Source organism: Leyella lascolaii (assembly GCF_900079775.1).
Lineage (GTDB): Bacteria > Bacteroidota > Bacteroidia > Bacteroidales > Bacteroidaceae > Prevotella > Prevotella lascolaii.
Window position 1 is genome coordinate 57672 of the sequence record NZ_LT556042.1, and the last position, 57671, is coordinate 115342.

General features: G+C 49.8%; 50 protein-coding genes and 1 tRNA gene (2 of these 51 cut by a window edge). 18 read left to right on the forward strand and 33 right to left on the reverse strand.

What is annotated here, in order from left to right:
- The 8 genes from BN4609_RS09370 to bamG all read right to left on the reverse strand — a co-directional run.
- Positions 1-862, reverse strand: partial view of a hypothetical protein gene (locus BN4609_RS09370; RefSeq protein ID WP_068856458.1) — the 5' portion only. 611 nt of this gene lie to the left of the window's left edge; only the first 862 of its 1473 coding nucleotides appear in the window; it begins with the start codon at positions 860-862; its stop codon lies off the left edge, out of view.
- A gap of 964 nt (positions 863-1826) precedes the next feature.
- Positions 1827-2669, reverse strand: a complete 843-nt coding sequence (locus BN4609_RS09380; RefSeq protein ID WP_084791499.1) for a DNA/RNA non-specific endonuclease — start codon at positions 2667-2669, stop codon at positions 1827-1829.
- Between the two features lie 104 nt (positions 2670-2773).
- Positions 2774-3622, reverse strand: a complete 849-nt coding sequence (locus tag BN4609_RS09385; RefSeq protein ID WP_068856460.1) for an ABC transporter permease — start codon at positions 3620-3622, stop codon at positions 2774-2776.
- A 23-nt stretch (positions 3623-3645) separates the two neighbouring features.
- On the reverse strand, positions 3646-4272 hold the full coding sequence (locus BN4609_RS09390) for an ABC transporter ATP-binding protein (RefSeq protein WP_068856461.1): 627 nt from the start codon (positions 4270-4272) through the stop codon (positions 3646-3648).
- Between the two features lie 1053 nt (positions 4273-5325).
- Entirely contained in the window at positions 5326-7467 is a 2142-nt protein-coding gene (locus BN4609_RS09395; RefSeq protein ID WP_068856462.1) for a peptidylprolyl isomerase, read from the reverse strand.
- A 173-nt stretch (positions 7468-7640) separates the two neighbouring features.
- Positions 7641-8867: a hemolysin family protein gene (locus tag BN4609_RS09400; protein WP_206196550.1), complete on the reverse strand. Its 1227-nt coding sequence runs from the start codon at positions 8865-8867 to the stop codon at positions 7641-7643.
- A 97-nt stretch (positions 8868-8964) separates the two neighbouring features.
- Complete coding sequence (locus BN4609_RS09405; protein WP_084791506.1) at positions 8965-9615, reverse strand: LPS export ABC transporter periplasmic protein LptC; 651 nt, start codon at positions 9613-9615, stop codon at positions 8965-8967.
- 47 nt (positions 9616-9662) lie between these two features.
- Entirely contained in the window at positions 9663-10964 is a 1302-nt protein-coding gene (bamG, locus tag BN4609_RS09410; RefSeq protein WP_068856465.1) for a BamG family beta-barrel-assembly machinery protein, read from the reverse strand.
- A 149-nt stretch (positions 10965-11113) separates the two neighbouring features.
- On the opposite strand from bamG, the gene BN4609_RS09415 reads away from it, so the two are divergent.
- The 4 genes from BN4609_RS09415 (at position 11114) to BN4609_RS09430 (ending at position 18895) form a co-directional block, all read left to right on the forward strand.
- A complete protein-coding gene (locus BN4609_RS09415; RefSeq protein WP_068856516.1) occupies positions 11114-12319 on the forward strand; it encodes an Lnb N-terminal periplasmic domain-containing protein in 1206 nt (401 codons plus the stop codon).
- On the forward strand, positions 12316-13671 hold the full coding sequence (locus tag BN4609_RS09420) for an alkaline phosphatase family protein (RefSeq protein ID WP_068856466.1): 1356 nt from the start codon (positions 12316-12318) through the stop codon (positions 13669-13671). Before BN4609_RS09415 ends, BN4609_RS09420 begins: the two co-directional genes overlap by 4 nt.
- A gap of 121 nt (positions 13672-13792) precedes the next feature.
- Positions 13793-17167, forward strand: a complete 3375-nt coding sequence (gene secA / locus BN4609_RS09425; RefSeq protein WP_068856467.1) for a preprotein translocase subunit SecA — start codon at positions 13793-13795, stop codon at positions 17165-17167.
- A 987-nt stretch (positions 17168-18154) separates the two neighbouring features.
- Positions 18155-18895 carry an ABC transporter ATP-binding protein gene (locus BN4609_RS09430; RefSeq protein WP_068856468.1) on the forward strand — a complete coding sequence of 247 codons (741 nt, stop codon included), beginning with the start codon at positions 18155-18157 and terminating at the stop codon, positions 18893-18895.
- Here the strand turns inward: BN4609_RS09430 and BN4609_RS09435 are convergent.
- From BN4609_RS09435 to BN4609_RS09465, 6 genes are all read right to left on the reverse strand, one after another.
- Complete coding sequence (locus BN4609_RS09435; protein WP_068856469.1) at positions 18880-20430, reverse strand: ComEC/Rec2 family competence protein; 1551 nt, start codon at positions 20428-20430, stop codon at positions 18880-18882. The two genes, BN4609_RS09430 and BN4609_RS09435, sit on opposite strands and share 16 nt — an antisense overlap.
- A complete protein-coding gene (locus tag BN4609_RS09440; RefSeq protein WP_068856470.1) occupies positions 20427-21125 on the reverse strand; it encodes a DUF2461 domain-containing protein in 699 nt (232 codons plus the stop codon). Before BN4609_RS09440 ends, BN4609_RS09435 begins: the two co-directional genes overlap by 4 nt.
- A gap of 91 nt (positions 21126-21216) precedes the next feature.
- The gene (gene nth, locus BN4609_RS09445) at positions 21217-21864 is read right to left on the reverse strand and encodes an endonuclease III (RefSeq protein ID WP_068856517.1); all 648 of its coding nucleotides are present in this window, start codon (positions 21862-21864) and stop codon (positions 21217-21219) included.
- Positions 21865-22320: 456 nt separating this feature from the next.
- Positions 22321-22863, reverse strand: coding sequence for a hypothetical protein (locus BN4609_RS09450; RefSeq protein ID WP_068856471.1), 543 nt, complete (start codon positions 22861-22863; stop codon positions 22321-22323).
- Positions 22864-23688: 825 nt separating this feature from the next.
- The gene (locus BN4609_RS09460; RefSeq protein ID WP_068856473.1) at positions 23689-24312 is read right to left on the reverse strand and encodes an OmpH/Skp family outer membrane protein; all 624 of its coding nucleotides are present in this window, start codon (positions 24310-24312) and stop codon (positions 23689-23691) included.
- A 46-nt stretch (positions 24313-24358) separates the two neighbouring features.
- Positions 24359-24553 carry a hypothetical protein gene (locus BN4609_RS09465; RefSeq protein WP_068856474.1) on the reverse strand — a complete coding sequence of 65 codons (195 nt, stop codon included), beginning with the start codon at positions 24551-24553 and terminating at the stop codon, positions 24359-24361.
- Between the two features lie 202 nt (positions 24554-24755).
- Between BN4609_RS09465 and BN4609_RS09470 the strand changes: the two genes are divergently transcribed.
- The 7 genes from BN4609_RS09470 (at position 24756) to BN4609_RS09500 (ending at position 31188) form a co-directional block, all read left to right on the forward strand.
- The gene (locus BN4609_RS09470) at positions 24756-26207 is read left to right on the forward strand and encodes an aminoacyl-histidine dipeptidase (RefSeq protein ID WP_068856475.1); all 1452 of its coding nucleotides are present in this window, start codon (positions 24756-24758) and stop codon (positions 26205-26207) included.
- 3 nt (positions 26208-26210) lie between these two features.
- On the forward strand, positions 26211-26615 hold the full coding sequence (locus tag BN4609_RS09475; protein ID WP_068856476.1) for a hypothetical protein: 405 nt from the start codon (positions 26211-26213) through the stop codon (positions 26613-26615).
- Between the two features lie 646 nt (positions 26616-27261).
- A tRNA-Ser gene (locus tag BN4609_RS09480) sits at positions 27262-27346 on the forward strand.
- Between the two features lie 273 nt (positions 27347-27619).
- Entirely contained in the window at positions 27620-28855 is a 1236-nt protein-coding gene (locus BN4609_RS09485) for a site-specific integrase (RefSeq protein WP_068856477.1), read from the forward strand.
- Positions 28856-29655: 800 nt separating this feature from the next.
- On the forward strand, positions 29656-30189 hold the full coding sequence (locus BN4609_RS09490) for an antirestriction protein ArdA (protein ID WP_068856478.1): 534 nt from the start codon (positions 29656-29658) through the stop codon (positions 30187-30189).
- A 283-nt stretch (positions 30190-30472) separates the two neighbouring features.
- Positions 30473-30694 (forward strand): DUF3873 domain-containing protein, encoded by a 222-nt coding sequence (locus tag BN4609_RS09495; protein ID WP_068856479.1) that lies wholly within the window; start codon positions 30473-30475, stop codon positions 30692-30694.
- Between the two features lie 11 nt (positions 30695-30705).
- Positions 30706-31188 (forward strand): DUF7258 domain-containing protein, encoded by a 483-nt coding sequence (locus tag BN4609_RS09500; protein ID WP_068856480.1) that lies wholly within the window; start codon positions 30706-30708, stop codon positions 31186-31188.
- 261 nt (positions 31189-31449) lie between these two features.
- On the opposite strand, the gene BN4609_RS09505 is transcribed toward BN4609_RS09500, so the two are convergent.
- The 15 genes from BN4609_RS09505 to BN4609_RS09575 all read right to left on the reverse strand — a co-directional run bounded on the left by BN4609_RS09505 (position 31450) and on the right by BN4609_RS09575 (position 42831).
- Positions 31450-31890 carry a DUF3872 domain-containing protein gene (locus tag BN4609_RS09505; protein WP_068856481.1) on the reverse strand — a complete coding sequence of 147 codons (441 nt, stop codon included), beginning with the start codon at positions 31888-31890 and terminating at the stop codon, positions 31450-31452.
- A gap of 19 nt (positions 31891-31909) precedes the next feature.
- On the reverse strand, positions 31910-32491 hold the full coding sequence (locus BN4609_RS09510; RefSeq protein ID WP_068856482.1) for a conjugal transfer protein TraO: 582 nt from the start codon (positions 32489-32491) through the stop codon (positions 31910-31912).
- 3 nt (positions 32492-32494) lie between these two features.
- The gene (traN, locus tag BN4609_RS09515; RefSeq protein WP_068856483.1) at positions 32495-33430 is read right to left on the reverse strand and encodes a conjugative transposon protein TraN; all 936 of its coding nucleotides are present in this window, start codon (positions 33428-33430) and stop codon (positions 32495-32497) included.
- A 34-nt stretch (positions 33431-33464) separates the two neighbouring features.
- A complete protein-coding gene (gene traM / locus BN4609_RS09520; protein ID WP_068856484.1) occupies positions 33465-34760 on the reverse strand; it encodes a conjugative transposon protein TraM in 1296 nt (431 codons plus the stop codon).
- Entirely contained in the window at positions 34738-35025 is a 288-nt protein-coding gene (locus BN4609_RS09525) for a TraL conjugative transposon family protein (protein WP_068856485.1), read from the reverse strand. The genes traM and BN4609_RS09525 overlap by 23 nt, the downstream gene beginning before the upstream one ends.
- Positions 35026-35029: 4 nt before the next feature.
- Complete coding sequence (traK, locus tag BN4609_RS09530) at positions 35030-35653, reverse strand: conjugative transposon protein TraK (RefSeq protein WP_068856486.1); 624 nt, start codon at positions 35651-35653, stop codon at positions 35030-35032.
- Between the two features lie 20 nt (positions 35654-35673).
- Positions 35674-36666: a conjugative transposon protein TraJ gene (gene traJ / locus BN4609_RS09535; RefSeq protein WP_106390565.1), complete on the reverse strand. Its 993-nt coding sequence runs from the start codon at positions 36664-36666 to the stop codon at positions 35674-35676.
- An 18-nt stretch (positions 36667-36684) separates the two neighbouring features.
- Positions 36685-37311 carry a DUF4141 domain-containing protein gene (locus BN4609_RS09540; RefSeq protein ID WP_068856518.1) on the reverse strand — a complete coding sequence of 209 codons (627 nt, stop codon included), beginning with the start codon at positions 37309-37311 and terminating at the stop codon, positions 36685-36687.
- Positions 37311-37661: a DUF3876 domain-containing protein gene (locus BN4609_RS09545; protein WP_068856488.1), complete on the reverse strand. Its 351-nt coding sequence runs from the start codon at positions 37659-37661 to the stop codon at positions 37311-37313. Before BN4609_RS09545 ends, BN4609_RS09540 begins: the two co-directional genes overlap by 1 nt.
- Before the next feature lie 11 nt (positions 37662-37672).
- Positions 37673-40186: a TraG family conjugative transposon ATPase gene (locus BN4609_RS09550; RefSeq protein ID WP_068856489.1), complete on the reverse strand. Its 2514-nt coding sequence runs from the start codon at positions 40184-40186 to the stop codon at positions 37673-37675.
- Positions 40183-40518, reverse strand: coding sequence for a DUF4133 domain-containing protein (locus tag BN4609_RS09555; RefSeq protein ID WP_068856490.1), 336 nt, complete (start codon positions 40516-40518; stop codon positions 40183-40185). Before BN4609_RS09555 ends, BN4609_RS09550 begins: the two co-directional genes overlap by 4 nt.
- A 10-nt stretch (positions 40519-40528) precedes the next feature.
- Positions 40529-40825 carry a DUF4134 domain-containing protein gene (locus BN4609_RS09560; RefSeq protein ID WP_068856491.1) on the reverse strand — a complete coding sequence of 99 codons (297 nt, stop codon included), beginning with the start codon at positions 40823-40825 and terminating at the stop codon, positions 40529-40531.
- A 161-nt stretch (positions 40826-40986) separates the two neighbouring features.
- Complete coding sequence (locus BN4609_RS09565; protein WP_068856492.1) at positions 40987-41613, reverse strand: hypothetical protein; 627 nt, start codon at positions 41611-41613, stop codon at positions 40987-40989.
- 2 nt (positions 41614-41615) lie between these two features.
- Positions 41616-42044 carry a DUF3408 domain-containing protein gene (locus BN4609_RS09570; protein ID WP_068856493.1) on the reverse strand — a complete coding sequence of 143 codons (429 nt, stop codon included), beginning with the start codon at positions 42042-42044 and terminating at the stop codon, positions 41616-41618.
- A gap of 1 nt (position 42045) precedes the next feature.
- Positions 42046-42831, reverse strand: coding sequence for a ParA family protein (locus tag BN4609_RS09575; RefSeq protein WP_068856494.1), 786 nt, complete (start codon positions 42829-42831; stop codon positions 42046-42048).
- 557 nt (positions 42832-43388) lie between these two features.
- On the opposite strand from BN4609_RS09575, the gene mobA reads away from it, so the two are divergent.
- The 6 genes from mobA to BN4609_RS09605 all read left to right on the forward strand — a co-directional run bounded on the left by mobA (position 43389) and on the right by BN4609_RS09605 (position 52169).
- Entirely contained in the window at positions 43389-43811 is a 423-nt protein-coding gene (gene mobA / locus BN4609_RS09580; RefSeq protein WP_068856495.1) for a conjugal transfer protein MobA, read from the forward strand.
- A complete protein-coding gene (gene mobB, locus BN4609_RS09585) occupies positions 43796-45037 on the forward strand; it encodes a conjugal transfer protein MobB (protein WP_068856496.1) in 1242 nt (413 codons plus the stop codon). Before mobA ends, mobB begins: the two co-directional genes overlap by 16 nt.
- Positions 45038-45054: 17 nt before the next feature.
- Complete coding sequence (mobC, locus tag BN4609_RS09590; protein WP_068856497.1) at positions 45055-47067, forward strand: conjugal transfer protein MobC; 2013 nt, start codon at positions 45055-45057, stop codon at positions 47065-47067.
- A gap of 58 nt (positions 47068-47125) precedes the next feature.
- On the forward strand, positions 47126-48460 hold the full coding sequence (locus BN4609_RS09595; RefSeq protein ID WP_068856498.1) for an RNA-binding domain-containing protein: 1335 nt from the start codon (positions 47126-47128) through the stop codon (positions 48458-48460).
- A gap of 272 nt (positions 48461-48732) precedes the next feature.
- Positions 48733-50055, forward strand: coding sequence for a DUF3945 domain-containing protein (locus tag BN4609_RS09600; protein ID WP_068856499.1), 1323 nt, complete (start codon positions 48733-48735; stop codon positions 50053-50055).
- 26 nt (positions 50056-50081) lie between these two features.
- Positions 50082-52169 (forward strand): type IA DNA topoisomerase, encoded by a 2088-nt coding sequence (locus tag BN4609_RS09605; protein ID WP_068856500.1) that lies wholly within the window; start codon positions 50082-50084, stop codon positions 52167-52169.
- Between the two features lie 97 nt (positions 52170-52266).
- Here BN4609_RS09605 and BN4609_RS09610 read toward each other — a convergent pair whose 3' ends face one another.
- From BN4609_RS09610 to BN4609_RS09625, 4 genes are all read right to left on the reverse strand, one after another.
- Entirely contained in the window at positions 52267-52785 is a 519-nt protein-coding gene (locus tag BN4609_RS09610) for a dihydrofolate reductase family protein (RefSeq protein WP_068856501.1), read from the reverse strand.
- Between the two features lie 399 nt (positions 52786-53184).
- Complete coding sequence (locus BN4609_RS09615; RefSeq protein ID WP_055095680.1) at positions 53185-53463, reverse strand: helix-turn-helix domain-containing protein; 279 nt, start codon at positions 53461-53463, stop codon at positions 53185-53187.
- A 19-nt stretch (positions 53464-53482) separates the two neighbouring features.
- Positions 53483-55528 (reverse strand): bifunctional DNA primase/helicase, encoded by a 2046-nt coding sequence (locus BN4609_RS09620; protein WP_068856502.1) that lies wholly within the window; start codon positions 55526-55528, stop codon positions 53483-53485.
- Positions 55491-55850, reverse strand: coding sequence for a helix-turn-helix domain-containing protein (locus tag BN4609_RS09625; protein WP_068856503.1), 360 nt, complete (start codon positions 55848-55850; stop codon positions 55491-55493). Before BN4609_RS09625 ends, BN4609_RS09620 begins: the two co-directional genes overlap by 38 nt.
- 554 nt (positions 55851-56404) lie before the next feature.
- On the opposite strand from BN4609_RS09625, the gene BN4609_RS09630 reads away from it, so the two are divergent.
- A protein-coding gene (locus tag BN4609_RS09630; RefSeq protein ID WP_084791511.1) for a site-specific integrase crosses the window boundary here: on the forward strand, positions 56405-57671 show its 5' portion. It continues 5 nt past the right edge of the window; the window shows 1267 of its 1272 coding nt (coding positions 1-1267); it begins with the start codon at positions 56405-56407; the stop codon falls past the right edge of the window.

Sequence of the window (57671 nt, forward strand, 5' to 3'; positions counted from 1 at the left end):
ACAGCCATATCGCATTGTCGTAAGCCTCACGTGCATTTTCTCTCATCCCAGCCATGTCGTATACCGCGGCAAGCGTCATGGCTGCATGAAGTTCGGTCTTGGGATTATAACAAGACTCTTCAGGATACAACTTGTCAAGCTTTCCTTTTTTTGTGAATCCGAGCTGATGATATCTCGTCAGTTCCCGGCTAAGCATAGCAGCCGCATCGTCATACCGTCCGAGCGACGCCAGCAGTCGGGCACCTGCCAATGTCGACTCCATCTCGTTCCACCCTTTCTCGTGCACAGAGAATATATACGAAGCGATGCTGTCGGCTTGTGTCCTGCTTATTCCGTACTTCCCATCATCCATACTTCCTGACACGGCAAGCATTTCCCGGACATACGGCATACCACTGTATGGGATATGGAAAAACGGGTCGAGCACAGATGTAGATATCGAAAACACGACATCAATCACCTTCCCGTCCTTTTCGGCAGGTTTCCAGCTCGGCATGAGCGACACGACCCGGGCTATCTCCCCAGACAGTGCAGGGTGCATGTTTGTGGGACGTGGAAAGACAGCCCTGCCGTCTTTCCTTATGACACAATAACAGCCAAACACGTCCTTTTTCTTGTATGTCGTATCATTCCATGCCTCCGCAGGATAGCGGAGATTGTCTATTATGAACTTGTCCATCGCTCCCATACCGCCATAAAACTGCGGCGGAACGCTCATCACTTGACTCACATTCGTCGGAATGCTGTCCACACCGTCTGTGATGAACGTCACCCGTTCTGAGCTTCCACGTTTTTCAACGTCCTGGGCAATGGCAGGAACAGTTGCAAAAACGGCTGTCAATATAATAAACAAATGCTTCATAATAATATTTTTTTATTATCCGAATGCAAAAATAATGCAAATGAGCGAAATGAGAGCTTGCTATCAAATTCCCGAGTGCAGCTTATCTTATACAAAGATAATGCAAATGAGAGGAATGAGAGCTTGCTCTCAAATTCCCGAATGCAGCTTATCTTATACAAAGATAATGCAAGGTGAGCGCAACAGCAAGACGGAGAAACGAAGTTTCTTCAGGCTTGATATTGCCGAACCGAAGCTTATCTTATACAAAGATAATGCAAATGAGCGGAATGAGAGCGTGCTATCAAATTCCCGAGTGCAGCTTATCTTATACAAAGATAATGCAAGGTGAGCGCAACAGCAAGACGGAGAAACGAAGTTTATTCAGGCTTGATATTGCCGAACCGAAGCTTATCTTATACAAAGATAATGCAAATGAGCGGAATGAGAGCGTGCTATCAAATTCCCGAGTGCAGCTTATCTTATACAAAGATAATGCAAGGTGAGCGCAACAGCAAGACGGAGAAACGAAGTTTATTCAGGCTTGATATTGCCGAACCGAAGCTTATCTTATACAAAGAAATGAAACGGACAAGTAAACGACCGTATTATACTGTCAATCCTTACTGACTGAACAGAACCTCACTTTAATAGCATCGCCCTTGATGTCTTCCTATGGTATGTATGTCACAAATATACAAATAATATTCACAAATAAGAAAAACAGACATATAAAAAAGTATAACCGGAAACCTATACAATATCTGTGAATAATGGTATGATTTAAAGCTGCTGGGGCATCCGGGCAAGGTATATGCTTTATATATAAGATAAGAAGAAGCAAGGAAATAAAAAAAAATGTTTATCTCCTACCGTTGGTATTATCATTGTGGTGTCTCACAACAGATAACAGACTTTATCCTAATTAATAAAGTCTGAATGCGAGCGCGCCGTAATCCGGACAAACGGTTCTGACAAAAAGGCTTTACTCCCAGTCGTCCAAATCAGCCGAAGACTCGACAGCACGCTCCACATCGTCGGGAAGCGACGCGAAGAAGTCGATGCCGGTGATGCGCTCCACCTCGTCAACGGTGTTCACATAATCGCCTTTAGGCCGGTTGCCGTCCCTGTTCTTATAGATAAATCCAATAGCCTTCGGATTGCCGTTCATGCACAGCACCACCTTGAAGAAAGCGTCGGGCACCACCACCTTGTGCTTGCCGATGGTCTTATGCCTCCCTTTATGCAGGATGGGACCGCAGACAATGTAGATGTCACCCTTCTCGCGCGCCCAACTGCGGCATGCGTTCTCCATCTCGTTCCAGTCACCCCGGTTGAGTCCCGGATCCTGAGGACATATGTTCGTGAACAGGAACGACTGGCGCATAGCATCACGGCTCCACTTGTTGTCGCCCGCCGGGCACATATGGCCTCGGTCGTAACCCGAATTGTAATAGTCCCAGTCGTCAGCCCGTGGCGCAGGAACGTCCTCGTCCTCCGCGAAATCCATTCCTCTGCGGTTGTGACTGCCTTTTGTGTGTCCTGCCGTAAGATGCCATGCCACCCAGTTTGGAAGCCTCGTGCGCTTATTATAAGACGTGACATATCCCTCACGCTCCAGTATAATTGACGGCACGGTGTCAGGAGTCGCGGCAAAGAGCAATCCGTCTCCGCCAACGGTCTGTCCGCTCTCTGTGCGTGTATCTGCGGGAGCCGCGTTGGCGGCAGCCCTCAACATGGCGGCACTCCGGCGCACGGAGTCAGAGCACGATACTGACAATGTGAGCGCGAAAAGCGCGATTCCTGTATAAAAAGCTACTGTCCTCATAATCATTTTCATTATAATAAAATCACCGCCCGCGCATATCCGCAGACGGCACCGCAAGCGGCTGTGACATCAAGCCTCCGCATCTGGAAGCCACGCCACATCATTCAATCCTCCTCTTCCGGCACATCCGCATCACGCGCGGTATCCTCCCGTGTGGCAGGAACCTCTTTGCGCCCGTTCCCGCGCAACGGTTTCAGGCGGCTGTATTCATCAAACATATATCTGCGCGTCAGCGTCACGGAAAGCAATACGGACAAGACCGAAGCGCAGAACACTGCCGCCATGACAAGCAGCTGGAAGGCGGCTGCCTCAAGCGCTCCGCTTCCGCACATAACCACAGTCCACATTATCACCGGTGACGTGCCCACCACCATAGTCGCCATCTGCGAGAGTCCCGGCACAACCGCCTTCTCGAGAGCACGGCGCACGAACGCATCGAGAGCCTCGGCATGGGTCGCTCCGTTGCCGAGAAGATAAAAATAGAGCTGGTTGTGATGTCTCAGTCCGTCATAATATGCGGAAAGCGAATCGGCGCACACCGTTATAGTGACGCCCGAAAGGATGCCGGCAACAGGCAGGAAAAAGCGGGGGCTCACAAGCGCACCCGTGCCGAACGCGGCAAGCAGGAGCCACACTCCAGTCACAACGACTGATACGGCAACAGCCGCAGTGACGGGCACGAACATCACACGCAGGCTGAGACGCGAGCGCAAAATGGCAGTGACCGACGACAGCACTATGAGAACCAGCACAAACAGCAGGCTCATGCCCACTCCGCCATGCTTCTGAAGCGTATACATCGCACCTCCTACAATGCCCACATAAACCACCATACGCACAATTGCCGACAGCGCGCGACCTGTGGATATGCGCAGTCCGTATCTGTGCATCACCGCCAATGGCAGAGCCAGAAGCAGCATTCCGAGCAGAAATCCTATCAATGTAATGTTCATCTTCTTGTCTTGTTTGAATGGGGTCAGACACCCAGTTCTATCCTTACGTCGCACATTCCGGCAAGGCGGCTGTCGACAGTGGCAAGCAGCACAGTACTGCCGGATGCGGCAAGAGCGCGCAGATATGACATGACACGCGGCAGTGTGTCCGCGTCGTGTCCGGCAAACGGCTCGTCGAGAAGGACGTTCTTCCTGCCCGTAACGCCTGCAACCGAAATCATCATACGCCTCAGCGCGGAGCCGTCAAGCTCTTCGAGCGGCATGGCATACATGGAGGAATCGAGAGCAAGACGTTTCCACTCATAAAACAGTTTTTTTCGCGCGTGGTCAAGAGCTGCGTTCACATGCAGACCCTCCAACGACTCGAAAACCTCCGAAAAACTGCCTGCACACAGTCTGATGTCCTGAGGCACATAGAGCATACCGGCGCGGAAGAGTGCCGACGTCTGCGGCAATACAGGCTCGGCATCTACAGACACATAGCCGGAATCCAACGGCTGGAAACCGAGGAAAGCGCGCAGCAGCGATGTCTTGCCGCAACCGTGCGGTCCGGTGACAGCCGTCAGACCGCCTTCCGCCGTACAGAACGACAGATTGCTGAACAGCTGATGTCCGCCAATGGAAAGAGTCCCGTCTTTTATCTCGAGCATAAGCGATAGTCCAAAGCCTGTTATAGAGAGCCGCATGACCACAATGCGACATGAGCACGGCTTCATTGCATACGTGCCGCATTGCCTGAGCATGCATAAAGCAAATGCAAACATACAAAAATATCATGGCACATCCAACTTTTGAAAGCGTTTTTTTAATCATTGTATGAAATACGGCTGACTGGCAATCCCGGTCTCACCGCGACCTTTGACAACACTGTATTTACCCCCAATCAGTCATTAGAACACCGATTGTACATTTAAGGTTTATTGTCAGCTCTTCATTCTTCTTCCGCATTGCTGCCGTCATCTTGCACTCAGATTTTCCCCGGTGTAGCCCTCCACATCTTCGGTAATACTGAATAAAATCCGGCTGACAGCAGCACGAAATAAGGGCGGAAGTCTGATGACCGGACCGGGGTTTACTGTATATTCATGCACTTCTGAAAGTAAAAAATATTGACAATATTTTTCAATAAAACAGATTCAGAAAACGAGCGGACTGCATACGGCAAAGCCCATTAAACAGACCATGACTATTGGAAAAGACCTATAATATATACGGAAAGTCGCATCACACACACTTCAAGGCTTATTCCGGCTCACGGGAAAGGCTATACGGATGTGCCGAAAAGGCTGTTTCATGATACAGGAAAGGCTCTTCCGCAGTCCGAAAGAGCCTTTTCCGCATCGCAGTCAGGTGTCAATGAAACGGATGAAAGGGATAACAGACTGGATGACAGGGCGTTGCACACATAGCTGAAAATCGGCATATTCCAAACAGAACACGACGTGACAGAAAACAACGGCATTCTCATGAAGTTGCCGACGCATATTCATGCATAAGCGAACCGCACTATTGCATAATTATGCAAAACCATTATACGTACGGAAGACGTGCGTGGCGGACACACAGCCATGGCAAGAATACGGACGCGCTCAGGGCTGGCGGCACCGCAGCGGCAACGGCACTCGAAAACGGGACACAAAAAAAAGTCTCCGAAGACAGAATGTCCGCGGAGACTCCTATATGTCATTTGATGTATGTACTTATCAGAAGAAGAGGTAACGGTTGTCCACTACGCCAGCCTTGATGTAAAGCTCGTTCATGAAGTTTCCAGCCCACTGCAATGCCTTCTGGCGTGAGTTGTCGCGCATGGTCTTCTCGTCGAACTTGCCGGGACGCATCTTCTTGTCCATAATCTGGAACACATACACGCCAGCCTCGCCCTTTACAGGCTTAGCGCAGAACTTGCCTTTAGCGGTAGCGGCAACCGCACCGCTGAGTGCCTGCTCGCTCGCTCCCACTGCGGGGATGAACACCGGTGAATTGAATGTCACCTGATTTACCTCCGATACAGTAGCACCCTTTGCCTTTGCCTCATTCACGTTCTTCACGCCTTTAGCCTTTGCCATGAGCGCCTCAGCCTTCTTGTCCTTCAGGAGTTCTTTCTTCACAAACTCGTTCACCTCCTTATCGTCAAGCGTACGGTAGCCTTTCTTGTGTATCTTGTCTACAACAGCGATGAGAAGATGGTCGTTGTCGCCACACTCATACATCGGAGAGACGTCGCCTTCCTTTGCATCGAACACCCACTTGAGAGCATCGCGCGTGCTGCGGATACCGGCAATGCCGTGATCTGCCGTGGTCACATTCTGACGTTCAAGCACTGTGTAACCGTTCTTCTGCGCGTTCTTCAGAAGAGCCTCTGAAGTCTGGTTGGCGCTTACAAAAGCACTGAACTTGTTGTATGCGGCTGAATATGTGTCGCGTGAGAAGTCTATCGTGCGTTTGATGACGGCAGCGACATACTTGTCGGTCATTGCCCTGCGGTCTACAACCTGCACTATCACGCCTCCCTGTGTGAACTGTATGTTCTTCAGTTCGTTTACTGCCGACGAGTTGATGGCTGTGATATAGTTCTTTGTGTCCTTATCCATTGACGGAGCACTCTCATACTGACGTGTCGTCATCCAGAACTTCTCGCCTGCCTGACCGTATTTCTTTGCGACGAGCTCGAAGTCGGCACCGCCCTTCAGAGCGGTGTAGATAGAGTCTGCGCGCTGTCTGATGTCAGCGGCGTCCTTGCCTATCACCTGAATCTGGCGCAACTGTATGGAGTCAGGGAGCTGCTGTCTTGAGACGAGCTTTATAAGGTTGAGGGTGTTGTCGAGCTTGTTCACGATGATTCCTGACGTGCCGCCTACTGCTACAGAGTCAAGCCTGCGTGATATGTCGTAAGGGAATGCGTTCTTTGATACAGGCACTCCGAGGTATGCTATCTGCGACATGCTCTTGCGCACAACGTCTGTAGGATCGGCTGCGGCTGCGAGTTCCTTGGCATAATTGCCGAACTCCTTCTCAAGAGCGGCGCGGTCTTTGGCTGACGCTGTCACCCTTATGTCGATGTATTTCACGTCGCGGCTCTCCACATACTGTCTGAAACGCTCCTTCAGTTCGTTGTATTTGGCGTTCATGTCAGCATCGCTGTATTTCATCTTACTGTCCTGAATGCTTGTGTAAGGGAACACTGCGAGGCTCACCTTGCTCTCCTCGTTAGCATCCTTATAAGCCATCTTTGCCTCCACCTTGTTGGATATGAGACACTGTGCGAAAAGGCTCTGATACTTCTGTGAGAGCAGCTGCTGGCGCAGACTCTTCTCTATGAATGTCCAGTATTTGTACATCGGCTCATACTGGGCTGCCATCTGCGGGTTTGTGGCTTTCTGTGCCTTGTAGTCGGCAATGAACTTCTTGAGCGCGTTGGCATCGAATCGGCCCGTCTGCTGATTGATGAAAGGAGTGCTCATGAGCATGGGGTTCGTGCCCTGATTGAGAATGTTCTGCATCTCGGCGTCTGTAACGGTCAGACCGAGTTTCTCTGTCTCGTTCTCGATAATCTTGTTCTGGACGTATGTGTTCCACACCATGTCCTTCACACGGTTCATCTGCTCATCGTTCAGATTGTCCGCTCCCTGCTGCAATTTCATCACTTCAGTGTACTCGTCGACGAGTGCCTGAAATTCCTGAATGTTGATTTTGTCTCCCAATACTTCGCCGACCTGCTGACGCTTGTCGTTCTCCGACGTCTCACACGAGCGGAAGAACTCTTCGGCGATGAACGCAAAAAGACCCAAACCGATAATACATATCAGCAGGATTCCTTTGCTTCTGATTTTTCCTAATACTGCCATTACTTTTGATTATTTATTATTTTTATTGTTTTCTCTTAATTTAAGACGATGCCGGAGATGCGGTATATACAAAAGGATTGCAGGTCGCCGAAATATACCGCACACACCGCGAAATGCGCACAAAAATACTAAATTATTGTCAAACAATGGAATTTTTCATATAAAATTTGAATTCAGGGATTAACTTTTAGCTTCACAAGCTCTATTTTTGACATGGTGCTCTTTATTATCTTGAACTCGAACCTACCGGCATGAACCACCTCATTGAGTTTCGGAAAACTCTGGTACACGCTCAGTATGAGTCCTCCGACGGTCATATATCCGTCGCTCTCGGGAAGATCTATGCCGAACATCTCGTTCACCTTGTCTATCTCCAGTCTTGCGGAAAGCAGATATTCGCCCGGCGCGGTCTCCCTTGCTATATATTTGGCATTGTCGTGTTCGTCCTCAATCTCACCGAAAATCTCCTCCACGATGTCCTCAAGCGACACTATCCCGCTTGTTCCTCCGAACTCGTCAACAACCACTCCGAGACTCTTCTTCTGCTGAAGGAAGATACGCATGAGCCCGCGTGCCGTCATTGTCTCCGGCACGAAAGGCATTTTGTATATGCAGTCCTGCCAGCGGTCCGGATTGCGGAACATCTCCGAACTGTGCACATAGCCCACTATATGGTCTATGTCCCCGTTATAGGCAATGATTTTCGAGTTGCCGCTCTCGATGAACTTCATAAGCAGCGATTCGTTTCCGTCGCTGTTTATATCCACCGCGTTTATCTCCGTACGGGGCACCATGCAGTCGCGCACCTTGACGTCCGAGAACTCCAGGGCATTATGGAATATCTTCACTTCCTCGTCTATGTCGTCCTCACTTCCGGCATTTTCAATGCTCGACTGCACAAGATAGTCGAGGTCTACCTTCGAAAAGCCTTCGTCGTCGTATTCCTTCCCCATCCGTATTCCGGCGAAGCGGAGCATTGTCTTTGACAGGAACGTGGAGAAACGGCTTATAGGCCATAAGACAAGATAGAAGAAATATGCCGGGATGGCGAACACGGCAAGAAGACGGTTGGCATTGTTCTTGAACAGGACTTTGGGAAGGAACTCTCCCGTAAAAAGTATTATCACCGTGGACAGCACCGTGTCGGCAGGTACCGTGAAAGCCGCGTCCATACCCTTGAAGAGCGTGTTGTCAAACAGTCTGGCTATGAGTATGCCGTACATTACAAGCACGATGTTGTTGCCGACAAGCATCGTACTGACAAATCCGTTGGGATGTCTGTAGAACAAGGATATGAGTTTCTGGGTCAGACTACCGTGGTTCTTGTCCATCTCCACCAGCATACGGTTGCTCGAGACAAAAGCTATCTCCATGCCGGAAAAGAAAGCCGACATGACCATCGTCACAAATATGCCGGTCAAAAGAGGAATATCAGTTTCCAAAATATTATGTTATGATTAATTTTTCAAGTATATAAGTCACTGCCGCAAAGCACGGTTATCTCGGTGCGGCAGGCAGTTTGCGCTGCGGAAGTGCCTGCGGGCGCAGTTTTGCCTTTGCCGTGTCAGGCAGCGCGATTGTAGTATCGTTCTCCTCGTCGGATATGTCGCCTTTCACGAAAGAGCCCGAGCTCTCGGACACGTAATATCTTGTCATGCGCTCGTCACTCCGGAAATATCTGCCCTCAAGCGTCCGCTCAGGTGTCACCACACGCGACGGGGCATACGAATAGAACTCATGCTTGCCCTCATCCCAGAAAAGCTGGCTTCCGGTATAGATTATACCGTTCTTGTTGTGCACCGTCACGCGGCTGCGAAGCTCCCAGACGCGCTTCTCGTCATAATAATAAGCGGTGTCGCACTGTATATATGCCTGCACATGGAACTTCTCGTCAAACTGCTCGAAGAACAGTCCTTTCTCGAATATCCAGCGCGAAGGCTGGCGGGTCTGATTCACCTCCCAGCGTTCTGTCACAATACGGTATTTTATTATTCCGGAATCGGATATGAGCGTATTCACGCCATAGCTCGTCATCATTGACACCGAATCACGGTCGTGAATGGCTGGCGCAGTATGTTCCTTCTGCTTGTTGCACGAGGCAAAAAGCACCGCACCGGCAAACAGGACAGATATGTGAAAACCGCGGATATCCAATTATTCAACTCCCTTACGTTAGCCTCTGCATACCGGCAGAATCAGTCCATCTTCCACTTTGCGAACCAACGCTCGTTGAACAGAAGCCCTATGTTGATGCGGAACGAATTCTCCTTTATGAACATTTTTGAGTCCTGTCGCACCCACTGAGCCGAAATGTTCAGTATCGAACGGTTGTTTATCTTGTTTATAATAGGTATTCCGAATCCGGCACTGACGCTATATTCCTTAGGACCGTCATGCCCGTTTATTTTCACATAAGGCGTGGCGTAAGACGCACCGAATCTGTATCTCACCCGCTTGAAAAAATTACGGCTTGTCTCATCAGGACATACCTCTCCACCGAGGGTGAACTTATGTCTGTCGCTGAACATGTTGTCAGAAAGCACGTACTGCGGAGCGTCGTTCACAACGGTATATACCGGATATTTGTTTTTTGACCACTGCTGAAGCGAATAATCGAATCCCACTTTCAGTTTTCCGGCATGATCCCACATAAGTCCGGCTCCGTACATAGTCGGGATCTCAAGTCCGTTTTTCACGGAGTAGCTCGTTGTGTCGGCGACATAGGTCTGTGAGTTCGTCGAAATGACCAGACACTCCGGATCGGCTCCGAGCTTGTGTCCCGGACTGTAGACCAGACCTAATGTCAGTCTGTCCTTTTTCGACAGCTTGGCTGTGTACTGTAGTCCGACGTCAAGCTTATAGCTGTTCACCGAGGCGGTGTAGTATTTGGACAATGTATTGATGTAGTTGTCTGAATAACTGTTGCTCACGGTACGGTCGTAGCTTCCCCACAGATAAGAGATATTGGCACCGATGGAAAGTCCTTTGAACGGTTCCCATCCCATACCGAAATAAACCTGATGGAAGCCTCCGCTTCCGGAATAAGTGTTTGTGTACACAACCTTGTCCTCATCAGTGATGTCACCGAGTGTCTGATTGTTTGAATAGCTGTATCCCACATTGGAGAACGGCAGAAGACCGAGGCTTATTCCCAGATGGCGTGTCAGTCTGAAGCCTGCCATGATATATTCAAAACTGCCGTTATTGGCGTTTTTTCTTACTCCGCCTTCCTCATAGTTGGTAATCTGACCGGATATTCCCGCATCAAGAATGAAGCTCAATGAATCGACAGATGAATACGACGCCGGATTCAGCACGTTCAGCTGATTGTGCTCACGGAAGCCGAGTCCCAGTCCGTTCATGCCGCGTGAGAAGCCTCCTGCATTCTCGCTGAGAACACCGAGTCCGTACTGGCTGTATGGTGAATTTGTACCGCTCTGAGCATATGACGCCATCGTCATGAGTCCGAAAAAGGAAGCGATAAAGACTTTTTTCATTTTCTAACTGATCTTTTGTAAGAATACTGACCGGAAACATGTTGCCGCGAGCCGGTTCTCCACTATCCGACAAACAAGTGGTTGCAAAATTATTGAAAAATTTCGAAATAAACTCACGATAAGTGGGAAATATAAGTTATTTTTGCATCGTGAAACGTTTTATATCTCTTTTAGGATATTTTTCGCTGCTGGTTTGCCTGTCATACGCAAACAACACATCGGCACAGCCACACGTTGAGTCCGGTCTGGACATGGATTCTGTGGAAATAAGCCTGCTCACATGCAGGCCGAGGCAGAACGTGTACAGTCTTTACGGGCACACCGCCATAAGAGTGCAGGACAAGCAGAACCAGCTTGACATAGCCGTGAATTACGGTATGTTCTCGTTTGAAAAGCCTTTTTTCATCCTTCGTTTCGTGTTCGGTCTGACGGACTATTCAATGGATATCGAGGATTTCGAGGCTTTCAGGATATATTACGCCACAAGGGGCGCAGGGGTAAGGCAACAGACCCTTAACCTGACAAAGGACGAGAAGAAAGCCATCATAGACGCTATCATTAAGAATTATGAGCCGCAAAACCGCGTGTACAGATATAATTACTTTTATGACAACTGCACCACAAGAGCGCGCGACATCCTGCTTGACAACATCAACGGCACCATAAGATACCGGACGAGGAACAAAAACAGCGAGTCATACCGTGAGATGATTCACGCATACAACGAACATCAACGCTGGGCGAGATTCGGAAACGATTTGCTGCTTGGCATAAAGGCGGACTTCCCTACTGCCCATGAGCAACAGCAGTTTCTTCCCGACAACCTCAGAAAAGACTTTGACAACGCTGTAATAATAGACAAGGACGGAGGGAAAAGACCCCTTGTCAGCGACAGCACGTGGGTAGTTCTTCCCGGCATACAGCCCGAATGGAGCGGTTTTCCGCTGTCCCCGACGTCATGCGCCATAATCTTTTTCGTCGTAGTAACGGCTTTTTCCATTTACGAAAGATGCCGAATGAAGATGCTATGGGGTATAGACGTTCTGCTGATGTCGCTCACAGGAGCATGCGGCATCATTCTTTTCGCCATGGTGTTCTCGCAGCATCCTACTGTCAGTCTGAACCTTCAGATACTGCTTCTGAATCCGTGTTCGCTGATATTCCTGTATCCTACAGTGAGATGTTTGCGCAGAAACGTCATTCACGTATGGCTGAAAGCATGGGCTGTCTTGATTGTACTGTTCCTGCTCGGAGGCTTCTTCCAGCACTACGCAGAGGGAATGATAATTGTGGCATCATCTTTGCTGATAAGATATATATTGAAATTTGACCAAATAGTGCGCACCAGAAAATGAACAGATATTTATCGGCGATAATAATACTCGCCGCCCTTACAGGCAACAACGGACTACAGGCACAATCGCTGAAGCCAGCCCCAAGGCTGGTGGTAAATATCATTATAGACCAGCTGCGCACAGACTACATAGAACATTTTTCGCCCCTTTACACGCCCGACGGTTTCAGGAAACTGCTCAATCAGGGCTGTGTCTATGAAGCGGCAAGATATACTTTCTCGCCAGTAGACCGAGCCTCGGCAATCGCATCCATAAACACGGGCAGCACACCTCAGTATAATAATATTGTAGGGACGCAATGGCTGGACCGCGCCACACTACGTCCTGTCTACTGTACAGATGACGACAAATACGGCGACTCGCCTCAAAAGCTGTCGACATCCACCATAGGCGACGAGCTCAAAGTAGCCACCCGAGGCACCGCGCTCGTATATAGCATCGCACTGGATAAGGACGCAGCCATTCTTGCGGGAGGACACGCAGCTGACGGTGCGATATGGATAAACGGGAAAAACGGCAGGTGGACCACATCGACATACTACTCTGAAGCCTCCCAAAATCTTATAAAGGCATATAACAGCACCAACAAATACGCTGCCGACAACGATGCCGTGGCAGACTTCTCCCTATCGTGCGTGAACGACATGGCAATGGGACGCGACGACATTACAGACATGTTGTCAGTAGTATTGTCCGCCAAAGGCAAGGACGAAGCCAACTGGCAGACAGAGATGGAGATTCTTTATCTCAAGCTGGACAAGATAATCGCGACACTTGTAAGGAAAATAGAGGATTCCGTCGGAAGCGACAAAGTGCTCTTCATGCTCACCGGCACCGGTTACACAGACAACGAGCCGGTGGACTATCAGAAATACCGCATCCCCACAGGGACGTTCTACATCAACCGCACGGCAAACCTGCTGAACATGTATCTTGGCGCAATTTACGGTCAAGGCAAATATGTAGAGACGTGCTACCACAACCAGATATACATCAACCGCAAACTTCTCGAGCAGCGTCACATCAGTTTTTCTGACGTCATCTCGCGTTCCAAGGAACTGCTCACACAGGCTGCGGGAGTGCGCAACGTGACCACCAGCCCGTACAACCCTTCTGTAAGCGGAGACCTGCTCATAGAGGTCGCACCGGGATGGAAGCTTCTCAACGAAGACACTCAGGAGAACTACATGGTCAGGGCAGCCTTTGTTCCGTTCCCAATAATATTTTATGGCGCGGGAATAAAGGCTGAGCATGTGTCGACTCCCGCAACAGTGGACCGCATCGCGCCCACCATTGCAAAAGCCATACGCATAAGAGCGCCAAACGCATGCTCCGTAGCACCGCTGCGATGAATGCGGTAAGGCACATCCGACAATCAGGCGTGACACCATGCCCACGCCTCTCCGCCATGCCACATGTCATGGCTTCACCTATATATTATATTACACTGAATAAATAAAAAACGACATCATAATGAATTTTAACAAATTTTTACAGTCGCTGTTCGGCAACAAATCAACCAGAGACATGAAACTCATACAGCCGCTTGTGGAAAGCGTGAAGGCCGTGTATCCGGAGATAAAGAAGCTGAGTAACGACGAACTGAGAGCCCGAACCAAGGAAATACAGGCTTATGTGCAGAACTCCGCAAAAGAGCAGAAGGACCAGATTGAGGCTCTGAAAGCAAAAATAGAGGACACGCCTATAGACGAGCGCGAGTCCATCTTCAACGAAATAGACAAGCTGGAGAAGGAAGTGCTGAAGATATATGAGAAAGCTCTCGACGAGGTGATGCCCGTGGCATTCAGCATCGTGAAGGATACGGCACGCCGCTTCGCTGAGAACGAGGAGACCGTTGTCACTGCCACAGACTTCGACCGCGAGCTTGCCGCAGACCCGAAAAAGGACTTCATCACAATAGACGGTGACAAGGCGATATACCACAACCACTGGACAGCCGGAGGAAACGACCTGAAATGGGAAATGGTGCACTACGACGTGCAGCTCTTCGGAGGTATCGCGCTGCATCAGGGAAAGATAGCCGAGATGGCGACCGGTGAGGGAAAGACGCTCGTAGCGACACTGCCGGTGTTCCTCAACGCGCTTACCGGCAACGGAGTGCACGTTGTCACAGTGAACGACTATCTTGCCAAGCGTGACTCAGAGTGGATGGGACCGCTCTACATGTTCAACGGTCTGTCGGTGGACTGTATCGACAAGCACCGCCCAAACTCTCCGGAACGCCGCAAGGCATATGAGGCTGACATCACGTTCGGTACGAACAACGAGTTCGGTTTCGACTACCTCCGCGACAACATGGCAATCTCGCCCGCCGACCTCGTGCAGCGCAAGCACAACTACGCCATTGTCGACGAGGTCGACTCCGTGCTTATCGACGACGCCCGTACGCCTCTCATCATCTCCGGTCCGGTGCCTAAAGGCGACGACCAGATGTTCGAGGAGTACCAGCCGCTGGTAGAGCGTCTTGTGGACGTGCAGCGCAAGCTCGCCACACAGTTCCTTGCCGACGCGAAACAGAAAATCAGCGAGGGACAGGAGAAGAACGACCCGAAACTGCTCGACGAAGGTTTCACGGCTCTCTACCGCTCACACAAGGCTCTGCCGAAGAACAAGCCGCTCATCAAATATCTTTCTGAGGAAGGAATAAAATCCGGTATGCTCAAGAAAGAGGAATACTACATGGAGAACAACAACCGCCGCATGCCGGAGGCTGTAGAACCGCTCTATTTCGTGGTAGACGAGAAACTGAACAGCTGCGACCTCACAGACAAAGGTACGGAATGGCTCGCAAAACAGGTGAACGACAAAGACCTGTTCGTGCTTCCGGACATCACGTCGCAGCTCTCGGCACTCGAAAACGAGACAGGTCTCAGCGAACAGGAGCGTCTCGACAAGAAAGACGACATGCTCAACCACTACGCCGTGCAGAGCGAACGTGTACACACGCTGCAGCAGTTGCTCAAAGCCTACTGCATGTTCAATAAGGATGACGAGTATGTTGTCATCAACGGAGAGGTCAAGATTGTGGATGAGCAGACAGGACGAATCATGGAAGGACGCCGCTGGAGCGACGGACTGCATCAGGCGGTGGAGGCAAAGGAGCACGTGAAAGTGGAGGCTGCCACACAGACGTTCGCCACAATAACGCTCCAGAACTACTTCCGTATGTATCACAAACTTGCCGGTATGACCGGTACGGCGTCCACCGAGGCAGGCGAGTTCTGGGACATCTACAAGCTGGACGTGGTAGAGATACCTACCAACAAGCCCGTCATCCGCAACGATATGGACGACCGCATCTACAAGACAGCGCGCGAGAAATACTCTGCCATCATTGATGAGATTGTGGAAATGCGCAACAGCGGACGCCCCACCCTCGTCGGTACGACATCCGTAGAAATCTCCGAGCTTCTGTCAAAGATGCTCAGCATGCGCAAGATACCGCATCAGGTGCTTAACGCGAAGCTCCATCAGAAAGAGGCGGACATCGTAGCCGAGGCTGGACGCAGCACCATGGGAACGGTAGAGATAACAGACGAGAACGGTGAGAAACACACCGAGGAGCGTCTTCTCGGTGCGGTGACCATAGCCACCAATATGGCAGGACGCGGTACCGACATCAAGCTTACACCTGAGGTCAAGGCTGCAGGAGGTCTCGCCATCATAGGTACCGAACGCCACGAGAGCCGTCGTGTAGACCGCCAGCTGCGCGGACGTGCAGGACGTCAGGGCGACCCGGGAAGCTCAGTGTTCTATGTGTCGCTCGAAGACAAGCTCATGCGTCTGTTCGCGGCAGAGCGCATAGCCAGCGTCATGGACCGTCTCGGATTCAAGGAGGGCGAACGCCTCGAGAGTCCGCTGGTGTCAAAGAGCGTGGAGCGCGCACAGAAGAAAGTGGAGGAAAACCACTTCGGAATACGTAAGCACCTGCTTGAATACGACGACGTGATGAACAAGCAGCGTACCGTAATCTATGAGAAACGCCGCCACGCTCTCATGGGCGAACGCATCGGAATGGACATCACCAACATCATATGGGACCGCGTGGTGAACATCATAGAGACCAATGACTATGAAGGATGCCGCGAGCAGTTCCTCAAAGTGCTGGCTATGGAATGTCCGTTCACCGAAGACGAATTCGAGAACAACAGACACCCCGACCTCGAGGAACGCGCCTTCCAGGAAGCCATGGCGGCATTCAAGCGCAAGACAGACCGCATACAGAGTGTGGCATGGCCAACAATAAAGGAGGTAGAGGAGACTCAGGGCGAGATATACGAGCGAATCATGGTGCCCATAACCGACGGCAAGCGCGTATACAACATACCGTGCAACCTCAAGGAGGCATACCGCACTGAGGCCAAGGATGTGGTGAAGCAGTTTGAGAAAGCCATCATGCTCCACATCATAGACGACTGCTGGAAGGAGAACCTGCGCCAGCTCGACGACCTGCGCCACAGCGTACAGAACGCCTCATACGAACAGAAAGACCCGCTGCTCATATTCAAGCTCGAGAGCGCGAAGCTGTTCGACTCCATGGTTAACGACATGAACAACCGCATATGCAGCATACTCACACGCGGACAGATACCTGAGATACAGCGCGTGGAAGAGGCTGCTCCGGAACAGCGTTCGCAGCGTTACAACGAGCAGAAGGACGACCTGACCGACAGAAACCAGCAGGCTGCCGCCAACCGCGACACACGTGAGTCGGCACAGCGTCCGAACACTCCATACATAAAGGACAAACTGCCAGGACGCAACGACCCGTGTCCTTGCGGAAGCGGCAAGAAATTCAAGAACTGTCACGGACGCGGGCTTGTGTGAAAACAATGCCATACTTATCTGTAAGACATCAACCAACGTGACAATGAAAGCGGGGCGGCAACGGGCTGCTCCGCTTTTTATAATCCTGACCGTCAGCAGGACGGCAGCAAGAGATACGGATGAAGCCAGACAATCCTTACTGATAAAAACATAAGGAACACTACGTAAAAGGCACTGCCGTCCATCATTCCGTCACCATACGGCTCACTGTATATTTATACAGAACCACAGTCGAATCTGCATATTAATTCATCGTAAACCTCGCGAGAACCGTTTATTTACATCCGAAGGTATTACCGGACGCAAATACGCGAGTTTTACGCACATTGATATAATCAATTATATATCAGCATATTACACAAACAAGACATCGGAAAAGGCAACTCCGCAATACGAAAAAGGCTTTTCCGCACCGCAAGAAAGCCCGTTTGGGGACACGGAAAAGCCCGTTCCGGCATGTCAGACGGGCTTTTCCACACAACGGTTACGGCACTTCAGCACTTAAACAGCCATATAAACGTCATGAGTTGCGTACCGGAAGAGGTTGTTTTGGCGGAAATACTACGTCCGTCAAGGCTCCATACCCAGATACAGAACCGTATAAGACAACCGCACGCGCTTCTGTTTCGGGTTTTCATTCTGTAAAAAACAATCACTTGAAAAGGTGCATAAATATTCATTTCCGCGTTGTATGCAACGTATGGATTACGTCTGACATGCGTTCCGCCACGCATTGCTAACAACAAAAAAAGAAACGTCTGAACAGATGTAAGGGTAAAATATATTATCTTTGCATAAGATAAGATGCGGTTCGGCAGTATCAAGTAATGTGAAACTATGTTTCCCATTATTGATTCTGCACTCACCTTTCATCATCTTTGCAAAATATAAGCTACACTCTGAAAACGTAAGGACAATCCGTCGGGCGATACGGACGGACAACCGGCATGACCGGCATGCAACAAGAAAAGACATACCGAAAGTAAAATGGAAATAAACATAAGCAACCTGAAAAAGAAATACGGCGACAAGACTGCCGTCGACATCTCCGACTTCAACGTGCCGAAAGGGCAGATAATAGGTCTGCTTGGCAACAACGGTGCAGGAAAGACCACGCTCTTCCGCCTTATGCTCGACCTCACAGAAGCAAACGAAGGAAGCGTCTGCATGACGTTCGACACTCCAACAGAGAGCAGCACGGACGCCACTCTGAAGATTGACCCTTCCGAAAGCGAGGAATGGAAGAGATACACGGGAGCATACATAGACGAGAGTTTCCTCATAGATTTCCTTACACCGGAGGAGTATTTCGGTTTCATAGGCCGTGTATGCGACATGACGAAAGAGCAGACACAGGAACGCATGGACAGCTTTGAGGCGTTCATGGGCAACGAGATTCTCGGACAGAAGAAATTCATACGCGACTTCTCGGCAGGCAACAAACAGAAGATTGGAATAATAGCGGCGATGCTCAACCGCCCGCAGCTGCTCGTGCTCGACGAACCGTTCAACTTCCTCGACCCGAGCAGTCAGATGATGCTGAAAAAGATTATCAGAGACTACAATCAAGAAAGCGGTGCAACAATATTAATATCAAGCCACAACCTCCAGCACACGGTAGACCTGTCTACACGGGTGGTGCTGCTGGAGCACGGAGTGATAATAAAAGACCTGTCAAACAGCGACGGAAGCGCCGAAAAGGAACTGGAGGACTATTTCCGCATATAGGAGGCGGAACGATGAAGGCGCACCGCATATATGCCAAGACAATAGGTGCAGGCTATGATGACATACACCAACGCCACACGCGGCACACTCATGCGTATGCCGTCTATCGAGGCGCCGGGCAGAGAGGCAACAAGCTCCAATCCGCCGTTTAGCCACGACACAAGCCTGAGAAGCACCTCGCCTGCCCACCCCTGCAAAACAGGCAGAGGAGTAAGGGCAAACAGAATGAAAGTGAAGTAGATAATGAGAGTCGTGAGCGGGACGGCAATAATGTTGGTAAGAATGAAATAGCACGAGAAACGCCCGAAATAATAGGCTATGAGAGGCGCGACACCCAACTGAGCCGCCACTGACACCGACGTCAATGCCCACAGCCTGCGGAACATGCGGACGCCCCACACACGCCGACCGGAAAGACAACGGTAGAAAGGATTGTAGAAAACCAATATGCCGATGACCGCCATGAAAGACATCTGAAAGCCCACATCCCACAGATAAAGAGGATTTGCCGCAAGCATGACTACGGCTGCGAAGGAAATGGTGTTGAGCGACATCCGGTCGCGGTTGAGCATGGAGACGAGCGAACACAGGCTGAACATTGTTGCGGCACGCACCGCGCTCGCCGGCAGACCTACCATGAAGACATAGCCCCAGATGGTCACCACAACAGCAGCCTGCCCCATAGCGTTAACCCGGCGGCGGGAAAAGAGGAGTGTGAGAATGAAGTATATTATGCCGAGATGCAGTCCGGAGAGGGCAAGGACGTGAGACGCACCGGTCACGGAGTAGGTTTCTTTCAGTTCACCGGTAAGTCCTGACTTGTCGCCGAGAGTCATTGCGGCTACTACAGCACGCTCTTCGGCAGACATGCCGCGCAATGAGTGTATGCGGCTGAGAAGCGACTCGCGCATGCGCATGGCTCTCAGCGAGATCCTGTCCGTACGCGACAGACTGTCAAGACTCACAGGAAGGCTCTGCCATGAGGACGGAAGGAGAAACGTTGTCGCCACGAATCCGTGGACCGACATCCATCTGCGGTAGTCGAAATTCGAGTCCGCATGATAATTCTCAGGCTCACGCAGCTCGGACACTATACGCATGCCATCGCCGACAGAGAGTCTTCGGGCACGCCCGTCACGCTCGTTGCATAGTATGCTTGCCCTTATCTTCCGGCGGACAAGCGCACCGTTGGAGACAAGAAGGTCGCATCTCACAACCTTACCGTGCGCCACCGGTCTGGACGCCACGACAGCCTCATAGCACACAGGCTTGTCTGGCAGCGTCATGCAGACATCGCCGAGCCGCGCCGTGACACGCCATGCACCGGCAAGAACAATGACTGCCATGATGACACAGCTCTGCGTTATGGGCCGGTGCCAGAGCGTGAATGACAACAGAAGCAACGCCACGGCAGACAGCATCCATACAGACTGCCCCACCGCTCCATACAGCGCATCGCCCGCGACTATGCCTGCAACGAGCATCAGAGCCACACGCAACAGCGGGAACTGCTGTATCCTACCGTTCGGCTTCATTCGTAATCATCAATCACATTGTTGATGAAGTCCATCATAGGCTTGCCAACCTTCAATATCTTCTCCATTTCTCCAAGCCACCGGTCGCCCTCGAAGAAAGTGTCAGGCACGGCTTTCCAGCAGCAGAAGTCTTTCATGCGCAGATATTCTATATGCTCGTAGTCGCGCGGAAAGCCGGAAGGACAGGTCTTCAGATGCTCCAGTCCGAATCCGCTGGCAGAGTCCCAGTCGCCGCATCCTGGACGTCCGAACATTTTAAGGAAGGCGTCGTTCTCCACGCATTTAAGCCATTCCCCGATATTACCCATAATCTCATTGCGGCACGAAGTGAGGATGTTGGTGGGCAGCCAGTAGTTGCCGCACGACACGAGGCAGTGTCCCGGTTCCAGATGAATGTAATATCCGCCGTGCAGAGCCTTCTTGCCATGAGCCGCTATATAGGCGCCGAGATGGCGTTTGTAAGGCGACTTGTCGGCAGAGAAACGTGTGTCACGATAGAAGCGGTAGGTGGCGTCCTTCACCGTTATGTGGGCGATGCTCGGGTCGAAAGCGGCTATCCGCGTGATGGCTTGAGCCACACCGTTCTCAAAATCTGTCCTCACCGCCGTGTATTCGTCCTTGTGTTCGGCAAACCACTGGCGGTTGTTATTTGCCGAAATGTCTTTCAGAAACTGAAGTATTCTCTTTGCATCCATTGTTGTCTGTCTGTCGTTTTAAATTTGTATTCGTATTTCCGTCAGACTGCGGTATTGAGCTGACAGTAAGCACAAGCGACACCGCGTCCGCTCACAGCCGTGACCCTTCCATGCACTTTGGACATACATCCGACAGTCCGCACTCTGAGCAGTGGGGCGAACGGCTCGTGCACACATAGCGTCCGTGAAGAAGCAGCCAGTGATGGGCGCGCGGTACGTCGTCCGCAGGCACATTCCTGAGAAGCTCCTGCTCCACCTTGTACGGCGTGTTGGCAGTGCGCGGCACAAGCCCGAGCCTGTGGCTCACACGGAAGACATGCGTGTCGACAGCCATAGCCGAACGTCCGAACGCCACAGCCTGCATCACATTGGCAGTCTTGCGCCCCACTCCCGGAAGCTTAAGCAGCTGGTCGAAATCATCGGGCACCTCTCCGCCATGACAGTTCACAAGCATGCGCGCCATCTCTACAAGATGTTTAGCCTTGGCGTTGGGATAAGAAACGCTCCTTATATATTCGAAAATCTCGTCGGCATCCGCCTCCGCCATGCTTGCGGCGTCGGGATAGCGTTCGAACAGGGCAGGTGTTATCTGGTTCACACGCTTGTCAGTACACTGCGCACTGAGTATAACAGCCATAAGCAACTGGAACACGCTGCCGAACTCGAGTTCGGTAGTGACCTCCGGTGTTCTGGCACGGAAATAATCGAGTACGTATCTGTATCTTTCTTTTTTAGTCATATTTTCAATCATTAAATACTTTTTCTGAGATAACGCAAACGAGGAAATAAGGCTTGCTTTCTATTTCCCAAGTGCAGCTTTATCTTATACAAAGATATGTATAAAAAATGAGATGGGATACAGAAAGAAGAAGATTTGTTATAAACTGGAGTACCACATAGATTATAAATTTATGATAGAATACAGACAATGGGAGTAAGACCTACTAATAAAGACCGAGTTACATTACCAAATCAAGCATCTTAAAAGAAATTATGAATGAACTAAAAGTAACATTCTGCCGTGAGTTAGGGAAAAGAAAAAAGGACTCACGTATTATGCGAATGACGCCTTTAAGGTTCTGTTAAAACAGACAGTTATATCCGCACAAAACACAGTATCGGTAAATTAAATAGCGGTGTGCAAACATTTAGCCTTTACACACCGCCATATCAAATATATCACTTCATTCAATTATCACCAAGGCTCTATGGCGGTATTCTTACCGTCATATCTTATCCTGATGGAATTGACACCCATTTTTTCAGTAGGACGTATTGTCTTATTTGAATACTCTATGGACTTGATCCTAATGCCGTTTCCTCCGAACATGGCGGCATCCTTCGAGGATGTAAAAATAAAGTTCACAATCATAGGCATTTTCATACCTTTGATATTCATCACCAACTCTACTGTTCCCTGCGCCTCTGTCATGTCCTTATTGAACACCATATATTTCATGTCGGGCAAACCAACGTCAAAGGCAAGCATTTCCGTTCCTTCATAATCACGGACTTCCACTTTTGCCCTTTTCTTTGACTTCTTTTCAATAACGGAAAAGCCGCCATCGGAAAGCAACTCCGCACTATTCATCGGCTCACCTTGTTTGTCCGAGACAGAGACATAAAGCGAGTTAAGAACAGACGAGGCGACCATCGGGCTGTACTCTTCGTCGTTGGAACATGAGCAAAGCACAGTGGAAGCGATGAGAACACTAAAAAGCATTTTGAATGTTTTCATAATGACTTAGATTTATATATATTTGAGAAATTGTTTTAAAGAGACCGACTTCCTTGTCTCCCGTGATAACCGGACACCATCATATGTGGTCTGTCAAGTCCTTTATAGAACAAATCGGCATAAATTTCTGACCACTTCATGCTTGACTGCACGTTTTGGCTCAAAGAACCATTCCCATTTGAGCTTATTACACCATCTGCATCATACTCATCCATTTCCGAACATGAAAACAGACGAACTGGTGCCGGCAAAAATATCCGTATATTCATTTCCGCACAATTTTGTTTGTTAAACCTGTCATATACCTATTAATTACCGGTAAGAGTGTGTTTACGAAAATCGTGTCAGAGATAAGTCTGCCTTGGAATAATCAATTCAGGCTTAGGGGTGACAAAGCAAAGTTAAAAGAATATTCCCAAATTAAACAAGTATGGATATGCTTTTTTTTAATATTTTATTGGAAAATCAATCAATGGGTATTATAAAACAGTACTATTCACATTTGGTTGAATAAATTACCGTTTAGGCATTCCCGTCAAGAGCATTAATAAAGGAACATCAGAAATTTTGCGGTCATAAATTTCCAATGTTCCAATATACAACTACAGTAAAAGTGTACAAAAAAACACTCCGCTGACACACCGGACATCCCAGACCGGATAATATCAGCGGAGAGTTTATGACTTTGTCGGGTGTATATACGACTGGCATCCGGAAAGACACACGGTCATAACGTCACATCTGTATCGTCACGAAAACATTTCACGTATAAACAGCATGTGAGTCGCACCATGTCGTCACATACGCTATCTTAAACCCGACTATTTATTTCTTTTTCGCGTCGGCATCCTTTTCCTTTGCAGGAGAAGACTTATATGCCTTGTTAAGTCCGGCGATGACCTCGTTTGTTATGTCGTGAGCTTTGTCGGCATAAAGAATGTTGTCGCCAGCCTTGCTGAGAATAAGGCTGTATTTCTTGTCTTTATTGTACACAGCGAGGAAATGCTGTATGCTGTCGCGCAAGGCATTGTTATACTTTTCGGTCTCCGTCTGGAACTCATTACTCAACCGCTGGTTGAGAGCCTGCAGGTCGGTGTTCTGCTTCTGCAGCTGCGCACCTATTCTTTCTGCCTGCTCGCGTGTGTAAGCGTTCTGCTGCAACTTTTGCTGGAAATTGGCAGCAGCAGTCTCAAGCTGTTGCTGTTTCTGTCCGAGAGTATTCTGTATGTTCTGTCCTTTCTTCTGCAGAATGAGAGAATATTCCTTACAGAATTTGTACTGTGTCATGATACTGTCTACCTCGACAAATGCAATCTTTGTCTCTGTCGGGGCGACCTTGCCGCTTTCCGACTTGTCATCCACCTGCGATTGCGACTTGTCACATGAGGTGGCTGCAAAAACAGCGACGGCAGCGACAGCAAGCGTACCGAAAAAGTTTTTCTTATTCATTTTATCCGTTATTGTTTTTAATTATTATTTCAGTTCTGTCATCTCGTCAATATGCCTTGCCCTTTACCTGCGCCTCACGGTCCTGATCCATAACACAGTGTATACCGTTCTTGCGCAAAGCCGGATTGTCATGTATATGCTGGGAAGAGAATCTACCATTCTTCTTCATTATTATTTTTACACACAATAATGCCACGGCAATAGCAATAATTAACATGCAAAGGAGCAATGTTTTTATCATTTTTATTTAATTTTGTGCCTACAAAGATAATGTAAAACACGGACAGAACAAAATTATTTATTTATTTTTAGCCCTTGTTCCGCTTATCTTGTATCTTCTGATGCCTGCGTGGCTCGTCAGGACGGCATACAAATATGTAAAGCATACCACACCTGTCACGGCGGCATCATTAATAAACCACAATATAAAAACATTAAAGAATATGGAAATGAAAGAATTGAAACCGTCACTTGTTTTTGAGCACTTTGCCAAAATCAACAGTATACCACGCCCGTCAAAGCACGAGGAGAAAATGATAGAATATCTTAAAGAATTCGGCGCAAAACGCAATCTGGAAACCAAAGTGGACGAAACCGGGAATGTCATCATACGCAAACCTGCCACGAAAGGCTATGAAGACCGCCCTACAGTGATACTGCAGAGCCACATGGATATGGTGTGCGACAAGCTCGTGGACGTGGACTTCGATTTTCATAAGGATGCCATACAGACCTATGTGGACGGCGAGTGGCTCAGAGCAAAAGGAACGACAATGGGAGCAGACGACGGTATCGGATGCGCCATTGAGCTTGCATTGCTCGACAGCGACGACGTGGAGCACGGTCCGATAGAATGTGTGTTCACTCGCGACGAGGAGACAGGACTGACCGGAGCGTTAGGCATGAAAGCTGATTTCATGACAGGAGACATGCTCATCAACCTTGACTCTGAGGACGAAGGACAGATTTTCGTTTCGTGTGCAGGAGGAAGAACAACACACGCAACATTCAGATTTGAAAGGGAGAACGCCCCTGAAGGACATTTCTTCATTAAGGCATCCATAAAAGGACTGCTTGGAGGACACTCTGGAGACGATATTGAGAAAAAACGCGCAAACGCTATAAAGATTCTCACAAGATTCCTTTACATAGAACAGGAAAAGACAGACCTGAGGCTGGCACAGTTCAATTCAGGTAAAATGCACAATGCGATACCTCGCGACGGAAGCATTGTCTTTGCCGTACCTGACAGTGCGAAGGAGACCGTACGCGCAGACTGGAACATCTTCACAAGCGAGATTGAGGAAGAATTCCACGTCACCGACACAAATATGGTGTTCATGATGGAAAGCACAGAACGCTGCACAGTGATTCCAAAAGAGACAGGCACCAGAATAATACGGGCTCTGCAGGGCATTGACAACGGCATATTTGCAATGTGTCAGGACGAGGCTCTGGCTTGGATGGTGGAGACATCAAGCAATGTGGCAAGCGTCACGACAGCAGACAACAGCATGGAGATCGTTGCATCACAGCGTTCGAACGTGATGAGCAACCTCGAAAACCAGTGCAATACGATAAAAGCCGTGTTCGAACTGGCAGGAGCCGAAGTCGTTCAGGGTGACGGATATCCTGCATGGAAGATGAAGGCGGACAGCAAACTGACAAAGACCGCTGTAGAATCGTACAAGAGGCTGTTCGGCAAAGAGCCAATCGTTAAAGGCATACACGCAGGACTTGAATGCGGACTGTTCTCAGAACGTTATCCTAACCTTGATATGGTTTCGTTCGGTCCGACACTACGCGGTGTGCACACACCTGACGAAAGTCTGCTCATTCCGACTGTGGAAATGGTATGGAATCATCTGCTTGACATACTTAAAAACGTGAAATAAAGTATGAGACTGGCGAAAACGCTTTCTTTGTTCTGCGCCGCAATCCTGATGACGGGTTGCGGCAGCGGAAATAAAGAAGAAAAGCTCGTAAGTGATTTCCTGAACAAAAACCTGAAAGAAAACAACATCTCGCAGGTGACGTTTTCCGAAGTTGACTCCACATCACACGTCAGCGACAGTGTAATAGGCATCATGCGTAATGACGCGGAACGCTCCGGACTGTTCAGAAGCGGCTTAAAATACGCTGAAAGAACAAAGGGGCAGAAACTGCATTTCATAAGCGTGAGCTACACGGCATCCAACGGCAAAAGGATGAGACATACCTTTTATCTTGATAAAAAAGCGGATAACGTCATCTGCATAAAGAATGATGACGTGGTTACAATGAACACCGAAAATAAAGAATAACTGCAAATACACGTCATAACCATGATAAATAAGAGAAGCGCATCATCACAATACGCTTCTCTTATTTCTTTTATACAGGTGGCGACAAGATTACAAGACATCATGGCTGAAGCTAAAACAGCAGGATGTCACTTCATTGCGATGTGTACATAGGTAAGAACCCCGTCAGCAGTGCGTTATGATTTGGACGACAATTCAGACCGCAACTTTACCAATGGCTCGAAATCTTCCGCATCGCCATCCAGTACATAAGATTGGCATGGAATATCATTCGGTGTCAAATAAAGCAGTATATTCAAAGAGGATATTTTAAACTCGGTATGCATTTTATTTTGACACAGCCTTGTCGGAGTATCGCTCTATGTTCAGCACAAAAAGCTATGCCTTTATTACACAATATATAATAATGCATCACCTCTTGACAAGCGGTTTTATGATGTGTGAGACATGAAATCTGATATGGCATGTCTTAAAACATATCTGTAATTGACTGAATTAATCAATGTCAGCCCATCATCACCACTCAACTTCACCTAAATTTTCCATTAGGTAAATAAAAAACAACTAAAATAGTTGCAGTTTCAAAAAAAATCATTACCTTTGCACTCGCTTTAAGATTTGTACGACATTACAGATTTATCTCAAAGGAGAGATGGTAGAGTGGTCGATTACAACGGTCTTGAAAACCGTCGTACCGAGAGGTACCGGGGGTTCGAATCCCTCTCTCTCCGCTGAACGTTACGGACAAAACCGGACAACGAACAGACAAGTCCCACAAATTCAATGATTTGTGGGACTTTTTTTATCCCCTTGTGTCTGCCTTAAAGTACATTTTTTCGCCCCTAAAAGACAAGGTTTCTAACCTAACTCGTACCCCCGACAAACAAAATCAAAAAGGGGGTACAGATAGTCGGAAATTGGCGAACTTCTGTCGGTGTTTGGCGAGCCTGCATAAAACTCATTTTTAAGCATTTACAGTATTTTTGTAACTAAAAAGTGAGTATATGAAATCGACATTCAACATTTGCTTTTACGCAAAGAAAGACAAGCAGAAAGCGGGCGGTGCGTACCCCCTTTTCGCCCGTATCACAGTGGACGGTGTGGCAAGCCGTTTTAATACTAAATTGGACGTGTTGCCTGAAATGTGGGACGGTAAGGCTGGCAAGGCTATCGGACGCACAGCGGAAGCCGGACGTATCAACCGTATGTTAAGCGATATAAACGCATCGCTGAACACCATCTACCACGAAATGCAGCGGCGTGATAATTACGTTACTGCCGAGAAAGTTAAAAACGAGTTTTTGGGACACAGCGAGAACCACGAAACCATCCTTACCTTGTTCCAAAAGCACAATGAGGACGTGAAACAGCTTGTTGGCATATCCAAGACGATAGCGACCTACCGCAAGTATGAGGTTACACGCCGTCACCTTGCGGAGTTTATACAGAGTAAATATAACCTTTCTGATATTTCCATCCGGGAAATAACCCCGATGTTCATTACCGATTTCGAGTTATATTTGCGTACAGCCTGCAAGTGCGGTTACAACACCACCGCCAAGTTCATGCAGTTTTTCAAGCGCATCATCATCATAGCCCGAAACAATGGCATACTGGACAAAGACCCGTTCGCCAGCTATAAAATCCGGCTGGAAAAAGTGGACAGGGGCTATTTGACGGAAGACGAGATAAAAATCATCCTCAAAAAGAAAATGGCTTCCGAGCGTTTGGAACACGTCAGGGACTTGTTCATCTTTTCCTGTTTCTGCGGTCTGGCTTACAGTGATGTTGCCAACCTGCGGCAAGAGAATATCCGAAAGTCATTTGACGGTAATCTGTGGATAATGACGAAGCGGCAAAAGACCAACACGGACGTGAATGTTCCCCTGTTGGATATTCCCAAAATGATATTGAAGAAATACAAAGGCAAGCTGCCGGACGGAAAGATATTACCTATAATCAGCAACCAAAAGCTGAATGCCTACCTGAAAGAGATTGCCGATGTGTGCGGGATTAAAAAGAACCTCACATTCCATCTTGCCCGGCACACGTTCGCCACGACCACCACGCTGGCAAAGGGTGTGCCCATTGAAACCGTCAGCAAGATGCTGGGACATACTAACATTGAAACAACACAAATTTACGCCCGCATCACTAACAACAAGATTAGCAGCGATATGCAGGGGCTTGACAAGAAATTTGTCGGTATCGAAAAGATTTATAAGGAAGTCGCCATGTGATTTTGATTATAGGGAACAGGTCGTAAACTGCGACCTGTTCTTGCTGCATTATTCCAACATTACTTAATCCTTAAAATATACAATTATGGGCTTGCAGATGCTTTCCCGGTTATTCCATGTTTGAGTTGGGCAAAGACGAGTGATGATCGGGAGCTATCACAATTTGTGATAACTCCTGACAACATTCGTCATACGCCTATTTCGCCAATGGCTATCATCCATCATGCGGGCAGTCTGTGGACTACCCGTATTTTTTATATCCTTTTCCAAAGCCACATTCCCCGAAACGCCAGCGGTGCATGGCATCGCAGACTGTCTTTCGTGAAAAGAGCCTTTGGAAACCCGCACAAGAGTATCGGAAGGTGAACTCCCGACACACTTGTTTTTTCCGCCCGCATAGGCAATTCCCTAATGGACTGAATGGGGAACAAGAACTTTTCACCTGTTTCCCAACCTGTAAATCTTCCTCATTAAGCAGTCCTCCAGCCGGAAGGTCGTTTTTATCATTTCAATAGGCAAAGGTAGTTACGTGTTCTTCACGGGTTTGCAAGGTCAAGCCTTTTCAGGTTTGGCGAAAAAATCTTCCCTGCGACATTCGTTGCGAGGTATTTTTTCCACAAAACCCTGCAAACTCTAAACACTGCCCTTTTAAGCCTATGTGAAACGAAAACGACCGACCCGACCGGAAGACGCATAAAAAAAAAAGTCGGATTTACGGGAAACAGGAAAAAAGTTCAGTGAAACTTCAACTCCCTACCTCTCAAATCCGCATAAAATTAAAAACTTAAAAATTACAGGATATGGAAGCGGCAACATTATCGGAAGCAAGAGTTTATGTAGGCACTTATGGCAAGTACAACAACGGTTCATTGTTCGGGGCATGGCTTGACCTGTCGGACTATTCGGACAAGGAAGATTTTTACGAAGCCTGCCGGGAGCTTCACAAGGACGAGGAAGATGCGGAGTATATGTTTCAGGACTGGGAGAACGTACCGGAAAACCTAATCGGCGAAAGCTGGATTTCCGAGAACTTCTTCACCTTGCGGGATGCGGTGGAAAAGTTGGGCGACACCGAACAGGAAGCCTTTTTCGTGTGGTGCAACTACAAAAGCCATGATTTGAGCGAGGAAGATGCGGACGACCTTGTACGGGACTTTCAGGACGAATATCAGGGACAATATGACGATGAAGAAGATTTCGCCTACCAAATCGTGGAAGAATGTTACGACCTGCCGGAGTTCGCAAAAAACTATTTCGACTACAAACAGTTTGCCCGTGATTTGTTCATGTGCGACTACTGGTTTGATGACGGGTTTGTATTCCGGGCGGCTTAAACGACCATTCGGGCGGGGTTAAAAGCCCTGCCCGCATAAACAGAGAAACGATGAAACGGAAAAGCATTTATAAAATCATCCTGCGGGTGTTATTGTTCTGCCTTGTGTGGCGGCTCGCCTGCACAGCCGGAGCAATCACGGCGGTAACGGCATATCTTGTATTTCGTGCCGCCTGTTTCCTGCTCCGGGTCTGCCTGTCGGCGTTTTATGCGTTGTGCGTGGCTCTGCTTTTCCTGCTGTTGCTTTCCCTATTGAGTATATAACGAATAAAAAACAGAATATCATGCAATCATTGAACAGAAACGGGGTGAGCATCACCCAAGCACCGGGAGAGGAAAAGTTTGTAAAATACCGTCCGGTCGCATTCAAGGGACGGATATTTTACCAGTACGACTACCGCCACACGGACGGGGAACTGTTTTCCACAGTGGCTAAAACGCTGGCAGAGTGCCGCCACAGGCGGGATAAATGGATAGAAAAGAAAGAACAGGGTAATAACAGATAAATTTTAAGGGTATGAAAACGACAGAAGTAAACAAGAACCTAATCGGCAGACGTTGCGAGTGTATTTTTACGGGCATGATGGTAACGGGCGTTATTGAGGACATCGAGGAAAACAAGTATTCTGTAAACGTGAAAGTGCATTTCGATAAGCCGCAGCAGTGGGGCGATGATTTGTACACGGAAGATTGGGCATGGGGACGCAAGACGGACGAGTTCGGCACGCTGCACCATTTGCGACTGTTGGCAGACGAACCGGACTTTCAGACGATGACAGTAGTTTTCGGTGAGCCTATCAGCCAGATAGACCGCAGCGTTTTTGAAGATGTTTCCACTTGGGGTGTTTCTTCTTTGCAAGGTTGGATAAACAGCTATGAAAGTGTCAGGTTTGTAGCCATAAACGACCATACGGCGGTCATAACGGGAGAATACAACTTTGAACAGGTAAAGGTGTGGTTAGAGAAAAATATACCCATACAGAGCCTTAAAATCAGTTGATACAAAGGCGGCAGAAATGCCGCCGCTACTTTCTTTCATGAGTGCCGGAAAATAAAGTAGCCAAAGAAACCCGACCGTGTTCCCTAATAAAAAAACACCCGCCGATATTTTCGGCGGGTAGATTTTCATAACATACACATTGTGTATCAATCCATTTCTTTTCCCCATAGCTCCTTGTCTGTCGGGGCGTTTATCATTCATGCCTGAACCAAGTTATAAACAATACATGGTAAACGCTTATTCCGATAAATATCCACAGGGTCATTCCGTTTCTTCTTCGCTGCTGTCATTGTTGAACGAGAACGAAACCTGCTGCATCTGCCCGAAGCTGTCGATGATATAGATGTCAATCGTCTGCTGGTCGGTCGATGCCGATGTGTAGTAGAGCCGGAACGTTTCTTTCTCCAGCGGGTACAGGTCATTGGGCAGGAACACCGTACCGTTATCCATTTCCAGCTTTCCTTTGCCGTCAGGCTGGAAATAGCGTATCTGGTAGGTCGTAGGCTGGTAGTCGCCGCCACGCACCAGTTGGCAGCGTATTTCGGCTGTTTCGCCCACTTTCAGTTTCTTGGGCACGGGCAGCGTTTCCACCGTGAACGGGTAAGCCTGCTGAATGTCCAAGCTGTCATTACAGGCGGTTACAAGCACGAGGGCGGCCACGATGTAGCAGCCCACGATGATTTTATACATTACATTCTTCATCTACATTATTATATAGCGGTCAGTTGATAATGAATTTCAGTCCCATGCCTACCTGCGTGTGGAACTTGCCGATGTCCGAGCCGAACAGCATACGTTCCCTCGCATTGACGAGCAGCACCACCCGGTCGGTCAGGTAGGTTTCCAGTTCCAGCGTGAGCGCACCGCCGTAGATGAAACAGTCCTTGTCCAGCAGCGTAGCCCCGTCCGGCAGCAGCTTGTCGCCCCGGTTGCTGGTTTCATACCCGGCGAGAGCCGACAGCCCCAGCGAGAGGAAAAAGGTCTTTCGCCTGTCCGAAAGGAATTTCAGGTAATAGCCGCCCTCCGCCGTGAACTGTTCTACCGGAATGCGCATATCCTTGTAGTCATACTTCTTATGCAGGTATTCCCCGCCAATCACCCAGCGGTTGGCGTTCTTGGTATAAACACTGTATGCCGCCCCGAAATGGCAGGCAAAATCCGTGTCGGAGTTCCAATGTACCCCGTCTGCCATGCCCGCCGTTACCTGCAAGGCTTTCATGCCCGGCAGGTATCTTTGCGCGTGTGCCTGGTTCAAATTCAGGCACAGCGCAAAGAGTGTCATTATAAAGATGTGTTTCTTCATTCCCTACTTTATTTTCAGTTCGTTTATCACTTCGGCGTTCACGATGTCGGCATTCTCCACCCGTATGGTCTGATGCCGACCGCCGTTCTTCTCGTAAAGCTCCACCAGCAGCAGCTTGTCGTCCGGGATGGTGAACTTCGGCAGGGCGTACACCGTCCGGACGGTACTTTTCCCGGCAATCTCTATCACCTCGTTGTAGCTGCGTACCGCATCCAGTACCGTTTCCTGAATAGCCGTGCGTTTGGGCACTTTCTTATCGACAATCTTAAACTTGATGAAGTCCGTATCGAAAGGCACGTTGGAACTGTTCTTCGTCTGCGTATGCACGTAAAGCATCCCGTTATAGGTGTAAATCCCCTTGATTAAGAACTGTATGCCGAAACGCTTGCTGCCCAAGTGTCGCACTTTACGGTCATTGTTCTTGTAGATGCTCTGCATTATCAGTTTTACCAGCAGCGGGCTTTCATTTCCCAGTTCCCGGAAATAGATGTTCATGCGGGTATGCGAAAAGTCGGACGTATCTTCATTTTCCAAGAAGTCCTTCATTTCGATGTTGAGCATTTCCGGTTCACGGGCATACTTGGCGTTGAATGAATAGAAGCTGCCGTCCTCGCAGATGACGGAGAAGTTCGTTTCTCCCGGAAAGCCCTCTGTCGTGGCTTTCACCCTGATTACGTTTTCCGCACCGTCAGCCTTGCCCGCTATGATGTGGTTGCTCCCCAAATCTACATAGCGGACGGCGGAGGGGAAAATGATATGCACCGTTTTGGCGAAAGTCACTTCCACGCCGTAGGGCGTTACCATTTGTCGGTAAGGCAGCTTTCGGGTGATACCCCGGTACAAGTCGTTGCCTGCCGCATACTTCACCGTGTCGGTTTCCTGTGCGTTTGCCGCACACACGCCCAGCAGGAGGGCGCACATTACAAAAATCTGTTTCATCGTTAATTGGAAATTTTAGTGGTTTGTCAAATGATTATTGCTGTTTGGCGTAAAGCATCACCTTGTACCCGGCTTTCAGCTTCACTTTCACGGTTCGGAACTTCTTGGCAAGGTAGCCGGACGCACCCTGCATCAGCCCCCTTGTAACGTCCATCGCCACCTGTTGCCCGGCGTTCTGCGTAAAGGAAATGCTTGTACCCAGCCCGCTGCCGATATTCGCCATCGCCTCGTTGAAGGCTTCCTGCTCCATCGAGGACGGGACGGAAAGCCCCTTTTGCCCGTCCGTGTCGAACACTGCGAGTTCCACCGGGATGATGTTTCCCGCATACTCTATCGAGGACACCAGTATGTCGAGACGTTCGCCCTGTACCTTTGCCGTGCCCGCCACAAGGGTATTCTTCGGGATGACGATGCTGCCCGCCTGCATGGGTTCAAGCAGACGGAGTTTTACCGCCTGCCCGTCCGTCAGCGTCTGGTCTTGATGGATGCAGGCGGCTATCGTGTTCCTGCCCATTGCGTAGCCCGTTCCTACCGCCGTGTTGAAACCGTAGTTGCGTGGGTGGCTGTAAGCACGGATAAAATCGGCATCGCTCATGGGCTGTTGCAGCCCTGAAACGGCGTTTTCCCGTACTGCCTGCACGGACACCGTTTCCGACTTCTTTTCGATGTCGCCCACGACTGGCACTTGTGCCGCCTGCCTGTCGCCGCCTGCATATTTGGCGGCAAGCTCGTATGACTTTTCCAATAGAGCCATCTGTTCGTCAGCGGTGGGCGTGGCTTCCCGCTGACGTTCCAGCTTTTCGGTCAGTTCCGCCACCTGCCGTTTCAAGTCCTCTTTTTCCCTGTCCTCCGGTGGTGTTTCATAGAATGTGCTTAGTTGGCGGTTGATGTCCCGGTAGGCGGTCGCCGAGGAAGAAGCGCCGCCGCCCCGCACGGGCTTCGGATCTTCTTCCGGCATCAGTCCGGCTTCCGCCTGCGGTTCTTCCGTTTCATCGGCCCCTATGAAACCGAAGTCCTGAAGGGATTGTATCCTGTCCTGCCGTTTCCGGCTCATCATCGCTTGCTCGTAGGCGGTCTGCTTGTCCGCTATAATCCCGTCCTCTGCGGGCAGCGGGATGTCGGCATTGAAACCGCCTACGCTTTCCGTTTCCGCTTTCTCCTTGCCGGAGGGGGCGAATATCAGGTACATGCACCCTGCAAAGGCGAGGAACATCAGCGGGAAGACTATCATTTTCCTGCGCCGCTGCACCTCTTTCGGGGAAAGTTCCCGTTTGGGCTTCTTCTCCTTTTCGGGCTGTCTGCCCGGTTCATTTTTCTGTACTTCTTCCATATTCAGGTCTGTTTGTTAAATTGATACTGTCGTTACCATGTAGCGGGAGCTGCCGGATGTGTTCGATTTGCAGCCTTTGCCCGTCCCGTTTCCCGATGTTGTAAATGGACGAAACGGTGATATAGAGGGACAAGCCGCCGAACAGGGCGGACATCACGAGGATGACCGCCAGCCGCTTGCCCGGCGTGATACGCCCGCACAGGCGGCGCAGGCGTTCATCCGCCCAGTCCCGCACCGTTTCAATGTAATTTCGCTTCCTCTCCATAAGGCTATCGTTTAATGGTTTGCAAATCCCTGTTCTCGTCAATCGTGAACGCTTCCATGATGAAGCCGTGCGGGTTGTTGTCGCTCCGTGTGGCGTTCAGGAGCCTGCACGTGGTGACAAGGCTTCTGACCGTCAGGCTGCTTTCCCGGACAATAAGCTGCCGGGCATAGGTTCTCACCTTGTAGGGGTACTGGTTGAAGTCACATTTCACGCTGTCAATCTCCACCGTCTGGTTGATGTTGCCCGAAATGATACGGTTGTAGTAGCCCTTTTCCGACAAGTCCTTGTAGTAGTTGAACGCACTCCTGTCGGCGAGGAACAGGGAGCGTTTGATGTTTCCCTCGATGGCGTCCTTGTCGGGCGAGAGCGTGAAAAAGAGTTCGTGGAAACGCTTCACGTGCGATTTCGCTTCAATCGGTCTGTTCTGCGCCATGTCCTGCGAGAGAGCCAGCATCAGGCTCTTGCCGTTGTCGAGGACGTATATCTTCTGCCGCTGCTTTTCGGCGAAGCTGTACGAGTTCCACACGGCAAAGCCCGTGACCAGTGCGCACAGGCAGATGAATACCAGCGCAAAGAGCCGGATTTGCCGGAAGCTCGTTTCGATGTTCGTCAATGACTTGAATTCCATATTCTAAAAATTGAAGTTGGTTATTTGAGAAGTTTTCCTGCAATCTTTCCGGTTGCCGCACCTGCCGCCGCACCCGTGAGTGCGCCCGCACGTGTCAGGTTGCGGTTGTATGCAGTTGTACCCCCGGCTGACACAATCCAGCCTGCCACTGTCGGAACGGTGAAGTAGCCCACGATGCCGATAATCATAAAGATTACATACACGGTACTGCTCCCGTCCGGTATGAAGTTCGGGTCGGAAAGCTGCTCGATGTCCTTCTGGAGCATCAGTGTCTGTATGCGTGCCAGCACGCTGCTGAACAAGTCCGACACGGGAAGCCACAGGTAAATCGAGATATAGCGTGAAATCCACTGGGTCAGCGTGCTTTGGAAACCGTCATAGACGGAAAGGGCGAACGCCAGCGGACCCAGTATCGAGAGCACTATCAGGAAGAACGTGCGCAGCGTGTCGATAATCAGCCCCGCTGCCTGAAAGAGTATTTCCAGCAGTTCCCTGAACCAGTCCCGGACGGATTTCTTGATGTTGTATGCCGCCCTGTCCATGTACATGCCCGTCATGGTAACCATGTCGGAGGGCGACCAGCCCAGTTCCTCCAGTTGCCTGTCAAATTCCTCGTCCGAAGCGAGGTATGCCGTTTCCGGGCTTCGCATCAGGGCTTCGTACTCCAGCCTGTCTTTCTGTGCCCGGTACTCGTTCATGTCGAAGGTCTGCGTTTCCATAAGCTGGCTGCATCCTTTCACTATCGGCGACAGCACCGTGTTGATAGTCCCCAGCACGAACGTGGGGAAGAACATGATGCACAGCCCCAGCGCAAATGGGCGTAGAAGCGGGTACACGTCTATGGCTTCCGCCCGTGCGAGCGACTGCCATACCTTGGCGGCTACATAGAACAGCGCACCCAGCCCGGCTATCCCTTTGGCTACCCCCGTCATGTTGCCGCACAGGGGCATCATTTCGTCATACAGCACCCGCAGCACTTGGTGCAGGTTGTCAAAATCCACTGCTAACAACATAGGCATGTCCGTTTGATGTTACCAGTAGCGTTCATCCGCCGAGCCGTAGAGAGCCAGCACCCGGTCGGTGTCGTTCTTTTTCTTTGCCCGCAGGTAGGACACGGAAATGTTCTTGCGGGTGTAGTAGTTCACGAGATTGCGGTAGTTCATCAGGCTTCGGTAGGCATTGTCGATGATTGCCAGCCGTTCGGCATCCGTCAGAGACATGCCCGTGATGTTCACGACATTTTTCAAGTCCTGAAGCACGTCCGAACTCTCGTCCAGCAGCATGGCATAGCCGGAGGATATGGTCGCCAGCTCGTCCGCCGTGAAATACGGGTCGGCGAGCATGATTTGGTAGTTCCTGACGTAGATTTCGGAGATTTCCGCCACCAGTTCGATGCTTTTCTTCACCTTGATACCGCCCTTGACGACATCATGCACGGATTTGAGCGCATCGTAATAGGCTTTCCCCTGCTGGAAAATCTTCTGCGTTTCCAGAAAGCCGTTCAGGGTGTTGGCTTTCGTTCCCGCCGTTTCCACAATCTGTTTGGCGGTGTTGATGATGCCCTGAGCCAAGTTGCCGGGGTCTGACACCACCCACTGGGCGGATGCCCTGCCCATGAAGCACAGGCATACCGCCATAAGAAGAATCGTTCTTTTCATCATTTTTTGTTTTTAGGATTTGTAACACGCCTGTATTCGCCGCCGGGCAGGAGCGTTATCCGGTCGTTCCTTTTGTCGTAGGTGAACTGTATGCCGAAGCCTGTTTCAATGAACAGGCAGCCGTTCCGTTCTGTCACCGGATAAGTAGTTTCCAGTACCCTGCCCCTGACATTCGCTTTACGGATGACGGTGTATCTGCCGTCCGTTTCCGTGAGTGTGAAAGCCGGGTGTCCCCTGACGTGTACCCAGTCGCCCTGCATCCTTTCCAGTTCCTTGCTTTCACTGTCCTTACAGTCAGCCAGCAGGCAGGCGGACAGCAGCGTGTAAATCAGATTGTCCATTAATTTCATATCGTTTATTTTTAGGTGGTTGATAATCCGGGATTTCTTTTGCTCTCCGCAAGCCGTTTGACAGCCAGTTCAAGGTTGCCGCCCAGCTTGTCGGCAAGGGCGAACAGTTCCGTTTTCTCGCTTTCTTCGGTCGTGTACGTGTAATATTCCTCCAGCGAAACTTCCGTTGCGTACACCGCCGACTGCGTGCCGCCCAGCGAGAAGAACACTTCCTTGTACTTCCGTCCGGGATGGTTCGCCATGTTGATGGACAATATTTGCGAACGTTCCTTGTCGGTCAGTCCCAAGAGGTTCTGTATGCTGTCGAACTTGTTGAGATATTTCCTTTGGTCTAACAGAATCTTGCAGTCCGAATTGTTGATGATGCTCTCTTTCACGATAGGCGAGGAAATAATATCCTCCACTTCCTGCGTTACCACAATCGCTTCCCCGAAATACTTTCGGACGGTTTTGTACAAATATTTTATGTAGTCCGCCATGTTCGCCGACGCTATCGCTTTCCACGCTTCTTCAATCAGGATTAATTTTCTTATTCCCTTCAATTTGCGCATCTTGTTTATAAAGGCTTCCATGATGATGATGGTCGTTATCGGGAACAGTATCTTGTGGTCTTTGATATTGTCCAGCTCGAAGACAATAAAGCGTTTGTGCAGCAAGTCCAGTTCCTTGTCGGAGTTGAGCAGGTAGTCATACTCGCCGCCCTTGTAATAGGGTTCAAGCACGTTCAGGAAGCCGTCAATGTCAAAGTCCTTTTCCCTGACATTCTTCCGTTCAAGCTGTCGGCGGTATTCGTCCCGGACAAACTCGTAGAACGTGTTGAAGCAGGGTGTTACCGACCTGTCGCCCGTGATACGTTCGATATAGGCACTTACTGCATTGGACAACGCCACTTCTTCCGACCGCTTCGGGGCTTCATCGTCCCGCTTCCACAGGGTGAGTATAAGGGTCTTGATACTCTCTTTCTTCTCTATGTCAAATACCCCGTCCTCGACATAGAACGGGTTGAACGCTATCGGGTTCTCGTTGGTGTAGGTGAAATAAATCCCGTCCTCGCCGTGCGTGCGGTTGTGGATAAGCTGGCACAGCCCCAAATAGCTGTTGCCCGTATCTACCAGCAGCACGTGCGCCCCCTGCTCGTAATACTGGCGTACCATGTGGTTGGTGAAGAAAGACTTCCCGCTGCCGCTCGGCCCAAGTATGAACTTGTTGCGGTTGGTCGTGATGCCTTTCTTCATGGGCAGGTCTGATATGTCGATGTGCAGCGGTCGCCCGCTCACCCTGTCCACCATTTTGATGCCGAAGGGCGAAAGCGAACTCTTGTAGTTCGTTTCTTCCACGAACAGGCAGAGAGCCTGCCCCAAGAACGTGTAGAAACTTTCTTCCGCCGGGAAGTCCCCCTCGTTGCCCGGTATGCCCGCCCAAAAGAGCGTGGGCGTATCGACCGTGTTGTGGCGTGGCTTGCATTCCATCAGGGCAAGCTGGCTTCCCACATCGTTGCGTATGCGTTTGAGTTCCTCCCGGTCATCGCTCCAAGCCATGACGTTGCAGTGGCAGCGCACGGAAACAAGCCCCTTGCTGTGCGCTTCGTTCAGGTACTCGTCTATCCATTCCTTGTTTATCTGGTTGGCACGGGAGTAGCGGGAAAGCGACTGCATGTTCCGGGCGGTCTGCTCGAACGTTTTCAGGTTTTCGGCATGGTCGTCTATGAAGATGTATTGGTTATAGACGTGGTTGCACGACAGCAGCACGCCCACCGGGGCGGCGAATGACAGGCGGCAGTCGCTCCGGTCGGTGGACAGCTTTTCAAACCGTGTGTCCGTACCGACCTTTTCCGGCAAATCTTCCACGTCCGAAAGCGTGTGCAGGCACAGTATGTCGTCCCCGACACGCATTTCTTCCGGGTAAAGCCCGATGTCTTTCAGGCAGGTGGTATCTGTCTGTGAAAGCGAGAAGTATTTCTCGATGATGCCAGCCTTTCCGTCCTGCCCGGTGATTTCCGGTACTGCCAGCCGGGTAAGCGTGATAAACCCGCTGTCGTTCATGATACGCTCGAACTGTCCGACCGCTTCGATGAATTTCATAGCCGTTTCCCTGTCCGCTATCTCCTGCGGAACAATCCTGCCCCGGCAGAGGGTGGAGAAGTCGCTCTGTCGGCGGCTTCTCTCCCTTGTCGTCTTTGTCAGGAACAGGTAACAGTAATGGTTCAGGAACGGGCGTTCATTGAAGTGCCGCTCAAAACTCCGGGACAGGAAACTGAGTTCGTCCTTTCCGGTGTCGGGCTGGTAGTTCTCCGTGATGAAGAAGTCCTGCTTGTGTACTATGGAATAGTCGGGCAGTACCTTGATTGCCTTGTACCATGCCGAATGTATGGCTTCATATTCGGCACTGGTGACGGTGAACAGTTCGGGCAGTTCCACCCGGAAAGCCACCGTTATGTCGGCATCCTTTGAAATGATGCAGCCGTTCTCCACCGCCAAAAGGGGAAATTTCCTTTCCAGCGTGGTAGCCTTTAACATATTCCTCATGGTCTTTCTTCCTTCCTTTTTTTATAGGTGAATAATCTGGGTATCGCCTTTCGGCTGATGATGAAGCGGGGATGTCTTTTGCGGGCGGCAGCTTTCATCAGTCCGTGCGTGCCGTACTTGGCATTGAGCCGGAAAGTCTGCCATACGAGCAGCAGCGAAGCCGACACGATGAAACCGATACATAGCCACTGGTTCACGCCTGTCATGAACAAGACGATGAACACCACGAACACGGCGAGCAAGCCGCCCGCAAAGATGAAAAGGTACTGGCTTTTCAGCCCCTTGAACTCCACCGGCTTCCCGATACCCCTGTTTACCGGATATTCAGACATAGCCGCCGTTTTAGAGGAAGAACGAACGCAGGATAGTGGCGGCGACAATCAGGAAGATGCACGCCCCGAACCAGCTTGCGGCGGTCTTGCTGGTATCGGGGTCACCGCTTGAGAACTTGTTATACACTTTTACACCGCCAATCAAGCCGCAGACCGCCCCGATTGCGTACACCAGCTTTGTTCCGGGGTCGAAATACCCGGTTATCATGTTGGTGGCTTCGGTAATGCCCGCCTGTCCGTTACCTTGTGCGTAGGCACTTACCACAGCGGCAAGGAGAGCCGCCGACAAAAAGATTTTCTTTTTCATTGCGAATTGGATTTTAATGCCGGGACAGCGGGTGGATAGTCCGCTGCCGCACGGCGGATGAATAATTTGAAATTTTAGTGGTTGCGGCACGGATGCCGTCTGTTGGTGTCAGTATTGCCAATCAACCGTAATCACGTTGCTTCATATCGTTACTTGTTATGTTACAGATACTCGTTCATGTCGAACGCTTCGTATTCCCCGCTGGTATTGCCAGTTCCGGCGGGAGCAACCGCAGCCAGTTCCGCTTCGTTGCGTCCCAGCAGTTCCGCCACCTTTGCCAGCCCGCCGTTGATGTTCTCCACTACCGCATCGTAGAGGTTCGTCCCCTCAATCCGAGCCAGCGTCACGGCGGCTTGCCGCTGTTCCGCTTCGGTGGAGTTGTCGGCGTTCGCCGTGCGTACCGTTTCGCCCAGTTCCTCAAAGCTCACGCCCGCAGCCCTGCCCGTATCATCGTACCCGTCCATGTACCCGGATATTTCTTCGTCCTCGTAATCGGGTTCGTCATCCCCGTAGTCGGGCGTTTCGTCCGGCTGTCCGGCAGCTTGCGCCGCAAAAATAGTATCATTTTCAGCCGCTTGCGGGAGATGTCCCGATTTGTCCTGCACTGTCCCGATTAGTCCACCCTTGTAGCGGCTCTCGCCTATCAGCGTGTAGCCGTCCGCCTGACTTTCGGGAACGGTTTTATCATTTGTTCCCTTTTCGGAACGCCTGTTGTCCGCATGGCGATACCACAGCCACAGGGCGATATAATACACCAGAAGCCCGGTAAGTATGCAATAGGTTACCATAGTCAGACAGGCTTTTGGAAGTGGCTTTCGTACAAGGCGTTTATCTCGTCTTGGTACTGTTCGAAGTGCCGCAGCAGAATATTTTCCACGTAGCTGCTTACCGTCACCTTGCGCCCGCCTATCACCGTCACGATACGCATCAGTTTCTCGTGGGTGGCTCGGCTCACGTACAAGGGTTGTCGGTCTGCCAGTTCCACTTTCTGGAAGTAGGTTTCCCGGTAGTCGCCCGTGCAACCCTTGCGCCTGCGAGGTGTCGGTTTCTCCATCCGTACCGTTTCCGTTTGTTGTCCCTCTTGGGTGATGCCCGTTTCGCCGCCGGGGTTCGGTATGTTCTCCGGCTGCTTGTCCTGCTTGGCGGGGACACCCTGCGAGATAAGTTCCCGCATGAAATCCTCGTCTATTTTCGGCAGAGTGCCGTTTTGCTTTGCCATATCATTGTAATTTAATGTAATACATCATTTCTGTTATCAGTTCTTCCAAGTTGCTGCCCCTTACCAGCGGGCGGCTGGCGGGAAAGAGCGTGGAGCGGAACACCGCCTTCCTGTCCGTCATCAGTTCTTTTTTGTAGCGTTTGGTGTCAGGGATAAAGGTTTTCATCAGCGGCAGTTCCAGTTCCTTTATCGTCTTGTCATAGGCGGCATAGAGGTCGGTTTTCTCCCGACCGTCCACCATGTTCCAGAAGAGGTACAGCCCGGCAAGTCGGCAGGCTTCATTCCTCACCAGCAGCTTTTGGATAGCCACCGCAAACGACAGGCTGCTTTCAAGAACCACCTTATCGGCGGAAATCGGGGTAAAGATATAGTCCATGCCCGCAAGGGAGTTTATCACGCCCTCGCTGTTCACCGTGCCCGGCAGGTCAAAAAACACGATGTCCGGCACGTGTCCGGCTTCTGCCGTATATCCGTCAGCGGTGGCTATCGCCTTTTCGGGCGAACTGCACAGCACCGGGTAGGCTTTCTTCCCCAGACGGGTGAACTGTTCATACGCCATGCGCTTGTAATCCTCGTCCGCCCCGACCTGTTCGGCATCCCGCTTGCGCATCCCGGCAATGGAGTGTTGCGGGTAGTCGCAATCGACTACCGCCACATCGTAGCCTTTGAGGTAATAGAGGTAACTCGCCGCAAGCACGGTAAATGTGGTTTTGCCGACCCCGCCCTTCTGGGTGGAAAAGGCGACATAAAGGGGTGTTTTCTCGTTTTCCATATTGCTTCCGTTCATTATTGGTTGATATATTTGTTTATTGCTTCCAATCATTCGGGCTTTCCATATTGCAGGCTTGAAATATGGAAAGACTGCTTTATTTCAATCTTGCTTTCCTGCTTTCATTCTTTCTTGAAATCCAGCAATCACGTTTTCTTGAAATCCTGCTTTCAACCGTTCTTGCCTGATTGAAATGTGTCTTTCAATCTTGCTTTCAATCTTGAAATCTTATGCAAATAAAAGGAGAAAAAACGTCCGTTTTTAGATGTGTCCCGATTTGTCCTTTCGTGTCCCGTTTTGTCCACCAACTGCCTATTTTACAGCATTATAAATCACCGTTACTTTGCAGCGGAGTAACGAGCCGCAAGGGGTAAAGACGTGTAACGGTGCTGGTGGACGGCAGGGCTTGCCGCCTGATGCAGACCCCAATCCGTCCCGGACGGATTTTCGATTTTCGCCAGAAAATAGCAAGGTGTGTTTCGTGGCACACGAAACCGTTTTCCGTGCCTGAAAACGCCTTGCCCATTGCGGGGTAAAAACCACTCCGAAGTCGTGATTTTTTAATTCAAGGAAGTATGGAAACAAGGAAAAACAGCAAGGGCGGTCGCCCCGCCCTCCAAGACCCGGCGAAACATCGCCATGTCCTTTACCTGAACGACCGGGAGAACGCCCGCTTCCTCTCGCAGTGGGAGCAGTCGGGCGTTTCGAGCAAGTCCCGTTTCATCGCCGCACGTATCTTCGGCGAGCCGTTCCGGGTGGTGAAAGTGGACAAGTCGGCGGTCGAGTATTGCGCCCGACTGACCGAATTTTATGCACAATTCAGAGCGGTAGCGGTCAATTACAACCAAGTGGTAAAGGCTCTAAATAGTAACTTTTCGGAGAAAAAGGCACTGGCTTTTCTCTATAAATTGGAGAAAGCGACTACCGAACTGGCTATGTTGAACCGTCAGGTTATCGACCTGACAAACGAGTGCAGGGAACTATGGTTGCCAAAATAAGTACGGGAAGTTCCATGTTCGGCGCACTGGCATACAATCAGGAAAAGGTGGACAACGGGGAAGCGAAGGTGCTTTTCTCCAATAAAATGCTGTTGGACGAGGACGGGCATTCCAGCATCGGCGGGTGTATGCGCAGCTTTGAAATGCAGATGCCCGTCCATTTGTCCACCAAGAAGCCGATATTGCACATTTCCATAAACCCGCACCCGGAAGACGTGCTTTCGGACAGCCAACTTTCCGACATCGCACGGGAGTATATGCGGAAGTTGGGCTATGGCGACCAGCCTTATTTGGTCTATAAACACGAGGACATCGACCGCCACCATATCCACATCGTGGGCTTACGGGTGGACGAAAACGGCAAGCCGCTGAATGACAGGTTCGAGCACCGGAGAAGCAAGCAGATCACCCGTGAACTGGAACGGAAATACAACCTGCATCTGGCGGAGAGAAAGGAGCGTGCCGAACGCCCCGAACTTAAAAAGGTCGATTACGCAGCCGGGGACGTGAAGCACCAGATTGGCAATACCGTGAAAGCGGCTTGTTACGGCTACCGCTTCCAGTCGTTCGGGGAGTACAGGGCGTTGCTTGCCACCTGCAACGTGTGCGCCGAGGAAGTCAGGGGGGAAATAAACGGCAGACCCTATCAGGGCATTGTCTATTCCGCCACGGACGATAAGGGCGAAAAGGTGGGCAACCCGGTAAAGGCATCCCGCATCGGCAAGTCGGTAGGCTACGAAGCGGTGCTGTGCAGGATGGAAAAGTCTGGCAAGACGATTAAGGACGGGAAGCTGAAAGAGCGTACCCGGAAGATTGTCGCCGCAGCCATGCAGACCGCCCGTAACCGACAAAAGTTTGAACAGGAACTGAAACGGCAGGGCATTGACGTGGTGTTCCGGCAGAACGACAGCGGGCGCATCTATGGCGTTACGTTCATCGACCACGACAGCCGGGTGGTATTGAACGGTTCACGTTTGGGCAAGGAGTTTTCGGCGAACGTGTTCAATGACCTGTATTCGGATGTCCAAACGGGACAGACCGAAAGCGTTGCTCCGCAGCGGGGACAAGGGCAGGACTTCACGCAGCAGCCGCATACGGCGGCACGGCTTCCGGTCAGCGGACTGGGCGGGTTGTTCGGCGGATCTTCCATAGGAGAAGAACCGCCGCAGGACACCGCCGGGCAAAAGAGAAAGAAGAAAAAGAAGCGCACAAGACGCATCGAATAACTTAAAAACATACGACTATGCAACAGGAAGATGATTTGAGGGGGCTTGCAAGGGTCATGGACTTTATGCGGGCAATCAGTATTTTATTCGTGGGAATAAACGTGTACTGGTTCTGTTACTCCAGCCTGAAAGGATGGGGAGTAACCTTTGAGGTGATAGACAAGATTTTGTGGAACTTCCAGCGTACCACCGGGCTGTTCTCGTCCATGCTGTGGACGAAACTTTTTGCGGTGGTGTTTCTCGCCCTGTCGTGCATCGGGACAAAAGGGGTGAAGAACGAGAAGATAACTTGGACGAAGATACATTGCTGCCTTGCGGTGGGTTTCGTCCTGTTTTTCCTGAACTGGTGGCTGCTGGAACTGCCCTTGCCGCATACGGCGGACACGGCATTTTACATCGCCACGCTGTCTGTGGGCTATATATGCCTGCTCATGGCGGGTACATGGATGTCCCGCCTGTTGAAGAACAACCTTATGGATGATGTCTTTAACACCGAGAACGAGAGTTTCCAGCAGGAAACCCGGCTTATCGAGAACGAGTATTCGATAAACCTGCCCACCCGTTTCTATTATAAGAAGAAATGGAACAACGGGTGGATAAATGTGGTGAACCCGTTCCGTGCCAGCCTTGTGCTGGGCACGCCGGGAAGCGGAAAGTCATACGCAGTGGTAAACAATTACATAAAACAGCAAATCGAGAAGGGTTTTGCACTCTACTGTTATGATTATAAGTTTCCCGACCTGTCGGAAATAGCATATAATCATTTGCTCACGCATTTGGACGGCTACAAGGTCAAGCCCAAGTTTTACATTATCAATTTTGACGACCCACGCAGGAGCCACCGGTGCAACCCGATAAACGCCAGCTTCATGTCGGACATAGCGGACGCTTACGAAGCCAGCTACACGATAATGCTCAACCTCAATCGCAGTTGGATAACCAAGCAGGGCGACTTCTTCGTGGAAAGCCCGATTATCCTTTTGGCGGCTATCATTTGGTATTTGCGCATCTATCAGGGCGGCAGGTATTGCACGTTTCCCCATGCCATTGAACTGTTGAACAAGAAATACGCCGATGTGTTCACGATTTTGCGCAGCTATCCCGAACTGGAAAATTATCTTTCCCCGTTCGTGGACGCTTGGGAATCAGATGCCCAAGAGCAGTTGCAGGGGCAGATAGCGAGTGCCAAAATACCGCTTTCACGTATGATAAGCCCGGCACTTTACTGGGTAATGACGGGCGATGATTTCTCGCTGGATATAAACAACCCGAAAGAGCCTAAAATACTGGTTGTCGGCAACAATCCCGACCGCCAGAACATCTATTCGGCGGCACTGGGATTGTATAACAGTAGAATAGTGAAGCTGATAAACAAGAAAGGTCAGCTTAAAAGTTCAGTGATTATAGACGAGTTGCCCACTATCTATTTCCGTGGTCTTGACAACCTGATTGCGACCGCCCGAAGCAACAAGGTGGCGGTTCTGCTGGGCTTTCAGGATTACAGCCAGCTTACCCGTGACTACGGGGACAAGGAAAGCCGTGTGATACAAAATACGGTAGGCAACGTGTTCAGCGGTCAGGTGGTCGGGGAAACGGCAAAAATCCTGTCGGAGCGTTTCGGGAAGGTGTTGCAGAAACGGCAGAGCATGACAATCAACCAGCGGGAGAAGTCCACCTCGATAAGCACCCAGATGGACAGCCTGATACCTGCCAGCAAAATATCCAACCTCACGCAAGGCATGTTCGTGGGGGCGGTGGCGGACAACTTCGATGAACGGATAGAACAGAAGATTTTCCACTGTGAAATCGTGGTGGACAACGAGAAGGTGAAACGGGAAACTGCCCGTTACGTGAAGCTGCCGCAGATTATCGACTTCACCGACAAGGATGGCAACGACCGGATGCAGGAGGAAATACAAGCCAACTACGAACGCATCCGTCAGGAAGTCCGGCAGATTGTCGAAGACGAGATAACCCGTATCAAGAATGACCCGGAGCTGTGCCATTTGATTAAGGAGGAGGAAGAATAACCGATATTCTTTCCTGACACACAGTATTTTTGCTAATTTTGCAGACAAAGAAATGATTATGAATGAGAACCAAAATATAGAATGGAAAGAAAGCTGGCGGGACGACTATCTGAAATGGATATGTGGTTTTGCCAATGCCGCAGGCGGCAAGATATATATAGGCATGAATGACAGCGGGCAGGTGGTCGGTGTTGCCGATGCCAAGAAGCTGTTGGAGGACATACCGAACAAAGTCCGTGATGTGCTGGGTATCATTGTGGACGTGAACCTGTTGGACAAAGACGGGTTGGAGTATGTGGAAATTGACGTGCCGCCTTATTCGAACCCTATCAATTATAAAGGTCAATACCATTACCGCAGCGGCAGCACGAAACAGGAGTTGAAAGGTGCGGCATTGAACCGCTTTATCCTGCAACGTACAGGCAGGCATTGGGACGAGTTTCCCATAGAAAGAGCCAAAATAGAAGAACTGTCGGAAAGCGCATTGAACCGTTTCCGTAAGGAAGCGGCAAGGAGCGGACGGGTGGACGAAGGTGTTTTGAAAGATAAGACCGAACACCTGCTGCATGATTTACGTCTGATAGACGAGGACGGACATTTGAACCGTGCAGCACTGCTGCTGTTCCATCCCGATCCTGAAAGGTTTGTGTTCGGTGCATATATAAAGATTGGTTTCTTCCGGGATGACAAAGGCAATCTGGAGTTTCAGGACGAAATTCACGGTGCTTTGATGGAGCAGGTGGACAAGGCTATGGATTTGATAAAAAGCAAATACCTGATTTACCGTATCTCATACGAGGGAATTTCTCGGCGTGAAACGCCGCAGTTCCCGGTAGAAGCCATCAGGGAATCGTTGATGAATGCCGTAGCACATAAAGACTACGCCAGTGCCGTGCCCGTTCAGATTAGCGTATTTCCCGACCATATCACTTTTTGGAACGCCGGGCAGTTGCCGGAGAACTGGACTACCGAAAGGCTTTTTGAAAACCATCCATCCTCTCCATATAACCCGTTAATTGCCAACGCATTTTTCAGAAGCGGGGACATCGAAAGCTGGGGACGGGGCTACAAGCGTATCTTGGAAGCGGTCAGCGCATACAAATTGCTGCCGCCCCGACTTGAAATGTTAAGCGGTCTGATGATTACCTATTATACCGATATACGTTCTCAACTGCTGGTGCAGCGGGTGGATGAAAGGTATATTCCTGTTATAGAGTATGCAGCCAAGAACGGGCGTGTGACAAACTCGGACGTGCAGGAAATTTTGGGAGTAAGCAAACCGACAGCTTCCCGCATACTCCAGCAAATGAACGGCTGGCTGGATATGCAGGGAAAAGTGGGTAAGGGAACTTATTATACACCTAAATGGCTCACTAACGTATCACGGATATAATGCCGTTTTTTTGCAAAATGCTGATTATTAGCCGGAAGAGACATGATTAAATGGCTCATAAATGGCTCATCAAAAGAGAGTGATTGACTTCGCTCTCTTTTTTTATGCCCTTTTTAATTCTCCAATCATCAGTTGGAGATTTATCCTACCCGGACAAACCGGGACACGAAAGGACAAATCGGGACACTCATTGCCGCCTGTCAAAATATAGCATATTTAGTCGTTACCTTTGGATGGGAATAATCCCGTAACCACTAAAATTCCAATTATTTATGGCAAACAGAATGAACCCGCCCACAGAGGGGCAGGAAAAAGACGTGCTGCTGGTCTTGGATAAACAGCAGGGGAAAGTGAGTGCCGTTAAAGGTATCGACAACGAGGGCAATTTGCAGACCGTAGAACCGACCCAATCCCATAGTGGTGAGTTTATGCAGGTGGACAGGAACAGCGATGTGTTCAGCAACTTCATTTCCAATTTTTTCCGCAGGTATCAGGACACGGAGGGACTGGCTTTGTTCCGCTGCAAGGCTACGGAAGCGGAACAGGACGCAAAAGCTATCGAGGACAACCACCGCAACCCCACGCCGGAGGGCGACAGACGGGCGGAAATGTTGCGAGTTCCGAATCCCGACAATAACGGGGGCAGGCAGGACTACCGTTTCGACCCGGCTAAAATCAATTGGGAGGACTTGAAGAAAGTCGGCATTACCGCCGACACGTTGAAAAACACAAAGGATTTCGACAGGGTGATGCGTGGCTACAAATCCCGCAACACCTATACCGTTTCGGGGACGGTAGGCGGCTTCTACCTTAAACCTACCGATGTCAAGCTCTCTTTCTATCAGGCAAAGGACGGGACGGTAGTGCCTAAGCTGCACGGCGTGCAAATGGATGAAAAGCTGCTTCAACGCCCGTATAACGGGCACGAATTTTCCAAGCAGGAACAAGGCAACCTGCTGGGAACTGGCAATCTGGGCGGTATTATCCAAATCAAAGACCCGAAAAACGGGGAGCAAATCCCCGTGTTCGTCAGCCGGGACAGATACACCCATGAACTGGAGTACATGCGGGCAGACAAGTGGAAATGCCCCGATACCGTTTGTGGCGTGAAAGTAAGCCCGGAACAGAAAGCCGCTTTTGAAGCTGGGAAACCCGTCAAGATGGAAAACCTGCAATTCAAGGACGGGACGAAACGCAGTGCCTATCTTCAAGTCAGCGCAGTGGAGCGTGGCTTGGAGTTCCTGCCGAGGTCTGCCGTCCAGTTCTTGCAGCAGGGGCAGCAGCCCGCACAGCAGCAGGTCACAGGATTAAAGGACGGCAAGGGTGTGGAGTTCAACGGTCATGTGCAGCCCGGAGTACAGGGCAAATCCTCCGGCAAGGTGCAGCCGAAAGATGTTATCCCCGTTTCCGAGAGCCGGACGCAGGTAGCGGTCAATTCTGGAGGAAAGACCGATGAAGCAACCAAACAGACCAAAGAGCCGCTGAAACAGGGACAACAGAAACCCACCGCCAAGCAGAAAGAGAAACAGGAAAAAGCACAGGACAAGAGCCTGAAAACGGACAAACCCAAGAAGTCCAGAGGGATGAAAATGTAGTACCTACCATTAAAAAGTGAAGAATTATGATTGCATTGATAGCGGAAAAGCCCAGCGTGGCAAAAGACATCGCCCGGATTATCGGGGCGACACAAAGGAATGACGGGTATCTGTCCGGCAACGGGTACATGGTGACATGGGCGTTCGGGCACTTGATACAGCTTGCCATGCCCGAAGCCTACGGCGTGGCAAATTTTCGCAGGGAGAGCCTGCCCATACTTCCGTTCGATTTCCGGCTAATCCCCCGTCAGGTGAAAGCCGAGAAGGGCTACAAGGCAGACCCCGGCGTGTTGAAACAGTTGAAAGTGATTAAGGAGGTGTTCGACCAGTGCGACAGGATTATTGTCGCCACCGATGCCGGGCGTGAGGGGGAATTGATTTTCAGGTATATATTCCATTACCTGAACTGCCGCAAGCCTTTTGTTCGGCTGTGGATAAGCAGCCTTACCGACAAGGCTATCCGTGAGGGGATGGACAATTTGCAGCCGGGCGGACGTTACGATAACCTCTACCTCTCCGCCAAGTCCCGTAGTGAAGCCGACTGGCTGATAGGGATAAACGCCACCCAAGCGTTGAGCGTAGCCGCCGGACAGGGCGTGTTCTCGTTGGGCAGGGTGCAGACACCCACGCTCGTGATGATATGCAGCCGTTTTTTGGAGAACAGGAATTTTGTCCCGACCAAGTTCTGGCAGCTCAAAGCGGCGACCGCCAGCGGGGGAATAGGTTTCACCACCCAATCGACCGACAAGTGGGAACAGCAGTCCGATGCCATAGCCGCCCTGCAACGGGTAAAGGATGCCGGGCAGCTTGTGGTGAAGTCTGTTGAGAAGAAAGAAACCAGCCAAGAACCGCCCCTTTTGTACGACCTTACCACATTGCAAAAGGAAGCGAACACGAAGCTGGATTTTTCAGCGGACAAGACGCTTTCGATAGCGCAAAGCCTGTATGAAAAGAAAGTGATGTCCTATCCGAGAACCGGAAGCCGTTATATTTCGGAGGATGTTTTCGAGGAAATGCCGGAACGCATCGCACTGTTGGGACAATACCACCGCTTTGCCGGATATGCTGCCAGCTTGAACAGCAACACACTGAACCGCCGCAGCGTGAATGACGGCAAGGTAACCGACCACCATGCCTTAATCGTTACCGAGAACCTGCCCGATGAACTTTCCGAAGATGAAAGGGCGGTCTATGAACTGGTAGCCGGGCGTATGCTGGAAGCCTTTTCGGACAAATGCGTGAAAGACGTTACCACTGCTGTATTGTCCGCCGGAAATACCGATTTCACCGTAAAAGGGGCGATAATGAAAGAAGCCGGATGGCGGGCTGTGTTCAACGAACAGGAAGCAGGCGAGGACGGAGAAGCTGCCGGACTGCCACAGCTTCAGGAGGGAGAAACCTTGTTGCTCTCCGGCGTAGATCTGCTCGAAAAGCAGACCAAGCCGAAGCCGCTGCATACGGAAAGCAGCCTGCTTGCCGCAATGGAAAATGCGGGAAGGGAACTGGAGGATGCCGAATTGAAAGCCAGCCTGAAAGATGCCGGGATAGGTACGCCAGCCACTCGTGCGGCGATTATAGAAACACTGTTCGCACGCCAGTACATCGTGCGTGAGAAAAGGAATATTATACCCACAGAAAAGGGACTTGCCGTTTACAAGATTGTCAAGGACAAGAAGATTGCCGATGTCGAAATGACGGGTATGTGGGAAACCGCCCTTGCCAAGATAGAAGCGGGCTGCATGGATGCCGACACATTCAGGAAAGGCATCGAGGTCTATGCCGCCCAAATCACGGCGGAACTGCTTTCCGTACAACTGTCCATTGCCGGAGGTGAAACCTGTCCCTGTCCGAAATGTGGCAGCGGACGCATCCTGTTCTACCCGAAAGTGGCGAAATGTTCCAACGTGGACTGTACGCTTACCATATTCCGTAACAAGTGCGACAAGCAACTGACCGACAAGCAGGTTGTCGAACTGGTGACGAAGTGGAAGACCGGGTTAATCAAGGGCTTCAAGGGAAAGAACGGCAAGGTTTTCGATGCTTCGCTGGTACTGGACGAACAGTTCAATGTCGCTTTTTCATTCCCTGAAAAGAAAGGAAAGCCGAAGAAATGACTTATCTTTACCGCTGAAATTTCATTGTGATGGGTTTTAAGGCTTATGATAATTGAAATTTTAGTGGTTGCGCCCGGAGGGAAACCGGGCGCATTTTTTATATGTCCCCGTCAAACAGGTAGGTCGAACGGACAATTCCGTTTCCTAATACGTTACTTTCCGACAACTTCCACTGCGAGCCGAACGTTTCCCCGACAAAGCCGATGCCTTTGCCTACCATGACGGGAACGGTATAGATTGTCAGACTGTCCAGCAGTCCGGCTTTTACCAGCGAGGTAATCAGTTTTCCGCCACCCACCACCAGTATGTCATGCGTTTGTTTCAGTTCATAAACCTTTTGCAGCGGTTCTTCGGTCAGGAACTCCACCCCGTAGTCCGGCGTTACGTTGGTGTCGTAGTGTGACACCACAAAAGACCTCTTGCTTTTGTGCGGCCACCCGCCCCAGTGTTCAAAAATGTAGTTGTAGGTGTTCGCTCCCATGAGCAGGCAATCCGCTTCCAAGTATTGCTTGCCAATGATGTTTTTTATTTCACGGGGTAACCAGTCCAGTTCCTTGTCTAAGGTAGCTGTATGTCCGTCAAGAGATACGGCGATGTGCGCTTTTATTTGTTTCATACTATCAGGTATTTAACAGTTTGATGTCCATGTTCAACTGTCCGCCAGTACCTAAAAAAAGAAGCGTGAACTTACACTGCTCCACTACGAGGTACTGGCATACCTAAATGACGAAACAGGCAAGCCCACGCTATGACAAAGCATAGCATAGACATTGCGCTGAAAATCTCGTCATTTTTGAAAAGTGCCAGTTTTCGTAGTGAGATATTCGGCGAACGAATATGTTATATATAAAGACGAAATCACAGTCAAAGCTGTTCAATCGCCGTTATTCTCTTATGTTATTTCTGCAAATGTAATGAAAATCATTTAGAAATCATGGCATACAATAAAAAAATCCTGCCGTGTTATCACAACAGGGCAGGACACGACTAATTGAATGATGACAAAAAACACGGTCTAATCCGTGCGCTCACGAATAAGCCTGTGTATGTCGCTTGCCCGATAGTAATATTTTCCGTCCAGAAGAAGATAGGGCAATATGCCTTTCTTCCGGTAACGCTGCAAGGTCTTGACGCTCACTTTGAGCATAAAGCACAAGTCCTGATTGTCGAGCAGCTTTTCACCGTTCAGGCAGTTGTGGCTGTTCATCAGACGGTCTATCTTTTTATCCTGCATGTCGAGCCTGTCCATGATACGCTCCATCCATGCCACGAAGTTGTCATTGTCTATATACATAAGCTACCCCCGATTGAAATTAAATGAGACCTATCATAAAATAACTCTGGTTTGCCGGGTCTTTCAGGATGATTTCTTTCTCCCGCATGAAACGGATATAGTTCTTGGCTGTCCGCTCCTTGATGTCCAGTACCTGTTGCAACTGTTCGCAAAGGTCTATGTAGGTGATGTGTGTCTGCCGCCCGAAAATATCACGGGCTACACCCACCAGCTCCCTTTCCTTGCGCTTCTCTTTTTCTTCACGTGGCTTTTCGCCCCGGTACGTGTGCATCCCAGCTTTCTTGTCCCATGCGAAAAGCATCAGCGGCACGTCCAGCGGGCTTCCGTCCCTTACTTTCAGGGCTTTCACTACCGATTGCGTGGGTTCATCGTCTTTCTCGATTGACAGGATGGTAGCTGCCTTCCTTTGTAGTTCGCTTCCCAGATGTCCACGCAGCTTTAATCCGTTCGGGACAAAATGAAGCACGCAAAGTATGCAGGTGTTGTAGATACCCGCCAACCGATACAGTTCATCTATCACCGCCACGCTTTCCGCTTCATCGTTGGCACTCTTTACGAGGTCGGCGATGCCGTCAATGACAACCAACTGGATGCCGCCATACTGGTAGTAGAACTTATCCATGCTTTGTATTATGGCGTTCAACCGTTCCTTTCGGGACATTCCCGTAAGGCAGAACGCTTTCAGTTCTTCCGGCTTTTCCTTTTGCCCCGCACGTGCCAGCAGGTTGCTTACGTTCTTGAAAAGCTGTACTTCCGACTGTTCGGTATCATAGAACAAGACCGCCTTGTGCCTGTCGTTAGCGGTTATCCGTATGCCCAGCGTGTCTGTTTCCGTATCGGGAGGGCTGATACAGCCTGCCACGATTGCGGCTACATAGTTGCTCTTGCCCGTTCCCTCGCCCCCGGTGATGCCGAACAGGTTGCCTTGTGTTCCCAGTGGAACATCGCCCGCCGATATGATGACCTGTGCTTTGACGGGCGGGTTGTTGAAGTCTATCTCGCATGATTTAAGCATAATCAGTGTGTCGCTATATAGGTCGTCTAAAAATCTGATAAACAGTTTCAGGAAATCTTCACGGGTGTTACCCGCCCTGAAATAATCCGATATGTCCTTTTCCTCTTTCGTGCCCGGAAGCGGTAGAGAAAGGCGTTTCACGCCAAATTCCCCCAGCAGTCTTTCCTGCCTGCTTGAACTCTCCCTGCCTGTCTTGTCCATGTCGAAAAGCAGGACAATGTGCTTGAAACGGAACGTCAGCCGATAAACCAGCGTGGACGGTATCATTACCGTTTCACTGTTGAAGCAGATGGCATGAAAGCCATGTGCCGCCAGTGAAAGTACGTCCTTCTCGCCACCCGTGATAAACAATGTGTCACCTTTGGCGGGCAGTTGCTCCAATCCGAAACAGTAGTTTTCCCCGAAGCTGCCGCCATATAGGAAACGGGGTGTGGAAAAGGGACGGTACAGCTTAATGTACTGTTTGCCCTTGTAGCCGTACATCGGTTCTGCCGCCGATGAAATGTAGGTGTATGGCTTTCCCTCTGCCGTTTCACTGCTGTATTCCCGGAGTGAGCAGACCTTGTAATGCTCCAGCACTTCGGGAGTGATGCCGTACTGCCGCCAGTATTCCATTTCTGCGGTGGAAAATTTCTGTTCCCTGAACTGGTAAGGCTTGACAGGCTTTTCGGGCGGTTCAACAGGTGTGTTTGCCGCAATACGTTTGTCGGTAGTCTGGGATATAGGAACGGGTGTCCCGGAAGATAAGCCCAGCCCCAAGTCCCGGTCGATGGTTTCCAGTATCTCGATGAAGTCCAAAGCCCGGTTACAGTCCAGCCCTTTCAGTTGCCCCACGAGGAAAAAGCAGTCACCGCTGTAATTGTCGTTACCGAAGTCTTTCATCTTGTACATACCGCTATGGCGGTCGAAGTAGATGTTGCAGGATGCTTTTCTATCTTCGTATAAGGGATTAAGGAAATGCCTGCCTATCCGCCATTCACCCGGTAAATAATGCTTGAAAACGGATAAGCCGTTATTTGTTCGGCTTAGTATTTCTTCTTTCTTTAACATATTGATGATGGTTGGTTATCAGGTCGTTTATATATTCCTTGTCCCGTTTTATCAGGCGTTCTTCCAGCAGACGTTTTATTTCCTTGATTTTGTAGAAATAATGCCCTTTTATATCGGAATAGGAAACCAGTCCTGCCGCCCGCAGGCGTTGCAGTGTACGGTCGCTGATTTTCAGGAATGTGCATACTTCGTAACTGTCCACCCAAATTTCATCTTCATCGGGTTTGCCGGAATCCAAATGGTTGAAGATGTAATCCGCTATGGCGGTAATCTTGTTGTCAAGCTCCTTGTAGGCTTTTGACTCGAATGTTATTATTTCCATATCGCTAACTAATTGGTTCGCTGCAAAATTCGGGAGAAGAAATAACCTAAAAGTCATGGTTATATCTATCATGGTATTACTTTTTTTCAAGCTATTTTTAGGGGAGTATTGGCGTAAAAGCTCCCCGAAATGTCATTTTTCAAAGTAGATTTCACTATAAAAAGAAAGTACCATGTTGGGGAGAACATGGTACTTCTTATAGTTGAAAGTACATATAAAAAGTGTTTGAGAGAAGAATGAGGAAAGTTTACTGGTTATCAGTTACTTTCCTCATTTTGGTTAAAAGTGGCGAGGACAGACGAAGACGGGAATACGACAAGATGAGACAGAGGAACGTTACCTATCCGTAACCTATACCCCAAATGGAGAATGTTAAGGTTCGGAAGAATGAGGAAGGTTACGGATTGAATTTTAACACTCTGATTTATAGTGAGTTACTGATGAGCAACGTAAGGTTTTTGGTTACGAACCAAATTTGCGGTGTTCTGCCGTGAAATGCGTAGCAAGAAAAGACTCTTCATGTATTAATTTTGAACGCAAAAAAGAATGACGTTATGAAGAGTACATTTTCAATTATCTTCTACCTCAAAAGACAGGTAGTAAAGAAAGATGGTACTGTTCCAGTTATGGGACGTATCACAGTGGACGGAACACAGGCGCAGTTCAGTTGCAAGACAACTGCCAATCCAGATTTGTGGGACACCAAGGGCGGACGCATGATAGGTAAGAGTATGCAGGCTTTGGARGTGAACCGCAAATTGGACAAGATGCGTGTGAGTATCAGYAAGCATTATCAGGAGATTATGGACAGGGACAACTTCGTYACTGCCGACAAGGTGAAGAAYGCCTTTCTTGGYTTGGAGTATCGTTGCCATACACTGATGAAAGTCTATTYYCAAAGCCGTGATGAAATGGAAAAGCAATATAAGGCTGGCATAAAGTCTTTGAGCTCATTCACAAGATACAGAATAGGATGTGCCTATGTCGGTGAGTTCTTGCAATCGCATTATCATGTCAAGGATATTGCTTTGAAAGAGTTGTCGCTGCCTTTTATCACGGACTACGAGASTTTTCTCAGAACCGAAAAGCACTTGAAGATAAACTCTGCGATGGTGTTTGTCCGCAATCTCCGTGCAATGGTATTCCGCGCCATAGATAATGAGTGGCTTGTAAAAGACCCTTTCAGACGATATGAGTACAAGGAAGAAGAGACGACAAGGGAGTTCTTGACAAAAGAAGAGATTCGCTTGCTCATGGAAATACCAATCACCCGAAAGAAGATGAGCATGGTACGTGATTTGTTTCTGTTCTGTTGTTTCACTGGTCTCGCCTTCATAGATCTTTATAACCTGAAGGAAGAGAACATCAAAACGTTCTTTGACGATGGCGAGTGGATAATAATCCATCGACAGAAGACGGGAACTGAAGCCGACATCAAGTTGCTTGACTATCCCAAGCAGATTATGGAAAAATACCGTGGATTGTGTGAAGACGGCAGGGTGTTTCCAGTACCCAACTACAAAAGTTGTATGGATTCGCTCAAAAGACTGGGCAARAAATGYGGYATCACCAAGCCGCTGTCCTGGCACATGAGCCGTCATTCGTTCGCAACCTCGGTTTGCCTCTCCAACGGAGTYCCAATAGAAACCGTGAGTTCAATGCTTGGTCACAAGRACATAAAGACAACYCAGGTGTATGCCAARATTACCAAGGARAAATTGAGCAAAGACGTGGAAAAGTTGTCTCAGCARATWAATAACATTGAGGAATTCACGTTTGGAAATGTTTGCAACGATAATACTAACACTATAAATGGCAGAG

Coding starts and splice junctions, on each gene's coding strand:
- BN4609_RS09460 (WP_068856473.1), bottom strand. CDS start 24,312: ATGAATAAGAAAAACTTTTTCGGTACGCTTGCTGTCGCTGCCGTCGCT.
- BN4609_RS09485 (WP_068856477.1), top strand. CDS start 27,620: ATGAAATCGACATTCAACATTTGCTTTTACGCAAAGAAAGACAAGCAG.
- BN4609_RS09475 (WP_068856476.1), top strand. CDS start 26,211: ATGAGACTGGCGAAAACGCTTTCTTTGTTCTGCGCCGCAATCCTGATG.
- BN4609_RS09605 (WP_068856500.1), top strand. CDS start 50,082: ATGATTGCATTGATAGCGGAAAAGCCCAGCGTGGCAAAAGACATCGCC.
- BN4609_RS09570 (WP_068856493.1), bottom strand. CDS start 42,044: ATGGCAAAGCAAAACGGCACTCTGCCGAAAATAGACGAGGATTTCATG.
- BN4609_RS09435 (WP_068856469.1), bottom strand. CDS start 20,430: ATGAAGCCGAACGGTAGGATACAGCAGTTCCCGCTGTTGCGTGTGGCT.
- BN4609_RS09495 (WP_068856479.1), top strand. CDS start 30,473: ATGCAATCATTGAACAGAAACGGGGTGAGCATCACCCAAGCACCGGGA.
- BN4609_RS09615 (WP_055095680.1), bottom strand. CDS start 53,463: ATGTATATAGACAATGACAACTTCGTGGCATGGATGGAGCGTATCATG.
- BN4609_RS09600 (WP_068856499.1), top strand. CDS start 48,733: ATGGCAAACAGAATGAACCCGCCCACAGAGGGGCAGGAAAAAGACGTG.
- BN4609_RS09500 (WP_068856480.1), top strand. CDS start 30,706: ATGAAAACGACAGAAGTAAACAAGAACCTAATCGGCAGACGTTGCGAG.
- mobA (WP_068856495.1), top strand. CDS start 43,389: ATGGAAACAAGGAAAAACAGCAAGGGCGGTCGCCCCGCCCTCCAAGAC.
- BN4609_RS09490 (WP_068856478.1), top strand. CDS start 29,656: ATGGAAGCGGCAACATTATCGGAAGCAAGAGTTTATGTAGGCACTTAT.
- traN (WP_068856483.1), bottom strand. CDS start 33,430: ATGAAACAGATTTTTGTAATGTGCGCCCTCCTGCTGGGCGTGTGTGCG.
- BN4609_RS09540 (WP_068856518.1), bottom strand. CDS start 37,311: ATGAAAAGAACGATTCTTCTTATGGCGGTATGCCTGTGCTTCATGGGC.
- BN4609_RS09385 (WP_068856460.1), bottom strand. CDS start 3,622: ATGAACATTACATTGATAGGATTTCTGCTCGGAATGCTGCTTCTGGCT.
- BN4609_RS09575 (WP_068856494.1), bottom strand. CDS start 42,831: ATGAACGGAAGCAATATGGAAAACGAGAAAACACCCCTTTATGTCGCC.
- nth (WP_068856517.1), bottom strand. CDS start 21,864: ATGACTAAAAAAGAAAGATACAGATACGTACTCGATTATTTCCGTGCC.
- bamG (WP_068856465.1), bottom strand. CDS start 10,964: ATGAAAAAAGTCTTTATCGCTTCCTTTTTCGGACTCATGACGATGGCG.
- BN4609_RS09525 (WP_068856485.1), bottom strand. CDS start 35,025: ATGGAGAGGAAGCGAAATTACATTGAAACGGTGCGGGACTGGGCGGAT.
- traK (WP_068856486.1), bottom strand. CDS start 35,653: ATGGAATTCAAGTCATTGACGAACATCGAAACGAGCTTCCGGCAAATC.
- BN4609_RS09505 (WP_068856481.1), bottom strand. CDS start 31,890: ATGAAGAATGTAATGTATAAAATCATCGTGGGCTGCTACATCGTGGCC.
- BN4609_RS09400 (WP_206196550.1), bottom strand. CDS start 8,867: ATGGTCATGTCGGCTTTCTTTTCCGGCATGGAGATAGCTTTTGTCTCG.
- BN4609_RS09420 (WP_068856466.1), top strand. CDS start 12,316: ATGAACAGATATTTATCGGCGATAATAATACTCGCCGCCCTTACAGGC.
- BN4609_RS09560 (WP_068856491.1), bottom strand. CDS start 40,825: ATGAAAAAGAAAATCTTTTTGTCGGCGGCTCTCCTTGCCGCTGTGGTA.
- BN4609_RS09380 (WP_084791499.1), bottom strand. CDS start 2,669: ATGAGGACAGTAGCTTTTTATACAGGAATCGCGCTTTTCGCGCTCACA.
- BN4609_RS09440 (WP_068856470.1), bottom strand. CDS start 21,125: ATGGATGCAAAGAGAATACTTCAGTTTCTGAAAGACATTTCGGCAAAT.
- BN4609_RS09555 (WP_068856490.1), bottom strand. CDS start 40,518: ATGTCTGAATATCCGGTAAACAGGGGTATCGGGAAGCCGGTGGAGTTC.
- traJ (WP_106390565.1), bottom strand. CDS start 36,666: ATGTTGTTAGCAGTGGATTTTGACAACCTGCACCAAGTGCTGCGGGTG.
- BN4609_RS09470 (WP_068856475.1), top strand. CDS start 24,756: ATGGAAATGAAAGAATTGAAACCGTCACTTGTTTTTGAGCACTTTGCC.
- BN4609_RS09550 (WP_068856489.1), bottom strand. CDS start 40,186: ATGAGGAATATGTTAAAGGCTACCACGCTGGAAAGGAAATTTCCCCTT.
- mobC (WP_068856497.1), top strand. CDS start 45,055: ATGCAACAGGAAGATGATTTGAGGGGGCTTGCAAGGGTCATGGACTTT.
- BN4609_RS09595 (WP_068856498.1), top strand. CDS start 47,126: ATGAATGAGAACCAAAATATAGAATGGAAAGAAAGCTGGCGGGACGAC.
- BN4609_RS09390 (WP_068856461.1), bottom strand. CDS start 4,272: ATGCTCGAGATAAAAGACGGGACTCTTTCCATTGGCGGACATCAGCTG.
- BN4609_RS09610 (WP_068856501.1), bottom strand. CDS start 52,785: ATGAAACAAATAAAAGCGCACATCGCCGTATCTCTTGACGGACATACA.
- BN4609_RS09450 (WP_068856471.1), bottom strand. CDS start 22,863: ATGAAAACATTCAAAATGCTTTTTAGTGTTCTCATCGCTTCCACTGTG.
- mobB (WP_068856496.1), top strand. CDS start 43,796: ATGGTTGCCAAAATAAGTACGGGAAGTTCCATGTTCGGCGCACTGGCA.
- BN4609_RS09465 (WP_068856474.1), bottom strand. CDS start 24,553: ATGATAAAAACATTGCTCCTTTGCATGTTAATTATTGCTATTGCCGTG.
- BN4609_RS09565 (WP_068856492.1), bottom strand. CDS start 41,613: ATGGTAACCTATTGCATACTTACCGGGCTTCTGGTGTATTATATCGCC.
- secA (WP_068856467.1), top strand. CDS start 13,793: ATGAATTTTAACAAATTTTTACAGTCGCTGTTCGGCAACAAATCAACC.
- BN4609_RS09545 (WP_068856488.1), bottom strand. CDS start 37,661: ATGAAATTAATGGACAATCTGATTTACACGCTGCTGTCCGCCTGCCTG.
- BN4609_RS09620 (WP_068856502.1), bottom strand. CDS start 55,528: ATGTTAAAGAAAGAAGAAATACTAAGCCGAACAAATAACGGCTTATCC.
- BN4609_RS09395 (WP_068856462.1), bottom strand. CDS start 7,467: ATGGCAGTATTAGGAAAAATCAGAAGCAAAGGAATCCTGCTGATATGT.
- BN4609_RS09430 (WP_068856468.1), top strand. CDS start 18,155: ATGGAAATAAACATAAGCAACCTGAAAAAGAAATACGGCGACAAGACT.
- traM (WP_068856484.1), bottom strand. CDS start 34,760: ATGGAAGAAGTACAGAAAAATGAACCGGGCAGACAGCCCGAAAAGGAG.
- BN4609_RS09625 (WP_068856503.1), bottom strand. CDS start 55,850: ATGGAAATAATAACATTCGAGTCAAAAGCCTACAAGGAGCTTGACAAC.
- BN4609_RS09510 (WP_068856482.1), bottom strand. CDS start 32,491: ATGAAGAAACACATCTTTATAATGACACTCTTTGCGCTGTGCCTGAAT.